Source organism: Streptomyces sp. NPDC059696, from assembly GCF_042733745.1.
Classification (GTDB): domain Bacteria; phylum Actinomycetota; class Actinomycetes; order Streptomycetales; family Streptomycetaceae; genus Streptomyces.
On record NZ_JBHWFG010000030.1, the window covers coordinates 1 to 57281 of the forward strand.

The 57281-nt window shown below is 72.0% G+C and carries 49 protein-coding genes (1 of these 49 running past the window's edge); 21 read left to right on the forward strand and 28 right to left on the reverse strand.

The annotated features are described in order from the left end of the window. Positions 1–183: hypothetical protein (locus ACFV20_RS27890; protein WP_385661123.1), on the forward strand; the 183-nt coding region annotated here is incomplete at its 5' end. A gap of 180 nt (positions 184–363) precedes the next feature. On the opposite strand, the gene ACFV20_RS27895 is transcribed toward ACFV20_RS27890, so the two are convergent. Next, complete coding sequence (locus tag ACFV20_RS27895; RefSeq protein ID WP_385661126.1) at positions 364–1371, reverse strand: stage II sporulation protein M; 1008 nt, start codon at positions 1369–1371, stop codon at positions 364–366. Positions 1372–1499: 128 nt separating this feature from the next. Between ACFV20_RS27895 and ACFV20_RS27900 the strand changes: the two genes are divergently transcribed. Next, the gene (locus ACFV20_RS27900; RefSeq protein ID WP_385661129.1) at positions 1500–2573 is read left to right on the forward strand and encodes an RDD family protein; all 1074 of its coding nucleotides are present in this window, start codon (positions 1500–1502) and stop codon (positions 2571–2573) included. 21 nt (positions 2574–2594) lie between these two features. Here ACFV20_RS27900 and ACFV20_RS27905 read toward each other — a convergent pair whose 3' ends face one another. The 8 genes from ACFV20_RS27905 to ACFV20_RS27940 all read right to left on the reverse strand — a co-directional run bounded on the left by ACFV20_RS27905 (position 2595) and on the right by ACFV20_RS27940 (position 11238). After that, positions 2595–3227 carry a hypothetical protein gene (locus ACFV20_RS27905; RefSeq protein ID WP_385661132.1) on the reverse strand — a complete coding sequence of 211 codons (633 nt, stop codon included), beginning with the start codon at positions 3225–3227 and terminating at the stop codon, positions 2595–2597. Positions 3228–3507: 280 nt separating this feature from the next. Then, entirely contained in the window at positions 3508–4965 is a 1458-nt protein-coding gene (gene ahcY / locus ACFV20_RS27910) for an adenosylhomocysteinase (protein WP_385661135.1), read from the reverse strand. Positions 4966–5339: 374 nt separating this feature from the next. Beyond that, positions 5340–6323 carry a cation diffusion facilitator family transporter gene (locus ACFV20_RS27915; protein ID WP_385661138.1) on the reverse strand — a complete coding sequence of 328 codons (984 nt, stop codon included), beginning with the start codon at positions 6321–6323 and terminating at the stop codon, positions 5340–5342. A gap of 152 nt (positions 6324–6475) precedes the next feature. Continuing rightward, on the reverse strand, positions 6476–7627 hold the full coding sequence (gene manA, locus ACFV20_RS27920; RefSeq protein WP_385661140.1) for a mannose-6-phosphate isomerase, class I: 1152 nt from the start codon (positions 7625–7627) through the stop codon (positions 6476–6478). 52 nt (positions 7628–7679) lie between these two features. Beyond that, a complete protein-coding gene (locus ACFV20_RS27925) occupies positions 7680–8807 on the reverse strand; it encodes an SIS domain-containing protein (protein ID WP_385661143.1) in 1128 nt (375 codons plus the stop codon). Positions 8808–8918: 111 nt separating this feature from the next. After that, positions 8919–9089, reverse strand: coding sequence for a Trm112 family protein (locus ACFV20_RS27930; RefSeq protein ID WP_385661146.1), 171 nt, complete (start codon positions 9087–9089; stop codon positions 8919–8921). Between the two features lie 69 nt (positions 9090–9158). After that, positions 9159–10526: a phosphomannomutase/phosphoglucomutase gene (locus tag ACFV20_RS27935; RefSeq protein WP_385661148.1), complete on the reverse strand. Its 1368-nt coding sequence runs from the start codon at positions 10524–10526 to the stop codon at positions 9159–9161. Positions 10527–10815: 289 nt separating this feature from the next. Next, entirely contained in the window at positions 10816–11238 is a 423-nt protein-coding gene (locus ACFV20_RS27940) for a DUF3499 domain-containing protein (RefSeq protein WP_161363971.1), read from the reverse strand. 295 nt (positions 11239–11533) lie between these two features. Here ACFV20_RS27940 and ACFV20_RS27945 point away from each other — a divergent pair, with 295 nt between their 5' ends. Then, a complete protein-coding gene (locus tag ACFV20_RS27945; protein ID WP_385661152.1) occupies positions 11534–11989 on the forward strand; it encodes a metallopeptidase family protein in 456 nt (151 codons plus the stop codon). A 143-nt stretch (positions 11990–12132) separates the two neighbouring features. On the opposite strand, the gene ACFV20_RS27950 is transcribed toward ACFV20_RS27945, so the two are convergent. The 3 genes from ACFV20_RS27950 to ACFV20_RS27960 form a co-directional block, all read right to left on the reverse strand. After that, a complete protein-coding gene (locus ACFV20_RS27950; RefSeq protein ID WP_385661154.1) occupies positions 12133–13698 on the reverse strand; it encodes a DUF5719 family protein in 1566 nt (521 codons plus the stop codon). Beyond that, positions 13695–17360, reverse strand: coding sequence for a glycosyltransferase (locus ACFV20_RS27955; RefSeq protein ID WP_385661157.1), 3666 nt, complete (start codon positions 17358–17360; stop codon positions 13695–13697). Before ACFV20_RS27955 ends, ACFV20_RS27950 begins: the two co-directional genes overlap by 4 nt. A 162-nt stretch (positions 17361–17522) precedes the next feature. Further along, positions 17523–17786, reverse strand: a complete 264-nt coding sequence (locus ACFV20_RS27960; protein WP_010034659.1) for a WhiB family transcriptional regulator — start codon at positions 17784–17786, stop codon at positions 17523–17525. Positions 17787–18446: 660 nt separating this feature from the next. On the opposite strand from ACFV20_RS27960, the gene ACFV20_RS27965 reads away from it, so the two are divergent. From ACFV20_RS27965 to ACFV20_RS27980, 4 genes are all read left to right on the forward strand, one after another. Continuing rightward, on the forward strand, positions 18447–18953 hold the full coding sequence (locus ACFV20_RS27965; RefSeq protein WP_385661160.1) for a cysteine dioxygenase: 507 nt from the start codon (positions 18447–18449) through the stop codon (positions 18951–18953). A gap of 89 nt (positions 18954–19042) precedes the next feature. Then, a complete protein-coding gene (cofD, locus tag ACFV20_RS27970; RefSeq protein ID WP_385661162.1) occupies positions 19043–20002 on the forward strand; it encodes a 2-phospho-L-lactate transferase in 960 nt (319 codons plus the stop codon). Beyond that, positions 19999–21330: a coenzyme F420-0:L-glutamate ligase gene (locus tag ACFV20_RS27975; protein WP_385661165.1), complete on the forward strand. Its 1332-nt coding sequence runs from the start codon at positions 19999–20001 to the stop codon at positions 21328–21330. Before cofD ends, ACFV20_RS27975 begins: the two co-directional genes overlap by 4 nt. Before the next feature lie 73 nt (positions 21331–21403). Further along, on the forward strand, positions 21404–22438 hold the full coding sequence (locus ACFV20_RS27980) for a DNA-3-methyladenine glycosylase family protein (RefSeq protein WP_385661167.1): 1035 nt from the start codon (positions 21404–21406) through the stop codon (positions 22436–22438). Between the two features lie 221 nt (positions 22439–22659). On the opposite strand, the gene ACFV20_RS27985 is transcribed toward ACFV20_RS27980, so the two are convergent. Both ACFV20_RS27985 and ACFV20_RS27990 read right to left on the reverse strand, forming a co-directional pair. Beyond that, complete coding sequence (locus ACFV20_RS27985) at positions 22660–23742, reverse strand: sugar phosphate nucleotidyltransferase (protein ID WP_385661170.1); 1083 nt, start codon at positions 23740–23742, stop codon at positions 22660–22662. A 136-nt stretch (positions 23743–23878) separates the two neighbouring features. Next, complete coding sequence (locus ACFV20_RS27990) at positions 23879–25321, reverse strand: N-acetylmuramoyl-L-alanine amidase (protein ID WP_385661173.1); 1443 nt, start codon at positions 25319–25321, stop codon at positions 23879–23881. 150 nt (positions 25322–25471) lie between these two features. Between ACFV20_RS27990 and ACFV20_RS27995 the strand changes: the two genes are divergently transcribed. The 5 genes from ACFV20_RS27995 (at position 25472) to ACFV20_RS28015 (ending at position 33885) form a co-directional block, all read left to right on the forward strand. Continuing rightward, positions 25472–26242: a TIGR03089 family protein gene (locus tag ACFV20_RS27995; protein ID WP_385661176.1), complete on the forward strand. Its 771-nt coding sequence runs from the start codon at positions 25472–25474 to the stop codon at positions 26240–26242. Positions 26243–26670: 428 nt separating this feature from the next. Next, a complete protein-coding gene (locus ACFV20_RS28000; RefSeq protein WP_385661179.1) occupies positions 26671–27897 on the forward strand; it encodes an LCP family protein in 1227 nt (408 codons plus the stop codon). Positions 27898–28138: 241 nt separating this feature from the next. Beyond that, complete coding sequence (locus ACFV20_RS28005; RefSeq protein ID WP_385661181.1) at positions 28139–29902, forward strand: LCP family protein; 1764 nt, start codon at positions 28139–28141, stop codon at positions 29900–29902. 233 nt (positions 29903–30135) lie between these two features. Further along, the gene (locus ACFV20_RS28010; RefSeq protein WP_385661184.1) at positions 30136–31968 is read left to right on the forward strand and encodes an LCP family protein; all 1833 of its coding nucleotides are present in this window, start codon (positions 30136–30138) and stop codon (positions 31966–31968) included. 225 nt (positions 31969–32193) lie between these two features. Beyond that, positions 32194–33885, forward strand: a complete 1692-nt coding sequence (locus ACFV20_RS28015) for an LCP family protein (RefSeq protein WP_385661187.1) — start codon at positions 32194–32196, stop codon at positions 33883–33885. A 165-nt stretch (positions 33886–34050) separates the two neighbouring features. Here ACFV20_RS28015 and ACFV20_RS28020 read toward each other — a convergent pair whose 3' ends face one another. After that, entirely contained in the window at positions 34051–35088 is a 1038-nt protein-coding gene (locus ACFV20_RS28020) for a glycosyltransferase family 2 protein (RefSeq protein ID WP_385661190.1), read from the reverse strand. 127 nt (positions 35089–35215) lie between these two features. Between ACFV20_RS28020 and ACFV20_RS28025 the strand changes: the two genes are divergently transcribed. Beyond that, the gene (locus ACFV20_RS28025) at positions 35216–36700 is read left to right on the forward strand and encodes an LCP family protein (RefSeq protein ID WP_385661193.1); all 1485 of its coding nucleotides are present in this window, start codon (positions 35216–35218) and stop codon (positions 36698–36700) included. Between the two features lie 222 nt (positions 36701–36922). Here the strand turns inward: ACFV20_RS28025 and ACFV20_RS28030 are convergent, their stop codons facing one another. Beyond that, positions 36923–37480 carry an acyl-CoA thioesterase gene (locus ACFV20_RS28030; RefSeq protein WP_385661196.1) on the reverse strand — a complete coding sequence of 186 codons (558 nt, stop codon included), beginning with the start codon at positions 37478–37480 and terminating at the stop codon, positions 36923–36925. A gap of 119 nt (positions 37481–37599) precedes the next feature. Between ACFV20_RS28030 and ACFV20_RS28035 the strand changes: the two genes are divergently transcribed. Beyond that, positions 37600–38883, forward strand: coding sequence for an LCP family protein (locus ACFV20_RS28035; protein ID WP_385661199.1), 1284 nt, complete (start codon positions 37600–37602; stop codon positions 38881–38883). Positions 38884–38943: 60 nt separating this feature from the next. On the opposite strand, the gene ACFV20_RS28040 is transcribed toward ACFV20_RS28035, so the two are convergent. After that, a complete protein-coding gene (locus ACFV20_RS28040; RefSeq protein ID WP_385661201.1) occupies positions 38944–39312 on the reverse strand; it encodes a four-helix bundle copper-binding protein in 369 nt (122 codons plus the stop codon). Positions 39313–39555: 243 nt separating this feature from the next. On the opposite strand from ACFV20_RS28040, the gene ACFV20_RS28045 reads away from it, so the two are divergent. Next, positions 39556–40779, forward strand: coding sequence for a phosphatidylserine/phosphatidylglycerophosphate/cardiolipin synthase family protein (locus ACFV20_RS28045; RefSeq protein ID WP_385661204.1), 1224 nt, complete (start codon positions 39556–39558; stop codon positions 40777–40779). A gap of 42 nt (positions 40780–40821) precedes the next feature. Here ACFV20_RS28045 and ACFV20_RS28050 read toward each other — a convergent pair whose 3' ends face one another. Further along, positions 40822–41979: an acyl-CoA dehydrogenase gene (locus ACFV20_RS28050; RefSeq protein ID WP_385661207.1), complete on the reverse strand. Its 1158-nt coding sequence runs from the start codon at positions 41977–41979 to the stop codon at positions 40822–40824. Positions 41980–42168: 189 nt separating this feature from the next. Here ACFV20_RS28050 and ACFV20_RS28055 point away from each other — a divergent pair, with 189 nt between their 5' ends. Beyond that, positions 42169–43512: a UDP-glucose dehydrogenase family protein gene (locus ACFV20_RS28055; RefSeq protein ID WP_385661210.1), complete on the forward strand. Its 1344-nt coding sequence runs from the start codon at positions 42169–42171 to the stop codon at positions 43510–43512. Between the two features lie 442 nt (positions 43513–43954). Here ACFV20_RS28055 and ACFV20_RS28060 read toward each other — a convergent pair whose 3' ends face one another. Then, positions 43955–44461, reverse strand: a complete 507-nt coding sequence (locus ACFV20_RS28060) for a CGNR zinc finger domain-containing protein (protein ID WP_385661213.1) — start codon at positions 44459–44461, stop codon at positions 43955–43957. Positions 44462–44577: 116 nt separating this feature from the next. On the opposite strand from ACFV20_RS28060, the gene ACFV20_RS28065 reads away from it, so the two are divergent. Continuing rightward, on the forward strand, positions 44578–44949 hold the full coding sequence (locus tag ACFV20_RS28065; protein ID WP_385661216.1) for a VOC family protein: 372 nt from the start codon (positions 44578–44580) through the stop codon (positions 44947–44949). Between the two features lie 25 nt (positions 44950–44974). Then, a complete protein-coding gene (locus ACFV20_RS28070) occupies positions 44975–45373 on the forward strand; it encodes a VOC family protein (protein ID WP_385661349.1) in 399 nt (132 codons plus the stop codon). A 27-nt stretch (positions 45374–45400) separates the two neighbouring features. Here the strand turns inward: ACFV20_RS28070 and ACFV20_RS28075 are convergent, their stop codons facing one another. Both ACFV20_RS28075 and ACFV20_RS28080 read right to left on the reverse strand, forming a co-directional pair. Further along, positions 45401–46537 (reverse strand): dipeptidase, encoded by a 1137-nt coding sequence (locus ACFV20_RS28075; RefSeq protein WP_385661218.1) that lies wholly within the window; start codon positions 46535–46537, stop codon positions 45401–45403. A 112-nt stretch (positions 46538–46649) separates the two neighbouring features. Continuing rightward, complete coding sequence (locus ACFV20_RS28080) at positions 46650–47009, reverse strand: MerR family transcriptional regulator (protein WP_385661221.1); 360 nt, start codon at positions 47007–47009, stop codon at positions 46650–46652. 54 nt (positions 47010–47063) lie between these two features. Between ACFV20_RS28080 and ACFV20_RS28085 the strand changes: the two genes are divergently transcribed. Continuing rightward, complete coding sequence (locus ACFV20_RS28085) at positions 47064–48206, forward strand: alkene reductase (RefSeq protein ID WP_385661224.1); 1143 nt, start codon at positions 47064–47066, stop codon at positions 48204–48206. Here ACFV20_RS28085 and ACFV20_RS28090 read toward each other — a convergent pair. From ACFV20_RS28090 to ACFV20_RS28100, 3 genes are read right to left on the reverse strand one after another with little or no spacing between them, the layout of a single operon-like run. Next, a complete protein-coding gene (locus ACFV20_RS28090) occupies positions 48146–49333 on the reverse strand; it encodes a dipeptidase (RefSeq protein WP_385661226.1) in 1188 nt (395 codons plus the stop codon). The two genes, ACFV20_RS28085 and ACFV20_RS28090, sit on opposite strands and share 61 nt — an antisense overlap. Before the next feature lie 5 nt (positions 49334–49338). Continuing rightward, positions 49339–49866 carry a 5-(carboxyamino)imidazole ribonucleotide mutase gene (purE, locus tag ACFV20_RS28095; protein ID WP_107092465.1) on the reverse strand — a complete coding sequence of 176 codons (528 nt, stop codon included), beginning with the start codon at positions 49864–49866 and terminating at the stop codon, positions 49339–49341. Next, positions 49863–51002 carry a 5-(carboxyamino)imidazole ribonucleotide synthase gene (locus tag ACFV20_RS28100; RefSeq protein WP_385661230.1) on the reverse strand — a complete coding sequence of 380 codons (1140 nt, stop codon included), beginning with the start codon at positions 51000–51002 and terminating at the stop codon, positions 49863–49865. Before ACFV20_RS28100 ends, purE begins: the two co-directional genes overlap by 4 nt. A 163-nt stretch (positions 51003–51165) precedes the next feature. Between ACFV20_RS28100 and ACFV20_RS28105 the strand changes: the two genes are divergently transcribed. After that, the gene (locus ACFV20_RS28105) at positions 51166–51666 is read left to right on the forward strand and encodes a GtrA family protein (protein ID WP_385661233.1); all 501 of its coding nucleotides are present in this window, start codon (positions 51166–51168) and stop codon (positions 51664–51666) included. A gap of 26 nt (positions 51667–51692) precedes the next feature. Here the strand turns inward: ACFV20_RS28105 and ACFV20_RS28110 are convergent, their stop codons facing one another. Continuing rightward, a complete protein-coding gene (locus ACFV20_RS28110; protein ID WP_385661236.1) occupies positions 51693–52967 on the reverse strand; it encodes an ATP-binding protein in 1275 nt (424 codons plus the stop codon). Between the two features lie 28 nt (positions 52968–52995). Continuing rightward, positions 52996–53673: a response regulator transcription factor gene (locus ACFV20_RS28115; protein ID WP_053675697.1), complete on the reverse strand. Its 678-nt coding sequence runs from the start codon at positions 53671–53673 to the stop codon at positions 52996–52998. 514 nt (positions 53674–54187) lie between these two features. Between ACFV20_RS28115 and ACFV20_RS28120 the strand changes: the two genes are divergently transcribed. Continuing rightward, a complete protein-coding gene (locus ACFV20_RS28120; RefSeq protein ID WP_385661240.1) occupies positions 54188–55726 on the forward strand; it encodes a peptide MFS transporter in 1539 nt (512 codons plus the stop codon). A gap of 163 nt (positions 55727–55889) precedes the next feature. On the opposite strand, the gene ACFV20_RS28125 is transcribed toward ACFV20_RS28120, so the two are convergent. Together ACFV20_RS28125 and ACFV20_RS28130 are read right to left on the reverse strand one after the other, a co-directional pair. Further along, complete coding sequence (locus tag ACFV20_RS28125) at positions 55890–56963, reverse strand: hypothetical protein (protein ID WP_385661243.1); 1074 nt, start codon at positions 56961–56963, stop codon at positions 55890–55892. A gap of 56 nt (positions 56964–57019) precedes the next feature. Next, positions 57020–57281, reverse strand: partial view of an LPXTG cell wall anchor domain-containing protein gene (locus ACFV20_RS28130; protein ID WP_385661245.1) — the 3' portion only. It continues 458 nt past the right edge of the window; only the last 262 of its 720 coding nucleotides appear in the window; its start codon lies beyond the right edge, outside the window — the gene reads right to left on this strand; the stop codon is at positions 57020–57022.

Below are 57281 nucleotides of genomic sequence, written 5' to 3' on the forward strand. Positions count from 1 at the left end.
CTCCGGGCGCTTCCCTTCGGTCTTGCGTTTCCGACTCTATCAGATCTTTCCGATCCGATTTCCTCGGTGCTTTCCAGGTTCCCGCTTTCGCGTTTTCCTTTCCGGCGGTTCCGACTTTATCAGAAGTTTCGAGCCGGACTGACCGGCCGCTCTTTTCCGATTCATCGGGAGTGGCTTCATTGAAATCAGCGTTTCAAGAAGCAGATAGATGTTCACTATGGCCTGGTCTGGGACTGGAGCCCATGTCCAGGCAACTGTTCGAATCTACCTCCCCGCACTTGCCGTGTCAACGGCTCCTGTGGGGCGAAGAGGAGACTAGCAGTTGAACGGACGTGGTCGCACATCCGCCGGTCGGCGCGACGATCAGGCGGCTGTCGGGACGGTCGCGCTGCGCTCCGCAGCCTCGACGTCACCGGTCTCTCCCCCGCGCGCGGCACGACCACCGACGACATAGACGTAGGCCAGGAAGAGCACTTCGGCGGCGATTCCGATGGTGATGCGGGCCCAGGTGGGGAGGCCGGACGGAGTGACGAAGCCTTCGATGGCGCCCGAGACGAAGAGGACAAGGGCCAGACCTATGGCCATGCCGATGGCGGCTCGGCCTTCCTCCGCGAGCGCCGTGCGCCGCGTCCGTGGTCCCGGGTCGATGAGGGTCCATCCCAGGCGCAGACCGGTGCCGGCTGCGACGAAGACGGCGGTCAGTTCCAGGAGGCCGTGCGGGAGGACCAGCCCAAGGAACGTGTCGAGGCGGCCGGCCGAGGACATCAGGCCCACGCCGATACCGAGGTTGAGCATGTTCTGGAAGAGGATCCAGAGGACCGGGAGCCCGAGGAAGACCCCGAGGATGAGGCAGAGAGCGGCGGCCCAGGCGTTGTTCGTCCACACCTGGGCGGCGAAGCTGGCGGCCGGATGGCTGGAGTAGTACGTCTCGTACTGCCCGCCGGGGCGAGTGAGCTCGCGGAGCTCGTTGGGCGCCGCGATCGAGGCCTGGACCTCGGGATGGGTGCCGATCCACCACCCCAGGAGGGCCGCGACCGCCGTGGACAGGAGCGCGGTGGGCACCCACCAGTGCCGTGCCTTGTAGACGGCGGCCGGGAAGCCGTGGGCGAGGAAGCGCGTCACGTCATGCCAGGAGGCACGCCGGGTGCCCGTCACGGCACTGCGCGCGCGCGCGACGAGTTGGCTGAGTCGACCGGTGAGCTGCGGATCCGGGGCACTGGACTGGATCAGGGACAGGTGTGTGGCGGTGCGCTGGTAGAGGGTGACGAGTTCGTCGGCCTCCGCGCCGTCGAGACGGCGCCGACGGCGGAGGAGGGCTTCGAGGCGGTCCCACTCCGCTCGGTGGGCGGAGACGAAGACGTCGAGGTCCATCGGTGTGCCTGCTCCTCGGCTGGTCGTCGGAGGCTCGTCGTGGATCAGCTTGTCGTATTACGGTGCGATGCGCCCTCAGCTTGGCAGACTGGCCCTGTCGGGGGCAGGGCAGGGGAAGGACGGCGGGCGTGAGCGAGCTGGTGACGGGCGAGGCTGTGGCGTTGGAGCTGCGGCCCGCGAGGCTGCCCAGCAGGGCGCTGGCCGTGCTGCTCGATCTGGTGGCGGCCATGGCCGTCTACATCGCGGTGACCATCGTGCTGGTCACGTCCACGGCGTCCTTGGACGAGGCGGCGCAGACGGCTCTGTCGATCGCGTCGTTCGTTCTCGTGCTGGTCGGCGGTCCGATCGCGGTGGAGACGCTCAGCCACGGGCGGTCGCTCGGGAAGATGGCGTGCGGTCTGCGGGTGGTGCGGGACGACGGGGGGCCCATCCGGTTCCGGCACGCGCTGGTGCGGGGCTTGATCGGGGTGATCGAGATCCTCATGACCTTCGGGATCGTGGCCTGTATCGCCTCGTTCGTGTCGGCGCGTGGGCGGCGGCTGGGGGACGTGTTCGCGGGGACTCTCGTCGTGCGCGAGCGGATTCCGGTCGCTCGGGCCGGTTTCGTACCGCCGCCTCCGCCCTGGCTGGCGGGGCGGTTCGCGGAGCTGGATCTGTCGGCGGTGCCTGACGGGTTGTGGCTCGCCGTCCGGCAGTACCTGACGCGCATGCGGCAGCTGGACCCGCAGGTGGGCTGGTCGATGGCGGAGCGGCTGGCGACGGATCTGGCGGAGCGTACGGGGGCTCCGGTGCCGCTGGGGGTGCCGCCGGCCGCCTATCTGGCGGCGGTCGTGCAGGAGCGGCAGGCGCGGGAGGCCCGGCGGGCGTTCGGGAGCGAGGCTGCCAGGACGGCCATGTCCGCCGCTGCTCCGGGGCCCGTCGGCCCGTCGGCCGCGGTGCCGAAGGTCGCGCCCGGGCCGTCCGGCGTGGAGCGGCCGACGGAATCACCGGAGCACCCGGTGCAGCCGGAGGGTCCTGCGGGCGAGTGGCATCCCGTGCAGCCGGAGGGTCCCGCGGGCGAGCGGCATCCCGTGCAGCCGGAGGGTCCCGCGGGCGAGCGGCATCCCGTGCAGCCGGGGGGCTCGGCCAGTGAGCGGCGACCGGTGCAGCCGGGGGCTGCGGCGGGCGAGCGGCCCGGGACCGGGTTCGTGCCGCCTGCGTAGTTGAGGGAGCCGGCCGACGTGTCAGTGGAACGTCGACGGCGGTGGGAACGTCGACGGCGGTGATTCCAGGTCTTCGAGTTCGACGCCGGGGGCCGCGAGCACGACGTCCCCGGCGATGTGCACGGTGTGCTGCTCGCCGGTGTCCAGGGCTGTGACCTGGTATTCGTCCACGGTCAGAGGGCCGTTGTCAGTGGCGTGTGCTTCGCTTCTCAGCAAGGCCCAGGACTGGTCCACGGTGCGCGGTGCGAGGACCGGGTCCGTGAAGGCGACCAGGCGTACGCGGGTGGCTGCCGTGGAGGGGGTGAGGCGCAGGAGACGGGCGGTGGCGACGAGGAACGCCGGGGACGTGCCGGTGAAGGCGTGGGCGCGCACATTGCCTTCGGTGGCCTCGGTCCCGGTGGGGTCGGTCCGGACCCAGGTGACGCCGTCGAGGGCGGCGCCGCGGACCTGCCAGGAGGCGGCGTGGAGTTCCAGGCGGAGGGGGCGGCCGAGTTCGTCCAGGGTGAGGTCGACGGAGCCGTGGTGATCGCCGGTGGGGGTGGTCAGCTGGGAGACGTAGCGCCAGCCGGAGGGGCCGGGGGCGCACTGGAAGTGCTCGTCTGCGAGGGGGGTGTGATCGTGCGGATCGTGGAGCGAATAGCGGCCGCGGGGCATGGGAGTCCTGGGTCCTGAAGGGCTGGGCCGGTCTCGGCCGGTCGAGAACGGGGCAGGCCCCCGGCACGGGGGTGCGGGGGCCTGCCTCGGAGATCCGGCCGGTGCGCATCAGCCGGTGGTGACTCGACCGGTAGCCGGCCAGGCGGCGTGAACCGGCCGGTGGCGAACCGGCCGGCACCGACCGACCGTGGCGCACCAGCCGGTGCGAACCGGCCGTTGGTGGTGCACCCGGTGGTGAGTCGACCGGCGGTGAACCGGGCGGCAGCGGTGCTGCCGGGGCTCAGTAGCGGTAGTGGTCCGGCTTGAACGGGCCCTCGACCTTCACGCCGATGTACTCGGCCTGCTCGGGGCGGAGCGTGGTCAGCTTCACGCCGAGCGCGTCGAGGTGGAGGCGGGCGACCTTCTCGTCGAGGTGCTTGGGCAGCACGTAGACACCGGTCGGGTACTCGTCGGGCTTGGTGAACAGCTCGATCTGGGCCAGGGTCTGGTCCGCGAAGGAGTTGGACATCACGAACGACGGGTGGCCGGTGGCGTTGCCCAGGTTCAGCAGGCGGCCCTCGGACAGGACGATGATCACCTTGCCGTCGGGGAAGGTCCAGGTGTGCACCTGGGGCTTGACCTCGTCCTTGACGATGCCGGGGATCTTCGCGAGGCCGGCCATGTCGATCTCGTTGTCGAAGTGGCCGATGTTGCCGACGATGGCCTGGTGCTTCATCTTGGCCATGTCCGAGGCCATGATGATGTCCTTGTTGCCGGTCGTGGTGATGAAGATGTCGGCCTTGTCGACGACCTCGTCCAGGGTCGTGACCTGGTAGCCGTCCATCGCCGCCTGCAGGGCGCAGATCGGGTCGATCTCGGTGACGATCACCCGGGCGCCCTGCCCGCGCAGGGACTCCGCGCAGCCCTTGCCGACGTCGCCGTAGCCGCAGACGACGGCGGTCTTGCCGCCGATGAGGACGTCGGTGGCACGGTTGATGCCGTCGATCAGGGAGTGGCGGCAGCCGTACTTGTTGTCGAACTTCGACTTGGTGACGGCGTCGTTGACGTTGATCGCCGGGAAGAGGAGGACTCCGTCGCGCTGCATCTCGTACAGGCGGTGGACACCGGTGGTGGTCTCCTCGGTCACGCCGCGGATCTCCGAGGACAGCTGGGTCCACTTCTGGGGGTTCTCACCCAGGGTGCGGGTGAGCAGCTCCAGGATGACGCGGTGCTCGTCGGACTCGGCCGTGTCGGGCGAGGGGACCTTGCCGTCCTTCTCGTACTCGACGCCCTTGTGGACGAGGAGGGTGGCGTCGCCGCCGTCGTCGAGGATCATGTTGGGGCCGCCGGTGGGGCTGTCCGGCCAGGTCAGGGCCTGCTCGGTGCACCACCAGTACTCCTCCAGCGTCTCGCCCTTCCAGGCGAAGACGGGGACGCCCTGCGGGTTGTCGGGCGTGCCCTCGGGGCCGACGGCGATGGCGGCGGCCGCGTGGTCCTGGGTGGAGAAGATGTTGCAGGAGGCCCAGCGGACCTGCGCGCCGAGGGCGACGAGGGTCTCGATGAGCACGGCGGTCTGCACGGTCATGTGCAGGGAGCCGGTGACACGGGCGCCGGCCAGGGGCTGCGCCTCGGCGTACTCCTTGCGGATCGCCATCAGGCCCGGCATCTCGTGCTCGGCGAGGGTGATCTCCTTGCGGCCGAACTCGGCCAGGGAGAGGTCGGCGACCTTGAAGTCCTGTCGGTTCTCGACAGTCGTCATTGCGAGCTGCTCCTCGGAGTGTGGGTCGAGGGTGGGTACGGCTGGTCTGCGCGGCGGCGGACACAGGGGTGTCCGGAAGAGGACACAGGCATGCCCGCGTACGCGCAGCGCAGTCCGTCGGAGGCCCTCTCTCCCTCGGCCGGTCCGCTGGGGGACCGCCCGACCGCCATCAGCAGCGACGTCTGGCTCCGTCCCAAGCTACACCGGGCGCGGGGCCGATCCCCAGTCCGTCGGCGAACACATCGAGCCGATCATGTGACGGACCGGGGGACGCGCCGTGGGCCGGGGGCGGAAAGCGGGACGGGGCCCGCCGAGTGGTTCGGCGGGCCCCGTGGGCCGAGGGGGAGGGTCGGTGCTCGTCGGCGAGGGGAGGGTCAGTGCTCGTCGGCGGGGTGGGGGACCGGGCCGCCCGGGGAGGCCTCGGGGTCGGGGCCCTTGGCCGCTTCCCGCTCGCTGTAGATGTCCGGTTCGAGGTAGATGACGCGGGCGATCGGGACAGCGTCGCGGATGCGGGCCTCGGCGGCGTCGATGGCGGTGGCGATCTCGGTGGCGGTGTCGTCGTGCTGCACGGCGATCTTGGCGGCGACGAGGAGTTCCTCGGGGCCGAGGTGGAGCGTGCGCATGTGGATGATGCGGGTGACGGTGTCGCCGTCGACGATCGCGGCCTCGATCTTCCGGGTCTCCTCGGCGCCGGCGGACTCGCCGAGCAGCAGCGACTTGGTCTCGGCGGCGAGGACCAGGGCGATGAGGATGAGCAGGATGCCGATGCAGAGGGTGCCGATGCCGTCCCAGACGCTCTCGCCGGTCAGGAGGGCGAGGCCGACACCGCCGAGGGCGAGGACCAGACCGACCAGGGCGCCGAAGTCCTCCAGGAGGACGACCGGAAGCTCGGGGGCCTTGGCGTGGCGGACGAAGTCCTTCCACGAGCGCTGGCCGCGCAGGGTGTTGGACTCCTTGATGGCCGTGCGGAAGGAGAAGCCCTCGGCGATGATCGCGAAGACCAGGACGCCGACGGGCCAGTACCAGTGCGTCAGCTCGTGCGGGTGCTTGATCTTCTCGTAGCCCTCGTAGAGGGCGAACATGCCACCGACCGAGAAGAGGACGATGGAGACGAGGAAGGCGTAGATGTAGCGCTCGCGGCCGTAGCCGAAGGGGTGTTCGGGGGTGGCTTCGCGCTTCGCCTTCTTGCCGCCGACCAGGAGCAGTGCCTGGTTGCCGGAGTCGGCGACGGAGTGCACGGACTCGGCGAGCATCGACGACGAGCCGCTGAAGAGGAACGCCACGAACTTCGCCACCGCGATCGCCAGGTTGGCGCCCAGTGCCGCCACGATCGCCTTGGTACCGCCTGACGCGCTCATATGTTCGCGTTGTCCCTTCGTACGCCGTTCCAGGGGCCGGGCGATCGCCTTGGTGCGCGCCCGTGGCTTTGCCCGTGCTTGACGGTGGGCCATTGTTGCAGCCCGCCGTCGGAGCGGTGAGTCAGGTCACCAGCACGGTGTCCTCGAAACGGTCAGGCGACGACGGTGGCCCGGAAAAGCGTTCCCGTACCGGACACTTCGGCCTTTTCGCCGGCCGGGACGAAGACGGACCGGCCGGGGGTCAGGTCGTGTTCGCCGGCCCGGACGGTGCCGGCCGTGCAGAGCAGGATCTGCGGGGTGGGGCGGGTCAGGTCGTGGGTGCCGCCCGCCTCGGGCAGGACGTAGCGGGAGAGGCGGAACTCGTCGATGGGGGTCTCGTAGACCTCCTCGCCGTCCGCGGAGGCCTCGGGGCGCAGGACGCCGGGGTCGCTGGGCCGGAAGCGGACGACGCGCAGGAGTTCGGGGACGTCGACGTGCTTGGGGGTCAGCCCGCAGCGCAGGACGTTGTCGGAGTTGGCCATGATCTCCACGCCGAGGCCGCTCAGGTAGGCGTGCGGGACGCCGGCGCCGAGGTAGAGGGCCTCGCCGGGCTGGAGCCTGACGTGGTTCAGCAGCATCGCGGCGAGGACGCCCGGGTCGCCCGGGTAGTGGTGGGCAATGTCGGCGTAGGGGGCGTAGGCGCCGCCGAGGCGGGTGCAGGCGGTGGCCGCCTCTGCGACGGTGCGGGACATCTCGTCGGGGTCGGCGGTGAGGATGGCGGTGAGGACCTCGCGCAGGGCGGCGTCCTCGGGGTGGGCGTGCAGCAGGTCGACGTAGGGCTTGAGGGAGTCGACTCCGAGGTCGTCGAGGAGGGCGGCGGCCTCCAGGGGGTCGCGGAAGCCGCACAGGCCGTCGAACTCGGTGAGGGCACAGACCAGTTCGGGCTTGTGGTTGGCGTCCTTGTAGTTGCGGTGCGGGGCGTCCAGAGGGATGCCGCGCCGCTCCTCGTCGGCGTAGCCCTCCTGGGCCTGTGCGAGGTCGGGGTGGACCTGGAGGGAGAGCGGGCCGCCCGCGGCGAGGATCTTGAGGAGGAAGGGCAGCCGGGGACCGAACTTGGCGACGGCGGCGGGTCCGAGTTCCTTCTCGGGGTCGGCGTCGACGATCTCGACGAGGCTGCCCCGGTCGGTGCGCGAGGGTGCGCCGGGGTGGGCGCCCATCCACATCTCCGCCTGCGGTTCGCCGGTCGGTTCGACGCCGAGCAGCTGCGGGATGGCGGTCGTGGAACCCCAGGCGTAGGGGCGGATGGTGTTGTCGAGGCGGTCCATGGGGTTCTCTCTGCGTGGTGCGGGCGGGCGCGTCAGGGTGTCCCGGGCAAGATCAGGCCCTCGAAGCGAGCGCCAGGTAAACGGCGGCGAAATCCGTGATGGCGATCAGTTCCGCGAGGGTCTCCAGTTCGCCGCCGGCCTCCGGTTCGAGCTCGCTGATGGGTGTGTCGTGGCTGAGGGCGAGGTCGCGGGCGCCGGGGGCGGCGGTGAGGCCGCCGATGGGGCGGTCGCGCAGCAGCACCACGCGCGCGTGCAGGGCGGGGGGTTCCTCGACGCGGTCGCGGAAGAAGTCGTCGGGGTCGGCGCTGGCGGCCAGCGGGCCGGCGAGCAGGGCGCTGTGGGCGGCGAGGGCCTCGGGGAGTTCGGCGACGACCGCGGGGGTGCCGGACAGCTCGGCGAGGGCGGCGGCGAAGCGGCGGCCGGCGGGGCCCGCCGAGGTGCCCTCGGTCCAGACGACCGGGAGGGCGTCGGCGAGCTCGGCGGCGAGGGTCTTGGCGGCGTTGCTGTACGTGGCGATGGCCGGGCCGCAGCGCTCGGCGACGTGGTCGAGCCGGTCGGCGACCTTGCCGAGGGCGTCCGGCGGGGCGGCGAGCACGCCGGTGCGGTCCAGGAGGGCGAGGAGCGGGGTGAGCAGGGCCCACAGCACGCCGGGGGCGGACGCGGCGAACGGCTCGTCCTGGTCATAGGGGGCGGTCGCCATGGGCACGAAGAGGCCGTGCGCCCCGGCGACGGCCTCGGCGAGCGGGGTGCGGGCGGGGGCCACGGCGACGACCGTGCAGCCGCGGCGGTAGGCCTGCTCGGCGAGCAGCGACAGACCGGGTTCGGTGCCGTCGGGTGTGGTGATCAGCAGGAGGTCCACGGAGCCGACCCAGCCGGGCAGTTCCCAGCGCAGGGCGCCGGCGGCCGGGGCGACGCCGGTGGGGGCGAGGCGGGTGACCGGGCTGCCGGCACCGGCCAGGGTGCCGATGAGGTCGGCGGCGTGGGTGGCGGCGGCACCCGGGCCGGCGATGAGGACCGCGCGGGGGCGGCCGTCCGGCTTCAGGTCGCCCACGCCCGCCTCGGCGGCATGGCGGGCGGCGGTGCGTACGCGGGCGCCTGCTTCCGCGGCGCCGCGGAGCAGCCCGCGGTGGTCGGCCTCGGCGAGGCCCTCCGGTGAGTCGAGCAGCGATTCGTCGAGCATGGGCGGCAGCTTCCCATCGCCGGGGTCCGTTGTGAGGTGTCCTGGATCGTGCCCGCTGTGCCGGGGGCTATGTGCGCCGAGGGTCGCGCCGGCGGGTGCGCCCCCTGCCGGTCACGCGGGGCGGCGGGCCTCGTCGACGAGCAGGACGGGGATGCCGTCGCGCACGGGGTAGGCCAGGCCGCAGTCGGTGCCGGTGCAGATCAGCTCGGTGTCCTGCTCCGTGAGGGCGGAGTGGCAGGCGGGGCAGGCGAGGATCTCGAGAAGGCCGGATTCGAGGGGCATGGAGGTTCCTCCGGTGTGCGGGCGCTTGGGGTCGTGCCTGGTCAGATTACCGCCGGTGGGGGTCGGGCCTCAGCCTCTGATGATCCCCAGCACCTCGTCGCGCACCCGGGCCATCGTCTCGGCGTCCCTCGCCTCCGCGTTCAGGCGCAGCAGCGGCTCCGTGTTGGACGGGCGGACGTTGAACCACCAGTCGGCGGCGGACACGGTGAGGCCGTCGAGCTCGTCGAGGGTGACGCCCTCGCGGGTGCCGTACGCGGCGCGGATGGCGGCGAGGCTGGCCTGCTGGTCGGCGACCGTGGAGTTGATCTCGCCGGAGCCGGCGTAGCGGTCGTACTGGGCGACGAGGGAGGACAGGGGGCCGTCCTGGCCGCCGAGGGCCGCGAGGACGTGCAGGGCGGCGAGCATGCCCGTGTCGGCGTTCCAGAAGTCGCGGAAGTAGTAGTGCGCGGAGTGCTCGCCGCCGAAGATCGCGCCGGTGCGGGCCATCTCGGCCTTGATGAAGGAGTGGCCCACGCGGGTGCGGACCGGGCTGCCGCCGTTCTCCGCGACGACCTCGGGTACGGACCAGGACGTGATCAGGTTGTGGATGATCGTGCCCTTGCCGCCGTGCCGGGCCAGTTCACGGGAGGCGACCAGGGCGGTGATCGCCGACGGGGAGACCGGCTCGCCGCGCTCGTCGACGACGAAGCAGCGGTCGGCGTCGCCGTCGAAGGCGAGCCCCAGGTCGGCGCCCTCCTCACGGACCCGCTTCTGCAGGTCGACGAGGTTGGCCGGGTCGAGGGGGTTGGCCTCGTGGTTGGGGAAGGTGCCGTCGAGCTCGAAGTACATCGGGACCAGGGTCAGGGGCAGGCCGGCGAAGACCTCGGGGACGGTGTGCCCGCCCATGCCGTTGCCCGCGTCGACGACGACCTTCAGGGGGCGGACGGAGGTCAGGTCGACCAGGGAGAGCAGGTGGGCCGCGTAGTCCGACAACGTGTCACGGGCGCTGATGGTGCCCGTCGTCGCGGCCGCCGCCGGGGCGCCCGACTCGCTCCAGGCCTCGACGAGTTCACGGATGTCCGCCAGGCCGGTGTCCTGGCCGACCGGGGCGGCACCGGAGCGGCACAGCTTGATGCCGTTGTACTGCGCCGGGTTGTGGGAGGCGGTGAACATGGCGCCCGGCAGGTTGAGCGCGCCCGAGGCGTAGTACAGCTGGTCCGTCGAGCAGAGGCCGATCTCCGTCACGTCGGCGCCCTGGGCCGCCGCCCCGCGCGCGAAGGCGCGCGACAGGCCCGGTGAGGAGGGCCGCATGTCGTGCCCGGTCGTGATGGCGCTCGCGCCGGTGACCCGCACGAAGGCCGCTCCGAAGAGCTCGGCCAGGGACTCGTCCCACTGGTCGGGAACGACCCCGCGTACGTCGTACGCCTTCACGACCTGCGACAGATCAGCCACGGCCAACCTTCCTGGAAAAGTACTGTCGGTCCGCACAAACTACCCCCGCCCACCGACAGCGCGCCGGGCGGATGCCGAGACGGCTCCCGGCCGTCACCGCAGGTCCTCCCGGCCATCCGGGCGAGGGTGACGGCCGGTGCGGTCATCGCGCCGACCGCCACGGGCGCGGTGGACGCCCCGTTGAGGTCATGTCCCGTCAGGCGAAAGCGATTTCTCGCGCCCTCACGTCGGAGTGGTCAGGTCCGCGGCAAGCTCGCCTCAAGGGGTACGCGCGTGAAGGGCTCGGGGGGCCGGGTCAGTTGTCGGGCGAGCGCAGGACGCGCAGGTGCCCGCGCCGTGCGACCTCTCGCGGATCGGCACCGCGGCCTCCGCCGCCGGCCTCGGCCGCGCGCTCCTGGGGGCGGGCCGCCTCACGCACGGCGTTCGCAAGCGCTTCCAGGTCGTCGCCGCTGGGGCGGGCCGGGGCCGAGCCGTCGAGGAGCCGGACGACCTCCCACCCGCGCGGGGCGGTGAGGCGCTCGGAGTGCTCGGCGCACAGGTCGTAGCAGTGGGGTTCGGCGTAGGTGGCGAGCGGGCCGAGGACCGCGGTCGAGTCGGCGTAGACGTACGTCAGCGTCGCGACGGCGGGACGGCCGCAGGCGGTGCGCGAACAGCGACGTACAGGGCTCACGATGTTGGACGGTACCGCACTCTTGAGCGGGCCGCGACGACTCTCCACCAGGTCACTCCCCCGTGTCGTGCTGTGAAACGCCGCACACACTCCTTTGAGCGTACCTTCCTGACCTGCCCGGACAGCGACGCCCGAGATGCCGGACAGCCCGGCATGCGATCAAGAGTCAACACAAAACCCACAAATACCGTGAGGTCGTCGGTCTCGGCGGGATACGGATTTGAGCCCAACCTTGGCTTGAATGGTCATGTAACAACATGCCGTGCGGGCGCGGCCGGAAGCCGTCCCTGCCGCAGTGCGGTGCCGGGCACCGGGGCCGGGCGGGGACTACCCTTCACCAGTGATGGACAAGCCCGTAACGCCTCGTGCTGCCGCCCCCGGCCCCCGCCGTCGTGATCGCCACGGACGGGGTATGCGCGGCCCGATCGCACCGCCGCAGGTGCCGCTGGCCGCGAGCCGCGCGGACGTGTTCGCCGATCTGGTGCAGGACTCCGTGGAGCGCCTGGAGCGGCGCTGGCCCCAGCTCGCCGACATCGACTTCCTGGTCCTGGAGGTGCCACGGCTCGACGGGCCGGGCCAGGCCTGGAACGACGAGGCCGTGCCGCTCGGCGGCACGATCGGCGCGCGCGAGGGCCGCCCCGCGCGCGTGGTCGTCTACCGGCGGCCGGTCGAGATCCGCACCAAGGGGCGCGACGAGCGGGCGGCGCTGGTGCACGAGGTCGTCGTCGAGCAGGTCGCCGAGATCCTCGGGCTGACACCGGAGACGGTGGACCCGAGGTACGGCGAGGAGCAGGGCTGAGGACGACCCGGGGCTCGCCGCCGCGGACGATGTGGGCGGTGTCCTGCCCGCGGACGTCGGGCCGGGGCCCGGCCGCGGGTCTACTTCTGGAGCCCGCGGGTCTACTTCTTGAGTCCGCGGGTCTACTTCTGGAGCCCGCGGGTCTACTTCTGGAGCACCGACAGGTCCTCGTCCGCCTCCGGTACCGCCACCGTCCCGCGGTCGTCGGGCAGCGTCTGGACCGTGAAGGCGGGGACACCGTCCTCGTTGGCCACGAGGGTGCGGGCGCCGTAGACCGGGCCGCCGGAGACCGGCTCGACCGTGAGCGCGTAGGTGCCCTTGAGGCCGCCGGGGACCGGGGGCTCGATGTCCTGGGTCGTGCCTGCCTTGAGGGTGTACGTCTTCGACACCGGCGTGCCGCCCTCGCTGCCGGCCGAGGCGGTGACCCTGACCGTGGCCGCGGCGGCCGGGGCCGTCAGGGACAGGGTGCTGCCCTTGCCGCTGTTGTCGGCGGACGTCGCGCGCGTGCCCACGGGGCGGGTGGCCGGGATGAACGCCGTCTCCTGCCTGTCGCCCTTGCCGCGTACGACCTTCAGGGCCGCCACGACCGGCACGGACCGGTCCGTCGGGGTCAGCACCAGGGAGCCCGCCTCGCCGCGGGTGACGTCGCCCAGGTCGACCGCGGTCGTCATGCCGCCCTTGACGTGCACCGTCTCGTGCCCGGCCGGGGTGATCGGCCCGGAGGGGGAGGCGAGGCGCACCTTCAGGTCCGCGTCGGCGTCTCCGGGGGTGAAGGCGACCAGGCGCACGGCGGTGGCGTCCTTGGGGATGCCCGGCAGCACCAGGCTGCCCGAGGGGTCCGTGGACGCGGGCAGCCAGTCGCCGCCGATCTTGTCGTCCAGGGCCTGCACGGCCGCGCCGACGCGTCCGCTGCGGACGTTGACGTGGACCGTGAGGTCGGTCTGCCGCTCGTCGGTGAGGGTGGACAGCAGGACCGGCTCGCTGGAGTGCGGCGGGACGGTGATGCCCTCCCCCACCGCGGACTTCAGGGCGCCGTCCTTGCCGTGGAGCTCGATGTCGACCACGGCGGCCGAGTCGTCGGGGTTCGTCAGGTGGACGTAGTCGGTGCGGTCGGCTTCCGTGCTCGCGCCGGGGAACCAGAAGTCGGTGTCCGGAGCCGTGCAGTTGACGCCCTGCAGGCCGCGCCCGGTGCCCGCGGCGACCTCGGTGGTCTGCTGGACGGTCCAGCCGGGGGCGAACCTGCCGTCGGCGGTCCCGACGAGAGCGGGCGCGTCACCGCCGGAGCTGTCGCCGGTGACGGGCTTGCCGGGCTCCTTGGGAGTCAGCACGGGCTTCGCGGACTTGTCCTCGCCGGACTCACCGCCGTCCTTGCCGCCGTCCTTGCCGCCGTCCTTGCCGCCTGACGTGCCGTCGCCCGTGTCCTTGCCGCCGGGCGCGGCGTCGGCCGACTCCTCGATGGCCGCGCTGAGTTCGGCCTTGCCACCGCTCCCGGTGCCCTTCGTGACGGGCGTGAAGGACGTGTAGGACGTCTCGGCGAGGTCGGACGTGCTGGGTGCCGGGCAGAGCAGGCTGGCGCGCTCCACGGGCAGTTGGGCGGCCGCCTTGGCGGTGTCCGTGCCCGGAGGGTCCGGCTGGGACAGCACGGCGAAGCCGGTGACGGCGGCGAGCGCGGTCGTGCCGGCGATGAGGGACAGGGTGGTGCGGTTCACTGCTGGCTCCCGTCGGGACGCTCACTGCCCGTGCCGTGGGGGTGGTGCTGCTGCGCCGGGTCGTACGGCGTGCCGTAGCCCTGGCCCTGGTCCTGGCCGTAGCTCTGGTCGTAGCCCTGCTGGTCGTAGGACGGGTTCTGGCCCTGGCCGCCGTAGGCGTACGGGTCGTACTGGCCGCCCTGGTACGGGTCCGCCTGGTACTGCTGTCCGTAGGCGTCGGCCGGGTACGGGGCGTTCTGGTACGGGTCGCCGTAGCCGGCGTGCGCGCCGCCCTGGTAGCCGGCGTTGTCCCACTCGCCGTAGTTCTGCTGCTGGGGCACCGGCGCCGGAGGCTGTTGGGGCTGCGGGGGCGGGAACTCCTCGGGGACGGCGGCCTCTTCCGCCTCGGCCTCCGCCTGGGCGCGCAGGCGGCGGGCCCGGCGGCCCTCGCCGGCGACGGCCTCGGCCGGGACGGCCGGCTCGTCGGGGAGGTCGTCGTCGATGTCGCGGCGCCGGCCGGGCAGGGCGAGCACCACGAGGACGACGGCGAGCAGGCCCTGGGCCCACAGCCAGGCCGTGTGACCGACCGGGTCGTCGTAGGTGACGTCCAGCGTGCCGCCGGAGGCGGGGAGCCGGAAGCCCTGGGCCCAGCCGTCGACCGTGGTGCGGGTCAGCGGCTTGCCGTCGAGGGTGGCCGTCCAGCCGTCGGCCGCGGAGTCCGCGAGGCGCAGCACGCGTCCGTCCGCGCCGGCGGGGATCGTGGTGTGGATGTCGACCGGCCCGGCGGCGACGGGCTGCGGGGCGCCGGAGGCGGGGACGATCGTGGCGCGCGCGACCTCCCGGTTGACGCGCCACAGCGCGCCGCCCGCCTGCTGGCTGAGCCGGGACAGGCCGGGCGTGGCGTCCAGGACACGGGTGACCTCGCGGGGCGCGCCCTGGTGGACCAGGACGTAGCGCACGGCGAAGCCGCCGAGCTGGTCGGCCTGGTCGGCGCCGGAGCCGGCGACCAGGTTGGCGACGACCTTGTCGAGCCGGTCGTTCTCCCCGTCGGCCCCGGCGATCTCTCCGTCGCCGAGACGGGCGCCCGAGCCGCGGACCAGCATGTAACCGACGTGGGCGCCGGATTCGCTGTCGAGGACGAGGGTGCGGGCCTGGTCGCGGGTGTTGCTTTCCTCGGCGACGAACGCGGGGACCTGTGTCGGGTCGCGTCGCTCCAGGGGGGTGTCGGCGCCGCGGATCATCCAGCCGGCGGCGATGAGCAGCGGGCCCGCGGCCGAGGCGAAGGCGATCAGTACGGCGACCGGCTGGCGCCAGCCGAAGCTCTGCTCGGCCACGCGCGCCCGTGCCCCGTCGGCGCCGAGCGCGGCGGCCGCCAGGAGGGCCATGCCGTAGACGAGGGTCGCCGGTCCGGCCCAGGTGGAGCTGTTGGCCAGGACGGCGAAGACGAAGCCGGTCAGGGCGACGGCCCATGCGGTCCAGATGCCCGCCTGGCGTTCGGAGCGGACCAGGGCGGCGAGGGCGGCCAGCACGATGCCGATGAGCATGAGGCCGCTGACGGTGCCCGGCCCGCCCGGGCTGGCACCCAGCAGGTCGAGGGCGGAGGCGGACGAGGGGTCGTACGCGAGGCCCGCTTCCTTGAGGAAGCCGAACGGCAGCAGCGTCAGCGACCAGGGCGCGAGGAGGAGCAGGGGGGTGCCGAGCTGGGCGAGGAACCGCAGCCCGTAGGCCGTGATGTCGCCGCGGCGCAGCACGAGCAGCGCGATGCCGAGGAGCAGCGCGATGGGCCACACGATCGGCGTGAAAGCGGTGGTGATGGTCAGCAGCAGCGCGTACGCCCAGGTGGCACGCCAGCTGCCGCGCGCTTGGCCGGTGCGCGTCAGGCCACCGGCGGCGACGGCGGCGCGGGCGACGAGCGGCAGCAGCGCGGCGAGGACGGCGGTGCCGATGCGGCCGCCGGCGAGGGCGCCGGTGGCGGCGGGCAGGAAGGCGTAGACGACGGCCGCCCAGGCGCGCAGCAGCCGGGACTCGACGAGCGGGCGGGAGGCGAAGTAGGCGGCGACACCGGCCAGCGGCACCGAGCCGACGAGCAGGACGGTGACGGCGAGGCCCGTCGAGCCGAACAGCAGGGACGCCAGCATCGCCACGAGCGCGACGTACGGCGGCGCGGACGAGGTGCCGCCGGCGCCGACCGGGTGCCAGGCGTCGAGGTAGCGCGACCACAGCTCGCCGGAGTCGGGCGGGGCGGGCAGCAGGGCGCCGCCCGCGAGCGCGCCGCCGCCGAGGAGCTGGCGGCAGGCGACCAGGGAGACGAGGAGCAGGACGAGGAAGAGCACCGGGCCGGGCTTGCGCGCGATGCGCTTGAGCCGGGCGAACTGCTCGATCTCCAGGAAGTCGGCGTCGTCGCCGCCTGGGCCCGATTCCACGGCGCTGCCGTGCCGTCCGGCGCCGGCGGCGGCTTCCGGGTCGGAGCGGCCGACGAGGCTGCCCGCGACCTGCTCGACGGTGACGCGGACGGTCGCGCCGGGCGGTGGGAACAGCGCCCGCAGCTCGCCCTTGTCGATCCGGGGCGCGCCTCTGCGGCGGCGCCCGGCGAGGATCCGCTCCGGCCGGAGCAGGGTGCCCATCAGGCCGCGGATCTCGTCGACGGCCTGTCCGGGGACCTTGCCGACGAGGTAGGCCACGGTGCGCAGCAGGGTGCCGAGCACGATCCGCAGGATCACCCAGGGGAGCACGGCGGTACGTGCGTTGACGAGCAGGGTGTAGACGGCGCCGGCCTTGTCGACCTTGTGCGGGGAGGCCGCCGTGCGGCCCACGCAGTCGACCGTGCGGCGCTCGCGGCTGGACGCCTCGGCGTGCCGGACGACCGCCTCGGGGGCGACCAGGACGCGGTAACCGGCCGCGTGCGCCCGCCAGCACAGGTCGACGTCGTCGCGCATGAGGGGCAGGTGGCGGTCGAAGCCGCCGAGCTGCTCGAAGACGTCGCGGCGCACGAGCATGCCGGCGGTGGACACCGACAGCACGGGCCGGACGTGGTCGTGCTGTCCCTGGTCCTGTTCGCGGCGGTCCAGGCCGGTCCAGCGGCGGCCGGAGTTGGCGATGGAGACACCGACCTCCAGCAGCTGCCGCCGGTCGTACCAGCCGCGGAGTTTGGGGCCCACGACGGCCACGTCCTCGCGGCCCAGCTCGTACTCGGTGTCGACGACCCGCAGCAGCTGGGCCAGGGCGTCCGGGTCGGGGGCGCAGTCGTCGTGCAGCAGCCACAGCCACTGCACCGGTTCACCGTGCGGCAGCTCGGGCAGGTCGTAGGCGTCGTCGCGCCACGAGCGCGTGACCGGGTCCCAGCCGCTGGGGCGCTTCAGGTACGGCAGCTCGTCCGGGGTGAGGACCGGGGCGGTGCGGTCGCACTCCTCGACGGCCTGGCCGAAGCCGGTGCGGCGGGCGAGGTGCAGCACCCGGTCGGCGCCGAGGGCATCGGTGACCAGCTGCGCGGAGGCGTCCGAGCTGCCGGTGTCGGCTCCCATCGCGTACTGGACGGGACGCTCCTGGCCGAGCAGTCCGGCGAGCGCGTCGGGCAGCCAGCGGGCGCCGTCGTGGGAGACGAGGACCGCGGTCACCACATGACGCGGGAACTCAGGTGCGGCAGCGGTGTCGTGATGGGCTGCCGGGTGGCTGTGCACGGACATCGAGGTACGGGCCCCGGTTCGGTGGACTGCGGTGGACGCCTGCGCCCGGTGGGGGCGGCGGGGCGTCTCGGACGAGCGACCACACTATCGGCTGCACAGCAGACGGCCCGCCGCCTGTGGATAACCCACGGGCGGCGGGCCGTTCGCGAAGAGGGGCGGGGGTCAGACGGCGGCCTTCTTCAGCCGGCGGCGCTCCCGCTCGGACAGGCCGCCCCAGATGCCGAACCGCTCGTCGTTGGCGAGGGCGTACTCGAGGCACTCGGAGCGGACCTCACAGGCGAGGCAGACCTTCTTGGCCTCCCTGGTCGAGCCGCCCTTCTCGGGGAAGAAGGACTCGGGGTCGGTCTGGGCGCACAGCGCGCGCTCCTGCCAGCCGAGTTCCTCGTCCGCGTCGTCGACCAGCAGTTGCTGCACCGTCTCGGTCATGTGCGCCCCTCGTCTGTCTTTCGCGTCCCCGTGATCTAGCCGTTACCGATTCCGGCTGAACGACACGAGTGAAATTACAAGTGTGCTGCTCCGGGCGAGTCAAGCCGAGATCTGCTATTGAGCCCCTTATTCACTCTGCGGAACCAAGCCCATGCGGAAAGTGTTCAAATCACCATAAAACCTGACACACAGACGGAGCCCGTGAGGGCTCACGCCTTCCGCCGGACCCCATACAGAGCTGTACGAACAAGGACGCCCAGAGGTTCGGTCTCGTTCCGACACGCACGTCGAAGCGAAACGGATCACAGTCGGATCACGAGTACGCAACGGGGTTCGTGCGCCCGGTTGGACGCCATGTGTCCCGGGCGGGGCATGCACAAACCTTTCATCTGAGCGATCGACCGGATGAGGTGAAACACGTCCCACGGACCGGGTGTCGGGTTGACAGTGAAGGTGTGAACCGGTGTCCTTGTGGGCATGCTCGCGAACTTGGCATTCACCTCGACCCGCACCGCCGGGTCCCACGGTGCTGCCCGCGCTCGCTGTAGCTGTCGCTGTTCCAGCTGTTGAGCCCCACCTGCTCCGGCTGAAGGCCGAGACCCACCCGTCTCTCGGCTCCCGTTCCCTCTGACCTTCTTTCACTGAGGAACCACGCACCCCATGAACAGCGACAGCGACCTCCAGATCGCCGGCGACATCCTCGAAGTCACCCACCTCCTCCAGACCCCGCGCGAGCACCCGGCCACCGTCGCCGAGTTCGTCGGACTGGCCCGCTCCCTCGCCGAGGACCGCTCCCAGTGGGAGCACCTCGTCCGCTACGACGCCACCAGCCGCTGGTACCACCGGCTGCGCACCGGACCGGGCTACGAGGTGTGGCTGCTGTCCTGGGTGCCCGGGCAGGGCAGCGGGCTGCACGACCACGGCCGCTCCTCCGGAGTGCTGACCGTCCTCGACGGCACGCTGACCGAGCGCACGGAGCGGGGCACACGCGCCCTGCGGGCGGGCGCGCAGCGCGTGTTCGCGCCGGGGTACGTACACGAAGTCGTCAACGACGCGCTGGAGCCGGCGGTGAGCCTGCACGTGTACTACCCGGGCCTCACCGAGATGCCCATGCACACCGCCCAGCACTGCACGGCCCGGGACGTACCGGGTGTGGTGACTGCCTGACCGGTTGTCGCGGGCCTGCGAGACCGTCCCACCCGTCGCCCGACCACCACTCCTCAACGAGTCAGCCTGACGGCTGACACACTGTGCCCATGCGCATTGTGGTTCTGGCAGGAGGCATCGGCGGTGCCCGGTTCCTGCGTGGTCTGAAGCGGGCCGTCCCGGACGCGGACATCACCGTCATCGGCAACACCGGGGACGACATCCACCTCTTCGGGCTGAAGGTCTGCCCGGACCTCGACACGGTGATGTACACGCTCGGCGGCGGCATCAACGAGGAGCAGGGCTGGGGGCGCGCCGACGAGACCTTCCACCTCAAGGAGGAGCTCGCGGCGTACGGCGTCGGGCCCGAGTGGTTCGGCCTGGGCGACCGGGACTTCGCCACGCACATCGTGCGGACGCAGATGATCGGCGCCGGATACCCGCTGAGCGCGGTGACGGAGGCGCTCTGCGACCGCTGGAAGCCGGGCGTGCGGCTCATCCCCATGTCCGACGACCGCGTCGAGACCCATGTGGCCGTCGAGACGGACGGCGAGACGAAGGCGATCCACTTCCAGGAGTACTGGGTGCGGCTGCGCGCCTCGGTGCCCGCCCGGGCCGTCGTGCCGGTGGGCGCCGACCAGGCGAAGCCCGCCCCCGGTGTCCTGGAGGCCATCGCCGAGGCGGACGTGATCCTCTTCCCACCGTCCAACCCGGTCGTCTCGATCGGCACGATCCTCGCCGTGCCCGGCATCCGGGAGGCGATCGCGGACGCCGGGGTGCCGGTGATCGGCCTCTCCCCCATCGTCGGAGACGCGCCCGTGCGGGGCATGGCCGACAAGGTGCTCGCCGCCGTGGGCGTCGAGTCGACCGCCGCGGCGGTGGCCGAGCACTACGGCTCGGGCCTGCTGGACGGCTGGCTCGTCGACACGGTCGACGCGGGCGCGGTGGAGCAGGTCGAGGCGGCCGGGATCCGCTGCCGGGCCGTGCCGCTGATGATGAGCGACGCCGACGCGACCGCGCGGATGGCCCAGGAGGCGCTGGCGCTGGCCGAGGAGGTGCGGGGCGCGTGAGCGGCGAGGTCGCCGGTGCGCAGCCGGGTGCCGCCGGGTACCGGGTGTGGGCCGTGGAGGGACTGCCCGAGATCGCCGCCGGGGACGACCTGGCGAAGCTGATCGCGGCCGCCGAACCCGGCCTGGCCGACGGGGACGTCCTGCTCGTCACCTCGAAGATCGTGTCCAAGGCGGAGGGCCGGGTCGTCCGGGCCGCCGACCGGGAGGCGGCGATCGACGCGGAGACCGTCCGGGTGGTGGCCCGGCGCGGCACCCTGCGGATCGTGGAGAACCGGCAGGGTCTGGTCATGGCCGCGGCCGGGGTCGACGCGTCCAACACCCCGTCCGGGACGGTCCTGTTGCTGCCCGAGGACCCGGACGCCTCCGCCCGCGCCGTCCGGGACGGGCTGCGCGAGGCCCTCGGCGTCGAGGTCGGGGTCGTGGTCACCGACACGTTCGGCCGGCCCTGGCGCTCCGGGCTCACGGACGTCGCGATCGGCGCCGCCGGCGTACGCGTGCTCGACGATCTGCGCGGCGGCACGGACGCGTACGGCAATCCGCTCAGCGCCACCGTCGTCGCCACCGCCGACGAACTCGCCGCGGCGGGCGACCTGGTCAAGGGCAAGGCCGCGGGGCTGCCGGTCGCGGTGGTGCGGGGGCTCGGGCACCTGGTCGCGCCGGACGCCGACGGCGACGGGGCGCGGGCCATGGTCCGCGGCGCACGCGACGACATGTTCCGCCTCGGCGCCTCGGAGGCGGTCCGGCAGGCCGTGACCCAGCGGCGCACGGTCCGGTCCTTCACGGACGAGCCCGTCGACGCCGGTGCCGTACGGCGGGCCGTGGCCGCGGCCGTGACCGCCCCGGCGCCGCACCACACGACGCCGTGGCGGTTCGTGCTGCTGGAGTCGCGGGAGTCGCGGACGCGGCTGCTCGACGCGATGCGGGACGCGTGGATCGCCGACCTGCGGCGCGACGGCAAGAGCGAGGAGTCCATCGCCCGGCGGATCCGGCGCGGTGATGTGCTGCGCAACGCGCCGTATCTGGTCGTCCCCTGCCTGGTCATGGACGGTTCGCACACGTACGGCGACCCGCGCAGGGACGCCGCCGAGCGGGAGATGTTCGTGGTCGCCACGGGCGCCGGTGTGCAGAACTTCCTGGTCGCGCTGGCCGGGGAGCGGCTGGGCTCGGCCTGGGTGTCGTCGACGATGTTCTGCCGGGACGTGGTGCGCGAGGTGCTGGACCTGCCGGCGGACTGGGACCCCATGGGCGCGGTGGCGGTCGGCCACGCGGCCGGGGAACCCCGGCCGCGGCCCGAGCGGGACGCGGGCGCGTTCATCGAGGTGCGGTGACGGGTGCGGTGACAGGTGCCGGGCGGCGCCTACGCTCGTAGGGCCACTCCTCACGGATCCCAGGGACTCATTCATGGCAGGACGGTTCGCTCAGCGGCCCACGCTCCCCCACAGCCCGAAAGGCGTGGGAGCCACCCCCACGACAGTGCGGGGTGGGCATGTCGCCGTGCCCCCGGGTGTGCCGCGGCAGGCGACGGGGCCGGGCCGGGTGCGGGAGTGGGTGCCGGACGGGCCGCTGGACCTCGGCCTGGTGCTCGGGCCGCTGCGGCGCGGGCCCGGCGACCCGACGTTCCGGGCGACCCCCGACGGGTCCGTGTGGCGCACCAGTCTCACCCCGGCCGGACCCGGCACCCTGCGGGTGTGCGCGTACGGCGGCGGGGTGCGCGGCGAGGCCTGGGGGCCCGGGGCGGACTGGCTGCTGGAGGGGTTGCCGGAGTTGCTCGGGGCGGCGGACGATCCGTCGGCGTTCGTGCCGCGGCACCGGCTGCTGGCGGCGGCGCGGCACCGGCGGCCGGGGCTGCGGCTGAGCCGGAGCGGGCTCGTGCTGGAGTCGCTGATCCCGTCGATCCTGGAGCAGAAGGTCACCACCGATGAGGCGTACCGGGCGTGGCGGCTGCTGGTGCGGAAGTTCGGGGAGCCGGCGCCGGGGCCCGCGCCCGCGCGGATGTACGTGATGCCGGACCCGCGGACGTGGGCGCTGATCCCGTCGTGGGAGTGGCACCGGGCCGGGGTCGACAACAAGCGGGCGTCGACGATCCTGCGTGCGGTGCGGGTCGCCGCGCGGCTGGAGCAGGCCGTGGGGATGGAGCCCGGGGCGGCGCGGGCCCGGCTGGAGCTGGTGCCGGGGATCGGGCCGTGGACGTCGGCGGAGACGGTGCAGCGCAGTCATGGGGCGGCGGACGAGGTGACGGTGGGGGATGTGCATCTGCCCGGGATCGTGGGGTGGGCGCTGGCCGGGGACCGGGACGCGGATGACGCGGCGATGCTGGAGCTGCTGGAGCCGTACGCGGGGCAGCGGCATCGGGCGGCTCGGTTGATTCTGCTGAGCGGGAGGGTGCCGGCTCGGCGGGCGCCGAAGATGCCTCGGTGGGATATCGGGCAGTTGTGAGGGGGCGGTTTGTGAGCCGTGACTTGCCCGTGCTCGGCGTGGGTGCCGGGGGCGGGGGGTTTCGCAGCCCGGCGTAGCGGGCTGCCTCCCCCGAGCTCTCGGCTTCGCTCGATCAGGGGGACTCCCACGCCCACCCGTGCGGCCTACCGGTCCGAGGAGGACGTGCGGCCTACCGGTCCGAGAAGAACCGGCGGCCTACCGGTCCGAGGAGGACGTGCGGCCTACTGGTCCGAGGAGAAGCGGACTGCTCCTGCTGGGATGCGGGCGTCGCACCAGATGCGGGCGCCCTCCAGGAGTTCGTTGTCGGGGCCGATGACCGCGCCGTCGCCTATGACCGTGCCCGTCAGGACCGAGCGTTGGCCGACGCGGGCGCGGGAGCCGATCAGGGAGTCGGTGATGACCGCGCCGGGTTCGATGACCGCGCCGGGCAGGATCGTGCTGCCGAAGATCCGCGCGCCCTCGGCGACGAAGGCGCCCTCGCCCACCACCGTGCCGCCCGCCAGCTTCGCGTCGGACGCGACCCGGGCCGTGGGCAGGACCAGGCGGTCGCCGCAGCGGCCGGGGACGGCGGGAGAGGGGGCGCGGCCCAGCACCAGGTCCGCCGAGCCGCGCACGAAGGCCGCCGGCGTGCCCAGGTCCAGCCAGTACGTGGAGTCGACCATGCCCTGGAGGTGCGCGCCCGCCGCGAGCAGGCCGGGGAAGGTCTCCCGTTCCACCGACACCGGCCTGCCCAGCGGGATCGAGTCGATGACCGAACGGCGGAAGACGTACGCCCCCGCGTTGATCTGGTCGGTGACGATCTCCTCGGGGGTCTGCGGCTTCTCCAGGAACGCCAGGACCCTGCCCGTGTCGTCCGTGGGGACCAGGCCGTAGGCCCGCGGGTCCGTGACCTTGGTGAGGTGCAGGGAGACGTCCGCGCCGGTCGTCTCGTGGGTGTCGACCAGGGCCCGGATGTCCAGGCCCGTCAGGATGTCGCCGTTGAAGATCAGGACCGGGTCGTCGGGGCCGGAGTGCAGCCGGGAGGCCACATTGCGGATGGCACCGCCCGTGCCGAGCGGCTCCTCCTCCGTGACGTACTCGAGGTGGAGTCCCAGCGCGGAGCCGTCACCGAAGTACGGCTCGAAGACCTCGGCCAGATAGGAGGTGGCCAGGACGATGTGCTCGACACCGGCCGCTCTCGCTCTCGCCAGCTGGTGCGTGAGGAAGGGCACCCCGGCCGCCGGGACCATGGGCTTGGGCGTGTGCACCGTGAGCGGGCGCAGCCGGGTGCCCTTGCCGCCGACCAGGAGGATCGCTTCTGTCACGTGTCGTCTCTGCTTCCTGCCGGGACCGGCCGAACTGTCTTTCGGCCGGTCAGTGTATGCAGACCGTTCCGTGGCGCCTTCGCTGGCCGTGCGGCGTTCCGCCCCCGCCGCCCCCCCGACGGCGGTGAACGTGGAGTCAGCGGCCCTGGTACTGGGCCGCCTTGGAGCGGGCCGAGCCGAGCTTCGCGTAGAGCTTCCCGCCGGGGCACTCCGTCTTGAAGCCGTCCCGGTGCCCCGAGATCACGTTCAGTCGTACTTTCTTGCCTTTGCTGTAGAGGTTGCTGCCGGCCGACTTCAGCGTGGTCTTCTTCTTCGGGTTCATCCCGTGCAGCCCCAGCTTCCAGGCACTGAGCCGGGCGATGGCCTTGACCGCGGCCTTCGACGGCTTCTTCGCGCCGTACGACCCGAGGACGGCGATCCCCATGCTGTTGCTGTTGAAACCCAGGGTGTGCGCGCCGAGCACCGGTCTCGCCACGCCCCCGGCGCGGCCCTCGTAGATCTTTCCGCACTTGTCGATGAGGAAGTTGTAGCCGATGTCCCGCCAGCCCATGCTCTTGACGTGGTAGCGGTAGATACTGCGGATGAGTGAGGGGACCTGCGAGCAGCTGTAGTTGTTGCCGCTGGCGGTGTGGTGCACGAAGGCCGCCTTGACCTTCTTCGTGTACCGGAAGCCGCTCTCCCGCAGCCCCTCGTCCGCCCCCCAGCCGCGCCGCGTGACGATACCCGGGCGCGGGCCGATGTACGGCTTGGCCTGCCGCTGCTGCTCCGTCAGCCCCTCGGAGTGGAGAGCGAGGTACTCCTCCTCGGTCTCGGCGCGGCTCAGTTCCGCGATCTCGGTAGCGCCGAACGGGGCGAGACCGGCGTTGGCCGCGGAGGCCTCGGCGAGCGCGGACGACTCGGCGTTCACGGCGTCGACGGCGCGGGGTTCCTCCTCGGTCCCGGACCGGGTGTCGTCCTCGCCGGGGTCGACGAGTTCGAGGCGGAGACCGGAGGGCAGCGGGGGCGCGGCGGGCAGCTCGCGGGCGCCGGCCTCCGCACCGTCGGACGCGGAGCTGACGCGGAGTTCCACGCCGTCGGAGTCGCCCACCCACAGCGGTGCGGTGGCGCCGCGGACACGGTCCGAGGCCCGCTCGGCGGCGTCCCGGTCGGCGGCGTGTTCGGCGTTGTGGGTCTCCACGTCCTGCCAGTCCGACCAGGCGCCGGTGCCTGCGGCGCGGGTGCGGACCTGGACGCGGCCGTGCAGTTCGGCGTCGGGGTCGTCCCAGACGACTCCGACGAGGGAGAAGTGGCGTACGGCTCGGCGGGGCAGGCCCTGCTCGGTGGCGGGGCCGGAGGGGGTGGCGCGGGTGAGGGGCTGGAGGGGCAGGGACTGGGTGCTGCCGGCCGCGTTCGGTTCGGCCGCGCGACGGGCGCTCGGGGCGGTGACCCGGGTCCCCGCGTGAAGTGCGGGTCTCGCCGTGGTCGCGGCGTCCGTGGCCGGCACCGGTCTCGCCGTCGCCGCGACGGCGGGAGGGGTGAGGGGGAGGGCCAGAGCGGCCGCACAGGTGACACCGATCGAGGAAGCAAGGAATCCACGCATGCCCCTGATCTTGGACATAGTCGTATAAGTCTGTCCATTTGGGATTTGACGGACCGTCGGCCGGGACTCCGCCGAACCGGTGGCGCATTCGGGGTGCGGCGGTGGGCGGGCCGTTGGGCGGGGACCCGCGCGCCGCGTACGCTTGCGCCGATGAACGCCACCGATCGCACCCCCGCCGACCTGCTGGGTTCCGCGCTCGCCGCGGATCCGGGACGTCCCCTGGTGACCTTCTACGACGACGCCACGGGCGAACGCGTCGAACTGTCCGTCGCCACCTTCGCCAATTGGGTGGCCAAGACCGCGAACCTCCTCCAGGACGAACTGTCCGTCGAGCCCGGGGACCGGGTGGCGCTGCTGCTGCCCGCGCACTGGCAGACGGCGGTGTGGCTGCTGGCGTGCGCGTCGGTGGGCGTCGTCGCGGACGTGTCGGGGGACGCCCGGGCCGCCGATGTCGTGGTGAGCGGGCCGGACCGGCTGGAGGAGGCACGGGCCTGCTCCGGGGCGCGGATCGCGATGGCGCTGCGGCCGCTCGGCGGGCGGTTCCCGCAGGTACCCGAGGGGTTCGTCGACTACGCGGTGGAGGTGCCGGGCCAGGGCGACCGGTTCGTGCCGTACGCGCCCGTGGATCCGGAGGGGCCCTCGCTGGTCGTGGCCGGGCGGGAGTTCAGCGGAGCCGAGGTGGTCCAGCGGGCCCGGGCCGAGGCGACCGCGCTGGGCCTGATCGGGCCCGGGTCGCGGATCCTGTCGGGGCTGCCGTACGACACGTGGGACGGCTTGAACGCCGGGCTGTTCGGACCCCTGGCCACCGGCGGTTCCGTGGTGCTGTGCCGGCACCTGGAGCAGGCAGGGGACGGGGTCCTGGACAAACGCGTGGAGAGCGAACGCGTCACGGCGATCGCCCGGGGCACGGCGGGCCACTGACACTCGGCGCGACGCGACAGAGCCACAACGGCCGTCGCCCGGGGCACGGCCAGCCACTGACACCGGACGGGACCCGACAAGCGCCGCGACAGCCACCGCCCGGGGCGCGAGCCAAGGCCACTCGGCGCGACGCGACAGGCGCCACGACGGCCGGCGCCCAGGGCCCGCCCGGCCACTGACACCCGACGCCACACGGCACCTGGCACACGGCACCTGGCACCTGGCACCTGGCACGCCGTACGCAGCACACGGCACGCCGTACGCGGCACGCAGCACGCCGCACGCGCCGCGGTGGGCGGCGTCCGTGGGTGGTCGCGGTACCCGGGCCCCCTCCCCCCCCGTTCGGCCCATCCCCATCCGCCCCCGGACCTCGCTCCAGGTCATGGTCGTAGGAGCAGTGCGCTCGGGGCGTTCCTACGTCAGGAGGGATGGGTGCTGCCGTGGGCTACAGGGTCGGTCCGGGCGCGGGGGCGTCCGCCAGTGGGCGGGGGCTGGTGCGGCGGCGCCGACGGCGGTGGGTGCGCATCACGGCCTTCGGGGTCACGGGTCTGCTCGTGGCGGCCGGCGGGATCGGCTGGGCCCTCTACGCGAAGCTCAGCGGGAACATCACCCCCGACGAGGCGGCCGCGGCCGAGCTCGCGCGCTACGACAAGGAGCGGCCCACCTCCCTGGTCAAGGACGCCCGGAACATCCTGCTGATCGGGTCGGACTCGCGGGAGGGGCGTGACAACGCCCGCTACGGGCGGGACTCCGGGACCGAGCGGTCCGACACCACGATCCTGCTGCACCTGTCGGCGGGCCGGGGCAGCGCGACCGCCGTCTCCCTCCCCCGGGACCTCATGGTGAACCTGCCGGGCTGCCGGCGCCCGGACGGATCCCGCAGCGCGCCCCGGTTCGCGATGTTCAACCAGGCCTTCCAGATCGGCGGTTCGGCCTGCACCATCCGGACGGTGGAAAAACTGACCGACATCCGCGTCGACCACCACGTCGTCGTCGACTTCCACGGCTTCAAGGAGATGGTCGACGCGGTCGACGGCGTCAAGGTGTGCCTGCGGGAGCCGATCGACGACCGCGCCGCCAAGCTGCGGCTGCCCGCCGGGCGCGTGACGCTGAACGGCGAGCAGGCCCTCGGCTACGTCCGCGCCCGCAAGTCCCTCGGTGACGGCAGCGACACCGAGCGGATGGAACGGCAGCAGCGATTTCTCGGGGCACTCGTCAACAAGGTGCGCAGCAATGACGTCCTGCTGAATCCGGCGAAGCTGTATCCCGTGCTGGACGCCGCCACGTCGTCGCTCACCACCGACCCGGAACTGGCCAGCTTGCGTGGTTTGTACGAACTCGTGCGCGGCCTGCGCGACATCCCCATGGAACAAGTGCAATTCCTGACCGTCCCCCGGGAGTCGTATGCGTACGACGCCAATCGCGACCAACTGGTGGAGCCCGCGGCGGAGCGGTTGTTCGAGCGGCTGCGCACGGACTCCCCGCTGGTCGTGGCGGGGAACGGCCCGCTGAATCCGGCTCCGAGCGGGCTCACCGGCGCGCAGGGCGGGTCGTACGGGGATGCCTATCCGGGCCTTTACCGCGCGCCCGCCGTCACCGTTTCTCCTCCACCGACGTTTCAGGGGAACACGGCAGCCGAGGACACCTGCGAGTAAAGCGGACACCAAGGCGGCTCCAAGGCAATGACTCCTCACCAGGGAAATGGGCGAATTGCCCAGGTGTAGGGACGTGGAATGGGTCACCGTCGTCGCCGGTCGGCGAAAGGGGCGGTTAGTGTGAGCGATCCGGTGCGCCCGGCTCTGAGGGACGGTCCTGAGGTCGCGCACTGTGTGACCGAGACCCGGGCGCCTTGGAGGGGGAAGGCGCCGCGTCCCCCGACGGAGGAATCAGGCAACCGTGGACGCGCAAGGCCGTGGGCGGGCGGACGACGTCGATCCCGCAGACCAGTGGGTGCTCAACCCGAGCACCGGCGAATACGAACTGCGACTGGGTCCTTCCGCACCGCAGTCGGGTGTCCCCTCCCCACGCAGGCCACGGTCCTCCGAGGCGGCCCCGGCGCGCAGCCGCACGCAGGCGTCCGGCCGGTCGCGGACCGAGGCGCCGGGCCGGCCGCGCCCCGAGACACCCGGCCGTGCGGTGCCGCCGCCGCGCCGGCGCCGCGGGGCACCGGAGGAGCCGCTGCCGGGGCGGCGCGGACGGCGTCCGGCGAAGAAGGCCTCGAAGGGCAAGAAGGTCCTGCTGTGGACCGGCGGCACGATGGCGTTCGTGCTGGTCGCGGGTGCGGGCGCCGCGTACTTCTACATCGAGCACCTGAACGACAACATCGCGTCCGTCTCCGACGACGGTGCGAGCACCGGTGGCTTCAGCAAGGACAAGGCCATCAACATCCTGCTGATCGGCACCGACAAGCGCACCGGCAAGGGCAACGGCAGCTACGGGGACGCCGGCAGTGTCGGGCACGCCGACACCACGATCCTGCTGCACGTCTCCAAGGACCGGTCGAACGCGACCGCGTTGAGCATCCCGCGTGATCTGATCACCGACATCCCGGACTGCCCGACGACGCAGGAGGACGGCACGCAGAAGGTCATCCCCGGCACGCGGCAGGCCCGTTTCAACACGAGCCTCGGCCAGGACGGCCGCACGCCCAGCTGCACGATGCGGACCGTGACCGAGCTGACCGGGGTCAAGCCCGACAACTTCATGGTCGCCGACTTCAACGCGGTCAAGACGCTGACCAGCGCGGTGGGCGGGGTCGAGGTCTGTGTGGGCAAGGACCTCGACGACCCCGACTCGCACCTGAAGCTGTCCAAGGGCATGCACACCATCGAGGGCGAGCAGGCGCTGGCGTTCGTGCGCACCCGGCACGCCGTCGGTTTCGGCGGTGACCTGAGCCGGATCGGGCTGCAGCAGCAGTTCCTGAGCGCGCTGATGCGCAAGCTGAAGTCCAACGACACCCTCACCAGCCCGTCGAAGATGCTGGACCTGGCCGAGGCGGGCACGAAGGCGCTGACCGTCGACTCGCAGCTGGACAGCATCGGCAAGCTGAAGGACCTGGGGCTGGAGCTGGGCAAGCTCGACACCAAGAACCTGACGTTCACCACCACCCCGGTGATCGACAATCCGACGGAGAAGGTCAAGGCCACCGTCGTGCTGAACGAGTCGTCGGCCCCGCAGGTCTTCGACATGATCAGGAACGACGTCTCCTTCACCGCCGTGAAAGAGAAGAAGAAAAAGGAGGCCGCCGCGGTCGCCGCCCGGCTGAAGGGCGCCAAGGCCCCGGCCTCCGAGGTGCGGGTGCGCATCCTCAACGGCGGCGCCGTCGCCGGCAGCGCCCAGGAGACCCTCAGCTGGCTGCAGAACGAGGAGGGCGTGACCAAGTCGGAGAACGCGGGCAACGCGCCCGCCTCCCTGGCGAAGACCACCCTCGAGTACGCCCCCGACCAGGCCGACCAGGCACGCCGGCTCGCCGACATCATGGGCCTGTCCGGTGCCGCGCTGAAGCCGGGCGAGAGCGTGACCAACTCCCAGGGGGTGCCCGCGATGACACTGACCCTCGGCAAGGACTTCGAAGGGGCCGGGGTCTCCCTCACCACACCCACCAAGGCACCGGAGGGGGTGCAGAAGTCCACCGCCGACAAGGTGGAGTGCGCCAAGTGAGGCGACGATCCCTCGCGTTCACCCAACTTCCTCCAAACAAATGGGCGGGATTGCCCAGTTGTGGGAACGTGCATTTTCTCACCCACGTCGCTTGACGCCGAAGTGTGCGGATAGTGTGTGCGATCCAGTGCTCTCACCCCATGAGGTCCGTCCTGGGGACGTGCACTGCTTGACCAGCACCGTGCGCCTTCCGGGGGAGGGCGCCGCGTGGCCATACGGAGGAACAGGCAACCGTGGACGCGCAAGGCCGTGGGCGGGCGGACGACGTCGATCCCGCAGACCAGTGGGTGCTCAACCCGAACACCGGCGAATACGAACTGCGACTGGCTCCTTCCGCAGCGCAGCCGTCCGTTCCCGGTCCCCGTGGGTCCGGTCCCCGTGGGTCCGGACCCCGTGGAGCCGGTGGCCGTGTCCCCGGTGGGCGTGGCGCCGGTGGCCGTGGCCCGGGCGGAACGGGCGGAACGGGCGGAACGGGCGGTGCGGCCCGTGCCCGCCGTCCCGAACCGGCCCGGAGCCCCGGCGCCGCCGCCCCCGACGGTGAGACCCCCTCCCCCCGCAAGCGCACCGGCGCCCCGGCCGAGCCGGCCGCCGGGCGGCGCGGACGCCGTCCGGCGCAGAAGAAGGGGAAGGGCAGGAAGGTCCTGATGTGGACCGGCGGGTCGCTGGCCTTCGTGCTGGTCGGGACGAGCGCGGCCGCGTACCTCTACTACGAGCACCTCAACGACAACATCACGTCCGTCTCCGACGACGGCGCCGGCACCGGCGGGTTCAGCAAGGACCGCGCGATCAACATCCTGGTGATCGGCACCGACAAGCGCACCGGAGCAGGCAACGAGGGCTACGGCGACAAGGAAAGCGCCGGGCACGCGGACACCACACTGGTGCTGCACGTCTCCAAGGACCGCACGAACGCGACGGTGCTGAGCATCCCGCGTGACCTGATCACCGACATCCCGGACTGCCCGACGACCCAGGAGGACGGCACCGAGAAGGTCATCCCGGGCCGGCAGCGCACCCGCTTCAACAACAGCCTCGGGCAGGAGGAGCGGACACCGAGCTGCACCATGCGCACGATCACCGAACTCACCGGGCTGAAGATGGACCACTTCATGGTGGCCGACTTCAACGCGGTCAAGACGCTGACCAGCGCGGTCGGCGGCGTCGACGTGTGCCTGGCCAAGGACATCAAGGACAAGGACTCCAAGCTCGACCTGCCCAGGGGCGAGCACACCATCGAGGGCGAGCAGGCCCTGGCCTTCGTCCGCACGCGGCACTCCGTGGGCTTCGGCGGCGACTTGAGCCGGATCGAGCTGCAACAGCAGTTCCTGGGCTCGCTGATGCGCAAGCTGAAGTCCAACGACACCCTGACCAGCCCCACGAAGATGATCAAACTGGCGGAGGCGGGCACCAAGGCACTGACCGTCGACTCCCAGATCAGCACGATCAAGAAGCTGGCCGATCTCGGGGCGGAGCTGGGCAAGTTCGACACGAAGAACCTCACGTTCGCGACCGTGCCCGTGGTCGACAACCCCGAGGAGACGGTCAAGGCCACGGTGGTCCTGAAGCAGCCGCAGGCCCAGCAGCTCTTCGCGATGGTCCGGGACGACGTGTCGCTGACCGCCGTGAAGCAGGAGAAGAAGAAGGAGAAGGCCGCCGAGGCCGCCCGGCTGAAGGGCAGCAAGGCCCCGGCCTCCGAGGTGCGGGTGCGCATCCTCAACGGCGGTGCCGTCGCCGGCAGCGCCCAGGAGACCCTCAGCTGGCTGCAGGTCCAGGAGGGCGTGACCAGGTCCGAGAACGCGGGCAACGCCGAACAGCCGCTGGACAGAACCACGTTGGAGTACGCCCCCGACCAGGCCGACCAGGCACGCCGGCTCGCCGACATCATGGGCCTGTCCGGTGCCGCGCTGAAGCCGGGCAAGAGCGTGACCAACTCCCAGGGGGTGCCCGCGATGACGCTGACCCTGGGCAAGGACTTCAAGGGGGCGGGCGTGCCCCTCACCACTCCGGCGAAGGTCCCGGACGATGTCCAGAAGGCCACGGCCGACAAGGTCGAGTGCGCGAAGTGACCTGACCGTCCCTTCCTGCGTCTCACAGGTGGACGGAGCAAGCCCGGACGAATCGGCCGGGTGTACATCCGACCGGGCATGTCAGAGGTCCAACCAGAAGCGGGGACGACGTGCTCCGGCGGAGCAGCGGGGAAACCCGTGGTCCGGACGGACACGGGTCACCCGTGATCCGAACACGACGCGGGGCGCGCCCCGGGGTCGGCCAGTGGGTGGGGAGGCAGGGGTATGGCGCAGAGTGACGTGCGCGAAAGCGGCACACGGCACGATTCGGGCGGCCTGGCCCAGGACGAGCGTCCGGGGACGGCGGCGCCCGCCACGGACGGGGGCGAGGGGGGCGAAGGCGGCCACGGCCGTCGGCGCGGCCGGCGTCGCGGCGGCGGCCGCCGGATATTGCGCTGGTCCGCGCTCGTGCTGTCGGTGCTGATACTCGGGACGGCCGGCGCCGGATACCTCTACTACCGCCACCTCAACGGCAACCTCGACAAGGGCAAGCGCAACAGCGGCGAGTCCGACGTCGAGAAGACCGGACCCAACGCGGCGGGCCAGACCCCGCTCAACATCCTGCTGATCGGTTCCGACAGCCGGAACTCCGCGGAGAACGTCAAGCTCGGCGGCGGCCGGGACAACATCGGCAGCAAGCCCCTGGCGGACGTGCAGATGCTCCTGCACGTCTCGGCGGACCGCGAGAGCGCGTCCGTGGTGAGCATCCCGCGGGACACCCGGGTGGACATCCCGAAGTGCGTCGACCCCGACACCGGGGAGGAGTACCCGGCGAAGAACACCATCATCAACGAGTCGCTCCAGCGCGGCGGCCCGGGCTGCACCCTCGCCACCTGGCAGAACCTGACCGGTGTGTACATCGACCACTGGATGATGGTCGACTTCGCCGGGGTGGTGGACATGGCGGACGCCATCGGCGGCGTCCCGGTCTGCGTCAACCAGAACGTGTGGGACCGGCCGTTGGCCGGTGAGCGCGGCGGCTCCGGACTGAAGCTGAAGTCCGGCACGCACAAGGTGGAGGGCAAGCAGGCGCTGCAGTGGCTGCGCACCCGCCACGCCTGGGGCAGTGACCCGCTGCGCGCCAAGGCACAGCACATGTACATGAACTCGATGATCCGGACGCTCAAGGAACAGAACGTCTTCACCGACAGCGGCCGCCTGATGGGCCTGGCCGAGGCGGGCACGAAGGCGCTGACGGTGTCCGAGGAGATCGGCACGGTCAAGGAGCTGTACGACGTCGGCATGCAGCTGAAGTCGGTCCCGACCGAACGCATCACGATGACGACGATGCCGTGGATCGAGGACCCCCTGAACCGCAACCACCTGGTGCCCAAGCCGGAGGACGCCGACCGGATGTGGGCGATGCTCCGCGACGACGTCTCCTTCGACCAAAAGGGCAAGGGCAACGGCAACGGGGCGGGCAAGGGCGGCAAGGCGAGTGCGGCATCGGCCTCGGAGCCGTCCCCGGCGCCGGCGAAGGCGACCGGGCCCGCCGCCGCTCCGGCCGCGGGGCTGTCGGTCACCGTCGTCAACGGCACGGCCGGTGACGAGCAGGCCGCCGTTCCCCAGCGGGCCGCCGCGATCGTGGCCGCGCTGCAGCGGGAGGGCTTCACCCGGGCCGTCGCCTCCGGACAGCAGGACCCGCACGCCCGGACCCAGGTGACGTACCCGAAGAGCACCGGGGAGCAGGGGCGGGCCAACGCGCTGTCGGTGGCGAAGGCGGTCGGCGTTCCCAGCAGCCAGGTGCGGGCCACGGACGACGTGACCACCACGCTGATCATCGGCAGCGACTGGCGGGAGGGCACGACCTACCCCGAGCAGAAGGCTCCCGAGGCGGGCGACCTGCCCGAGACCGCGGACGCGCTGAGCGCCGACAAGACCGAGTGCATGGACGTGTACAAGCCCTACCAGTGGTGAGCAGGGCGGCCGGGGCGTCGGACCGGACCCGCTGACCCCGGACCCGCTGACCCCGGATTCGCTGACCCCGGACCCGCTGACCGGCGGGCCCGGCCACCGCGCCGCGGCGTGCGCACACGCCAGGGGCCCCTCCCCGTCCGGGAAGGGGCCCCTGGCCGCGTCGGGTCAGCTCGCGGTGGCGTCCGCGCGTACCGCGGGGCGCCGGGAGGCGATGACCTTCCTCGCCAGCGCCCGAGGACTGGTCAGGAAGCCCCAGCCCCACGACATGTGCATCGTGGCCAGCGCCACGGGGATCTGCAGCCGCGCCTTCAGCGGCAGGCCCTTGCCCGCCGGCAGCGAGCCGAGCAGGATCGCCGCGAGGTAACCGCCGGGCACCACGAAGCCCCACGGCGTCAACAGCGCGCCCACCAGGACGCCGGCGCCGATCGCGCAGACGGCGGCCGGCGGGGCGAGGTAGCGCAGGTTGATCGAGCCCTCGTGGAAACGGGCGACCACGTGCCGCCAGCGGCCGTAGTCCTTGTACTGCTTGGCCAGCGCCTTCACACTCGGCCGCGGCCGGTACGACACCTTCAGCTCGGGCGAGAACCAGATGAGGCCGCCCGCCTCACGGATGCGGAAGTTCAGCTCCCAGTCCTGGGCGCGGATGAACTCCACGTTGTAGCCGCCCTGCTGCTCCAGCGCCTCACGACGGAACACCCCGAGGTAGACGGTCTCGGCCGGCCCGGCCTGGCCGCCGGTGTGGAAGGCGGCGTTGCCGACCCCGATCTTCGAGGTCATCGCGGCGGCGACCGCGTGCTCCCAGTCGTTCTCGCCCTCGGCGTGCATGATGCCGCCGACGTTCTGCGCGCCGGTCTCCTCCAGGAGCCGTACCGCGGTCGCGATGTAGTTCGGCGAGAGCATGCCGTGCCCGTCGACACGGACGACGATCGGGTGCCGCGAGGCGTTGATCGCCGCGTTCAGCGCCGCGGGCGTACGGCCGGTGGGGTTGGGGACGGTGTGGATGCGCGCGTCTTCTGCCACGAGCTCGGCGGCGATCTCGTCCGTGCGGTCCGTGGACGGACCGAGGGCGATCACGACCTCCATCTCGCCGGCGTACTCCTGCGCGAGGATCGCTTGGACTGCTCCCCGCAGATGCCGCTCCTCGTTGAGGACGGGCATGATCACGGAAACGGCGGGGTGCCGCACGTCGGGATTGGCGTTCATAGGGGGCTCACGTTACCGCGAACGGGGGACACCGGTGCGCGCCGCCGGGGCGGTGGCGCAGGTCGCAGATCGTATCGGCCTACGGTTTCACGGATCCCACGTACGGCCGTCGTCCGGAGGTGTCCCCATGCCCACGCCGCCGCGGTCCCCCCGGTCCACCGCCGGTCCCCAGCGCCGCCCGCAGCCCCCCGCCCCCCGCCGCGCCCCGCGCAGGCCCGTGCGGCCCGCGCGCAGGCCGCGCTGGGCGATGCGGGCGGTGACCACGCTGTCCGTGGTGGTCCTCGCCTCCGCGGGCATCGGGCACGCGGTGATGACCAGCCTGGACGCGGACATCGCCCGGGTCGACCCCTTCAAGGACATGAAGAACCGTCCGCGGGCGGGCCACGGCATGAACGTCCTGCTCGTCGGCACCGACGGCCGGGAGAAGATCAGCGCGGAGGACCGCCGCACGTACCGGCTGGGCGGCGCGCCCTGCCACTGCACCGACACGATGATGATCGTGCACATCTCCGCGGACCGGGAGCGGGCCAGTGTGGTGAGCCTGCCGCGCGACTCGTACGCGGTGACGCCCGAGCACGTCGACCGCACGTCGGGCAAGCGGCACCACGGACACCCCCTCAAGCTGAACGCCGCGTACGCCGAGGGCGGGCCGCAGCTGACCGTGCGCACCGTCGAGAACATGACGAAGGTGAAGATCGACCACTATCTGGAGGTCGACTTCACCAGCTTCATGAAGACGGTGGACGTGGTCGGGGGCGTGCAGATCTGCACGGCGGATCCCCTGAAGGACAGTTACACCGGACTGAACCTCCCGGCCGGCCGGCACACGCTGGCGGGCGGGCAGGCGCTGCAGTACGTGCGCGCCCGCCATGTCGACGGCGCCTCCGACCTGAGCCGCATGAAGCGGCAGCAGCGCTTCCTGGCGGCGCTGGTGGAGCGGCTCACCTCCTCCGGGATCCTGCTCAACCCCATGAAGTTCCGGGACGTGACCCGGGCCGTGCTGGGCTCGGTGCGGGCCGACGAGGGGTTCGGCACCGACGAGATGCTGGACCTGGGCCGCGCCATGCGGAACTTCTCCCCCTCCTCCTCCGAGTTCACGACCGTCCCCATCGGGCGGATGGGGTACGCCGTGAAGGGCGTCGGCTCCACGCTGAAGTGGGACCCCGTGAAGGCGGAGCGCCTCTTCCACGCCCTGCGCAAGGACCAGCCGCTGTCCGTGCACCGGTCGCGCGGCGCCGCCCGGATCGTCTCGGTCGCCCCGCAGCAGATCCGTGTCCAGGTGGAGAACGGCACCCGCACGCCCGGCCTCGGCCGCAGAATGGACGCGGCCCTCGCGTCGACGGGCTTCCGCACGACGCACACGCCCGTGAACTCCGCCACCCGTGACGTGAAGCGCACGGTCGTCGCCTACGACCCCCGCTGGGACCGCTCGGCCAAGTCCCTGGCGACGGCCCTGCCGGGCAGCGAACTGCGCGCGGTCAAGGGCCTGGGCGCGACCCTGAAGGTGATCGCGGGCCCGGACTTCGAACGCGTCCACAAGGTACGGGCCGAGGACCCGGGCCAGGGCGAGTTCGGCGTGGTCCGCGGCGACGAGGTCTCCTGCGGCAGCTGACAGTCCGGACGCGGCCGCGGGCCGGTTCGAGGGGCCACATGCCGCACGGCTGGAAGCCCACAGCGGCGTGCGGCGACCTGTGCCGTGCGGCCGGCTGCGTCGCAGCGACCTGTGCCACACGACCGGCAGCCCCGACGGCGCGCAGCGACCTGTGCCGTGCGGCCGGCAGCCCGGGCCGTCCAGGTCGGGCCGATGAGGCGTGCGGTCTGCTGAATGGGCCGGTCAGTCCTCGATGCCCTCCGCCGCTCGCTTCTCGCGCAGGTCCATGATCGCGCGGCGGCGGGCCAGGCGGTGGGTGCGGCGGATCTGGGCCTCCTGGTAGCGGCGCTTGTCACGCTCCGTCTCCGGCAGGACCGGCGGGACCCGGCGGGGCTTGCCGTCGGCGTCGACCGCGGCGAAGACGAGGTAGGCGGAGCCGACCTGGGTGGGCGGGGCGGACTCGTTCCAGCGCTCGGCCAGCACCCGGACACCGACCTCCATGGACGTCCGGCCGGTCCAGTTGACCTGTGCCTTCACATGCACCAGGTCACCGACGCGCACCGGCTCCAGGAACGCCATCTCGTCCATGGACGCGGTGACCGCCGGCCCGCCGGAATGCCGCCCGGCCACGGCCCCCGCCGCGTCGTCGACCAGCTTCATGATCACCCCACCGTGCACGGTCCCCAGAAGGTTCGTGTCGTTGTGGGTCATGATGTGGCTGAGGGTGGTGCGGGACGCCGAAGTCGGCTTGCCCGGGATATCCGGACTGCCGGAATCCGCAGCTGGGGCCTGGTCTGTCATGGCCTCTACCTTAAGCGGAGGCCGCGCGTGGGGGTTTTGTGTCAGCTTCGCCACAGCAGTGCTCTGATTTTCCGACGACTCTTGTATGGCGCACTACGGGGACCTGCACACTGGGGCGCATGAATGACTGGCCCGAGGGATTCTCCGCCGACAACCGCGGCAACCGCTACGGACGCGGCAGCTCGAGCGCTCAGCCCGAGAGCGCCCGCGTCATGCGGCAGGTCCGCCGCGGCCCGGCGGCATCGCCCGGGCAGGCGCCGTACGGCGGCGGGGTGCCGCCGCAGCCGTCGTACGTCGACGGCGGCGGCTACGGCCCCGGCGACGGATACGACAGCGGCTACACCACCGGCCAGGTCTACGGCTCCCCCGGCGGCCGGGGCCCCGGCGGTCCGGGCGACGGCATGTACGAGCCGCGTCCCGCGCCGGACTGGCGCCGCCGTATCAAGGTGACGGCCATCACGCTGGTGACGCTGCTGGTCGTGACGAGCGTCGGCACCTACTTCTGGGCCGACTCCAAGCTCAACCGCGAGGTCGACCTGTCGAAGGTCATCGACCGGCCGGAGGCGGGCGAGGGCACCAACTACCTGATCGTCGGTTCCGACAGCCGCAAGGGCATGTCGGCCGAGGAGAAGAAGAAGCTGCACACCGGGTCCGCCGAGGGCAAGCGCACGGACTCGATGATGATCCTGCACACCGGTGACGGCGCCCCGACGCTGGTGTCGCTGCCGCGCGACTCCAACGTCACCATCCCGTCGTTCAAGGGCTCGGACTCCGGCAAGCTCTACCCGGCCACCGGCCGCCAGACGAAGCTGAACGCGGCCTACGCCGAGGACGGCCCGGAGCTGCTGGTCCGCACCGTGGAGGCCAACACCGGCCTGCACATCGACCACTACGTGGAGATCGGCTTCGCCGGCTTCGCGAACATCGTGGACGCGGTCGGCGGCGTCGAGATGGACATCCCGCAGGACATCAAGGACACCAAGTCGGGCGCGGACTTCAAGAAGGGCACGCAGACGCTCAACGGCGAGCAGGCCCTCGCCTTCGTCCGCACCCGCTACGCGCTCGCCGGCTCCGACCTGGACCGTACGAAGAACCAGCAGAAGTTCCTGTCGGCCCTGGCCAACCAGGTCGCCACCCCGGGCACCGTCCTGAACCCCTTCAAGCTGTACCCGACCATGAGCGCCGGCCTCGACACCCTCGTGGTCGACGAGGACATGAGCCTGTTCGACCTGGCGTCCATGTTCTGGGCGATGAAGGGCGTCAGCGGCGGCGAGGGCAAGTCGATGAACATGCCGATCGCGGGCAACAGCGCCAACGGCAACCTCCAGTGGGACACCGCGAAGGTGAAGACGCTGGTGAGCCAGCTGAAGAACGACGAGAAGGTCACCGTCTCCGGCAACTGAGCGGGCAGGCGAGGCGAAGGGGGCACCCGGGCGGGTGCCCCCTTCGCCGTGAGACGGCTCTCACATCGAGGCGCCCGACATCGAGCGGCAGGACTCGGCGCAGCGGCGACAGGCCTCGGCGCAGCGCATCATCTGCGCGTCCTCCGGCATGGACATACACGCCTCGGCGCACAGGTCACAGGCTCGGGCGCACATCGCGCACATCTCGGCCATCAGGGGCGAACGACGCATCATCATGTCGGCGCACATGCGCGTCATCTCGGCACAGTCGATGACCGCGCGCATGATCTGCATCTGGGCCGGGCCGCCCATCTGCAGGCAGGAGCTCATGGTCTCCTCGCACACGCTGTGGCAGGTCATGCAGGTCTGGACGCAGTCCTGCATCTCCTTGCTGAGCGGGGTGGTGGTGGCGGGCTGCTGCTGGGTCATGACGTCCTCCCAGGGGGTGGCGGGAGCCGCGGATCGACGCCCGCTCCTCTCGTCCTACGCCTCCGGCCCCATGAGCACCACAGGGCGGAGCCTCCCCGGTATGACCGGTTCCGTCTGTGAGGCACGACTCAGCGGGCTCTGCGTGAAAGTCCCGGCAGCGGAAAAAAGGGTTTCCAGGCGTGCCGGGGTCCGGCACGGCGAGGGCGGGGCGGGCGAGCAAGCGTGCAGGGGGGAGACCCACACATGACACAGCAGACGTACGACGAGCGGCGGGCGCGGGAACCGGAGCGCGAGGCGGAGGCGAGAGGGCCGGAGGAACAGAAGCTGCGGCTGCGCAGACGGCTGGAGCGGCTGATCGGCATCGCCGCGACCGAGGGCAACGAGCTGGTGCCGCTGCGCAACGGCGACGAGATCTTCCCCGCGATGCTGGCCGCCATCCGGGCCGCCGAGCACACCGTCGACATGATGACGTTCGTGTACTGGCGCGGTGACGTCGCCCACGAGTTCGCCGCCGCCCTGGCGGAGCGGGCCCGCGCGGGTGTCCGGGTGCGGCTGCTGCTGGACGGGTTCGGCGCCAAGGAGATAGAGCAGGACCTGCTGGACGCCATGGACGAGGCAGGTGTCCAGGTGGCCTGGTTCCGCAGGCCCCTGCGCCTGTCGCCGATGCGGCAGAACCACCGCTGCCACCGCAAGGTGCTGGTCACCGACGAGCACACCGCGTTCACGGGCGGCGTGGGCATCGCGGAGGAGTGGTGCGGCGACGCCCGGAACCCGGGCGAGTGGCGCGACACCCACGTCCAGGTCCGCGGGCCCGCCGTGGACGGCATCGCCGCGGCGTTCGCCCAGAACTGGGCCGAGTGTCACGACGACCTCTACGACGAGCACGACCGCTTCACCGCCCAGGAGCAGCCGGGACAGGCCACGGTCCAGGTCGTGCGGGGCTCGGCCTCGTTCGGCTGGCAGGACATGCAGACGGTCCTGCGGGTCCTGATCACCTCGGCGCAGGAGCGCCTGCGGCTGGCCACGGCCTACTTCGCCCCGGACGCCTACTTCGTCGACCTGCTGGCGGCGGCGGCCCGGCGCGGGGTCGCGGTCGAGATCCTGCTGCCGGGCCCGCACACCGACCAGCGGGCGTGCCTGCTGGCCGGGCGGCAGCACTACCAGACCCTCGTCGACGCGGGGGTGGAGGTGCGGGAGTACCAGCCGACGATGCTCCACACCAAGATCATGACGGTGGACGGGGTCTGTTCCCTCATCGGCTCCACGAACTTCAACCGCCGCTCCATGGAGCACGACGAGGAGGTCGTCCTGGCGGTTCTCGACGAGGACTTCACGGCCCGGCTCGACGCCGACTTCGAGGCCGACACGAAGCACAGCGAGCCGATCGACCCCGCCCGCTGGAAGCGCCGCCCCGTCACCGCACGCCTCGCCGAGGCGGCGGTCACCCCGATCCGGCGGTTCCTGTGAGCACACCCGGGGGCCGGTGAGGCCCGGCCCCCGGGAGACGGATCACGGCAGGTTGCGCGCCATGACGATGCGCTGCACCTGGTTCGTGCCTTCGTAGATCTGGGTGATCTTGGCGTCGCGCATCATGCGCTCCACCGGGTAGTCGCGCGTGTAGCCGTAGCCGCCGAGGAGCTGGACGGCGTCCGTGGTGACCTCCATCGCCACGTCCGAGGCGAAGCACTTGGCGGCGGCGCCCAGGTAGGTGAGGTCGGCGTCGACGCGCTGGGAGGCGGCGGCGGCCTGGTAGGTCAGGGCGCGGGCGGCCGAGATCTTCATGGACATGTCGGCGAGCATGAACTGGATGCCCTGGAAGTCGGCGATCGGCTTGCCGAACTGCTTGCGCTCCTGGACGTAGCCCTTGGCGTAGTCGAGGGCGCCCTGGGCGATGCCGAGCGCCTGCGCGGCGATGGTGATGCGGGTGTGGTCGAGGGTCTTCATCGCCGTGGCGAAGCCGGTGCCCTCCTCGCCGATCATGCGGTCGGCGGGGATGCGGACGTTGTCGAGGTAGACCTCGCGGGTCGGGGAGCCCTTGATGCCGAGCTTCTTCTCGGGGGCGCCGAAGGAGACGCCCTCGTCGGACTTCTCGACGACGAAGGCGGAGATGCCCTTGGAGCGCTTGGCGGGGTCGGTGACGGCCATCACCGTGTAGTACTCGGACTCGCCGGCGTTGGTGATCCAGCGCTTCACGCCGTTGAGGACCCAGTGGTCGCCGTCGCGGACGGCCTTGGTCTTCATGCCGGCGGCGTCGGAGCCCGCGTCCGGCTCGGACAGGCAGTAGGAGAACATGCCCTCACCCTTGGCGAGCGGGGTCATGTACTTCTTCTTCAGGTCCTCGGAGCCGGAGAGGATCACCGGGAGCGAGCCCAGCTTGTTCACCGCGGGGATCAGGGAGGAGGAGGCGCACACGCGGGCGACCTCCTCGATCACTATGACGGTGGCGAGCGCGTCCGCGCCGGAGCCGCCGTACTCCTCGGGTACGTGGACGGCGTGCAGGTCGTTCGCGACGAGTGCCTGGAGGGCCTCGCGGGGGAAGCGGGCCTCCTCGTCCACCGCGGCGGCGTGCGGCGCGATCTTCGCCTCGGCCAGTGAGCGGACGGCGTCACGGAGCATGTCGTGCTCCTCGGACGGGCGGTACAGGTCGAAGTCAGCCGATCCGGCCAAGGTCTCTCACGCTCCAAAACGCTGCGATGCTGACGCTAACTACCGTTAAGTAATCAAAAGTTTATGGGGTCGCCCACGCGAGTGATACGTGAGCTAGGCGACAGCGGAGAAGTTGCCCGTGAAGGCGCGCCGTCATGCCCCGGCTATGCTCGGGCGCGCACCGCTTGCCGTAGACCCCTGGAGCACCCCATGGCCCTGAAGATCACCGTGATCGGCACCGGTTATCTCGGCGCGACACACGCGGCGGCCATGGCCGAGCTGGGCTTCGAGGTGCTCGCGCTCGACGTCGTGCGCGAGAAGATCGAGAAGCTGGAGCGCGCCGAGGCCCCGATGTACGAGCCGGGTCTCGAGGAGTTGCTGCGCAAGCACGTCGCCGGCATCGAGGGCTCCAGCGGCAGGCTGCGCTTCACCCAGGACTGGGCCGAGGTCGGCGCGTTCGGCGATGTGCACTTCGTCTGTGTGAACACCCCGCAGCGGCACGGCGAGTACGCCTGCGACATGAGCTACGTCGACTCCGCGATCGCCTCGCTCGCCCCGCATCTGCACGGCCCCGCGCTGGTCGTCGGCAAGTCGACCGTGCCGGTCGGCTCCGCGGACCGTCTCGCCGCCTACCTGGCCGCGCACGCGCCCGCCGGTCAGGACGCGGAGCTGGCGTGGAACCCGGAGTTCCTGCGGGAGGGCTTCGCCGTCGACGACACGCTGCATCCCGACCGTCTCGTGGTGGGTGTGCGCAGCGAGCGGGCGGAGAAGCTGTTGCGGGAGGTGTACGCGACGCCGATCGCCGAGGGGTCGCCGTTCGTGGTGACGGACTTCCCGACGGCGGAGCTGGTGAAGACCTCCGCGAACTCCTTCCTCGCCACGAAGATCTCGTTCATCAACGCGATGGCGGAGGTGTGCGAGGCCGCGGGCGGGGACGTCGCCAAGCTGGCGGAGGCCATCGGCTACGACGACCGGATCGGACGGAAGTTCCTGCGGGCCGGGATCGGCTTCGGCGGCGGGTGCCTGCCGAAGGACATCCGGGCGTTCATGGCGCGCGCCGGTGAGCTGGGCGCCGACCAGGCGCTGACGTTCCTGCGGGAGATCGACTCGATCAACATGCGCCAGCGCGGGCAGATGGTGGAGCTGACCCGGCAGGCGCTGGGCGGCGGGCCGTTCCTGGGCAAGCGGGTGGCGGTGCTGGGCGCGACGTTCAAGCCCGACTCGGACGACGTCCGGGACTCCCCCGCGCTGAACGTGGCCGGGCAGATCCACCTTCAGGGCGGCCAGGTGACGGTCTACGACCCGAAGGGCATGGACAACGCCCGCGGGGTGTTCCCGACGCTCGGCTACGCCGACTCGGCGCTGGACGCCGTGCGCGGGGCCGACATCGTGCTGCATCTGACGGAGTGGCGGGAGTTCCGCGAGCTGGACGCGGAGGCGCTCGGCGAGGTCGCCGCGGCCCGGGTCATCCTGGACGGCCGCAACGCCCTGGACCCGGAGCTGTGGCGCAAGGCCGGCTGGACGTACCGGGCGATGGGGCGTCCGAAGGCCTGAGCGCGAGGCCCGTGGGACGGGCGACGCCGGTTCGGCCGAGGCTCAGTCGGCCGAACCGGCGTCTTCGTGCATTCTGCCCCACCCGGGCGGGCGGCGGGGCGGCTGGTCGGCTTCTGCGCGGACCGTCCCGGGCGTCGCGCCGCCACGAAGAGCGGCCGGAGACCCGCTACGCCTCTTCGCCACCTCGGCCGAGCAACGCATCTCCGCGCGGGCGCCGCAGACCCGCTACGCCGTCCTGGCCCGGTCGCGAGGTGTCGTCACGCTGAACCCGTAGACCCGCTACGCCTCCTGAGCCCGGCAGCGGCGCATCCCCGCGCGGGCGCCGCAGACCCGCTACGCCGTCCTGGCCCGGTCGCGACGTGTCGTCACGCTGAACCCGTAGACCCGCTACGCCTCCTGAGCCCGGCAGCGGCGCATCCCCGCTCGGACCCCCGCAGACCCGCTACGCCCCCTTGGCCCGGTAGCGGCGCATCTTCGCGCGGGCGCCGCAGACCTGCATGGAGCACCAGCGGCCGCGGCCGGCCGGGCTGCGGTCGTAGTAGGCCCAGTGGCAGTCGGCGGCCTCGCAGGCCTTGAGGCGGGTCCAGGTGCCCGCGACCAGGGACTCGGCGACGGCGGCGGCGACGCGCGCGTGCAGGGAGTCGTCGTGGGCGGGGGCGAGGGCGGCCGAGCCGTCCGCCGTGTCGACGGTGACGAGGAGCGGGGCCCCGGCCAGGAGTTCGCCGAGCGGGGTGACCGCGCGGTGCGGTGGGTGCCCGGCATGGGCCAGGAGGGTCGCGCGCAGCGACTCGCGCAGCGTGCGGGCCGGGTCGATGTCGTCCGCGGTGATGCCGAGGCGCTCGCGGACCTCGGGCCTGTCCAGCGCGTCGGCGCCGGACTCGATGTCCAGCGTGTTCACCAGGGCCTCGACCAGGGCCAGGTCGCCGGGCGCGGGCGATCTCTCCGTCATGGCTGGACCGTACCTCTCGTCAATCCCCTTGCGAGGTTACCGCCCATGGGGGAGCATGCAGTAACAGTTACTGGTTACCCCACTCTGTGGGTAACGCCGACTTCGAGGAGGAAGTCATGGCCCTCGCCAAGCTGGGTGTCGTCGTCCTGGACTGTCCCGACCCGCGCGCACTGGCCGGTTTCTACGCCGAGGTGCTCGGGGGCACGCCGACGGTGGAGACCGACGGGGAGGACGAGTGGGTCGACCTGAAGGTGCCGGGCGGCACACCGCTGGCCTTCCAGGCCTCGCCCGGGTACGTGGCGCCGCGGTGGCCGTCCGCCGACGGCTCGCAGCAGTTCCACCTCGACCTGGTGGTGGACGACCTGGACACGGCGGAGAAGGGCGTGCTGGCGCTCGGTGCGAAGCCGTTGGACGCCGACGACCGGGAGCGCACATTCCGGGTTTACGCCGATCCGGCCGGGCACCCGTTCTGCCTCTGTGCCTGCTGATCTCCTGCTGATCTCCGGAGGCTCCATGTCCGCCGTGGCCCGTTTCCGTTCCGTCGTCGTCGACTGCCCCGACCCGCACGCCCTGGCCCGCTTCTACGCGCAGGTCGTCGGTGGTACGCCGGAGCGGGAGGACGACGATCCCGACTGGGTGGTGCTGCGCGTCCCGGGCGGGCCCCGGCTCGCCTTCCAGCGCTCCCCCGGCCACACCCCGCCGGAGTGGCCGCGGGCCGACCGCAACGCCCAGCAGTTCCACCTGGACTTCGACGCCGGCTCGACGTGGGACGAGATCGACGCGGCCGAGGAGCGGGTGCTGGCGCTGGGCGCGCGGGTGCTGGACAAGGAGGACTACGAGAAGAAGGACTTCCGCGTCTACGCCGACCCGGCGGGGCACCCGTTCTGCCTGTGCCGGATCGAGCACGGCTGAGCCCGGAAACCCCGCGAAGCGCCCCGGCTACCCGTCCAGCTCCGAGATCGTCGCCGTCGACGGCTCCCGGCGCTGCCGGGCGGCGCGGGCCGTGAAGTCGGCGCCGCGCAGGACGCGCTGGACGTTGCCCCAGGTCAGCAAGGCCACGTCCGGCTCGTCCCAGCCGCGCCGCAGCAGCTCGGCCACGAGCCGTGGATAGCAGGAGGTGTCGCCGAGCTCCTGCGGGTGGGCGGCCCCGGAGTCGTACGTGCCGGACAGGCCGACGCAGTGGGGTCCGGCCACGGCGCGGATGTGGTCGAGGTGGTCGGCGACGTCGCGGACGGTCGGGCCGGTCTGCTCGGCCGTCAGCGGCACCAGGCACAGCCCCTTGGCCGCGCCCAGCTCCGCCAGCAGCTCGTCGGGAAGGTTGGCCGGGTGGGGGCGCAGGCTCCGGGCCGCGGAGCGGCTGCACAGCACGGGCGCCCGGGACAGGCTCAGGACCCGCCGCAGGGTCTGCGGGGAGGCGCCCGAGAGGTCCGCGATGACGCCGAGACGGTTCATCTCGCGCACGACCTCCTCGCCGAACCGGGTCAGCCCCTCCTCACTCGCCCAGGACACGCCGGTCAGCGTGAGGACGCGCAGGCCGAGCACGTGCAGCTGGCGGAGGATGCCGATCGAGTCGCCCAGGGCCGGGGCTCCGGCGGGACCGAGGAGCACGGCGACGCGGCCGCAGTTGCGGGCGTCCGCGACCTGCCCGGCCGTGACGGCGGGCCGCAGGCCCTCCTCGCAGGTCCGGGCCACCGTCTTCGCCAGGTCCAGCTGCTCCAGGGTGGCGCCGACGGCCCGGTCGCCGTCCAGGCCCTCGGGCAGGTGCAACGACCAGAAGAGCGCGCCCACATGGCCGCTGCGCAGCCGGGGCACGTCCGTGTCGACGGTGCTCTCGCCGTCCTCCAGGTCGTACCAGGACAGGCGCTTGAGCGCCCGGGGCAGCGCGTTGTACCCGTCGGCGACGGGGTGCGCGGCGAGGATGGCGTGGGCCCGGGTCATGGGCGCGTCGTCCGGGTCGGAGACGGGCTCGTAGGACTCCGCCGTGACGACGCCCTCGTCGGGGTACGGCTCGGCCAGCTCGTCGAACTCGCCGGCGGCCGCGGCGGTGGTGCGCAGGTCGTCCTGGAGGTCTGCCATGGCGGCTCCGTACGGTCGTTCGTGAGGTACGGCCACCGTCCCACGGCGCGGGACGTGGTTCCTGGTGGGCGGGGCGTTCGGAGTACGCCCCGGGTCTGGCGCGCGGCTGCCCTCAGGACAGTTGGGCCGCGTCGATCACCTCGTCCAGGGTGTCCCGGGAGCGGACCAGGTCGGCGATCATCCGGTCGATGCGGGCGCGCTCGGCGGTGAGGTCGGCGACCAACTTCGGCGTGGCGACGACGGAGGGGCCGCCGTCGGTGTCCCGCATGCAGGGCAGCAACTGGACGATCTTCTCGCTGCACAGTCCGGCCGCGAACAGCTCCTGGATCCGGACGACCCGGTCCACGGCCGCCTCCGCGTACTCCCGGTGCCCGCCGGGAGTCCGCTCGGCGGAGAGCATGCCCTGCTTCTCGTAGTAGCGCAGCGACCGCTCGCTGACGCCCGTACGCCGGGCCAGTTCACCGATCCGCACGGGCCACCTCCAGAGCTTGATTCTGACATTGGTGTCAGATTCTAGCGTACGGGCATGACGCAGCACACGACAGCTCTCTTCGAACCGGCTCGTCTCCCCGGGCTGGACCTGCCCAGCCGTCTGGTGATGGCCCCGCTGACCCGCAATCGCGCCGAGGCGGACGGCACCCCGACCCCGCTCATGGCCGAGTACTACGCCCAGCGCGCCTCGGCCGGGCTGATCATCGCCGAGGCCTCGACACCGAACGCGGTCGGGCAGACGTACCCCGACATCGCCGCCATCCACAGCCCGGACCACGTGACCGGCTGGCGGCGGGTCACGGACACCGTACGGGACGCGGGCGGGCGGATGTTCCTGCAGCTCCAGCACGGCGGCCGGGTCGGCCACCCCGCGACCAGCGGGCTCACGCCGCTGGCGCCCTCGCCCGTCCCGCTGCCCGAGACGATCCACACGCCCGAGGGGCGTCTGCCGTCCGTCGTTCCCCGGGAGATGACCGGCGAGGACATCCGCACCACCGTCGCCGACTTCGCCCAGGCTGCCCGCAACGCGATCGACGCCGGCTTCGAGGGCGTGGAGGTGCACTCCGCCAACGGCCATCTGCTGCACCAGTTCCTCGCCCGCAACACCAACCTCCGCACCGACGGCTACGGCGGTCCCGTCGCCGCCCGGATCAGGTTCACGGCCGAGGTGACCGAGGCCGTGGCCGCCGAGATCGGGGCCGGGCGGACGGGGCTGCGGGTCTCCCCCGGCGCCACCGTCAACGGCATCGCGGAGGGTGAGACGGAGGAGCTCTACCCGGCGCTCGCCGAGCGGCTGGGCGGGCTGGGGCTCGCGTATCTGCACCTGGTGCGCTCCGACCCGGACACCGAGGTGTTCCGTTCGGTGCGCGCCGCCTGGCCGGGCGTGCTCATCGGCAACCCGGTGCTGAGCGAGTTCACCACGCACGAGGTGCACCGGGCGTCCGGCGCGCTGCTGGCCGCCGGGGCCGATCTGATCGCGCTCGGCCGGCCCTTCCTCGCCAACCCCGACCTGGTGGCGCGGCTGCGGCTCGGGGCACCGCTGAACGCGATGCGCGACCGGTACTTCATGTACGTGGGCGGGGCGACCGGCTACACCGACTACCCCACCCTCGATGATCAGCCGGCGGGCGCGTCCAGCGACTCGATCGTGGCGTTGGACGGCGGCCGCGTCGCCTGAAGACCCCGGGCGACGTCCTCCGCCGCGTCCAGCACCCGGACCGCGTTCTTCCAGGTCAGCTTGGCCAGGTCGGCCTTGGACCAGCCGCGGTCGAGCAGTTCCGCGAGGAGGTTCGGGTAGCCGGAGACGTCGGCGAGGCCGTCGGGGGTGAAGGCCGTGCCGTCGTAGTCGCCGCCGATGCCGAGGTGGTCGATGCCGGCCGCCTCGCGCATGTGGTCCAGGTGGTCGGCGACCGTCGCCACCGTGGCGACCGGGCGCGGGTGCCGCTCCTCGAAGGCGCGGTGGACCTTCATGGCCTCCGCGGTGGTGTCGAGGTGGTGGAAGCCGTGGGCGCGCATGTTCTCGTCGGCCGCGGCCGTCCAGTCCACGGCCGCCTGGAGCACGAACTTCGGCACGAACGTGACCATGGCCATGCCGCCGTTGGCGGGCAGCCGCTCCAGGACGTCGTCCGGGACGTTGCGCGGGTGGTCACACACCGCCCGCGAGGACGAGTGGGAGAAGATCACCGGGGCCGAGCTCGTGTCGAGCGCGTCCCGCATGGTCGTCGCCGCCACGTGCGAGAGGTCGACGAGCATACCGAGCCGGTTCATCTCCCGGACGACCTCGCGCCCGAACGCGGTCAGACCGCCGGCCCTCGGCTCGTCGGTCGCGGAGTCCGCCCAGTCGACGTTGTCGTTGTGGGTGAGGGTCAGGTACCGCACGCCGAGGCCGTACAGGCCGCGCAGGGTGCCCAGGGAGTTGGCGATGGAGTGGCCGCCCTCCGCCCCCATGAGGGAGGCGATGCGGCCCTCCCCGCGCGCGGCCTCCATGTCGGCGGCGCTGAGCGCGGGACGCAGGTCCTCGGGGTGGCGGGTCAGCAACTGCCGTACGCAGTCGATCTGTTCGAGCGTGGCGGCGACCGGGTCGGGCGCGTCCGTGCGGACGTACACCGACCAGTACTGGGCGCCGACCCCGCCCGCGCGCAGCCGGGGGATGTCGGTGTGCAGATGGGCACTCTGGTCGGCGGCGATGTCGCGGGCGTCGAGGTCGTAGCGGACCTGTTCGCGCAGCGCCCACGGCAGGTCGTTGTGGCCGTCGACGACCGGGAACTCGCGCAGGAGTTCCCGGGCCGCCTCCTGGGAGGTCACCGCCGTCACTTCCCCGCGCCGAAGCCGAAGCCGCCCGCGCCCTCGACCTTGGAGCGCAGCCGCTTGCCCTTCTCGGTGGCCTGGTCGTTCAGCTCCTGCTGGAAGTCACGCATCCGGCCGCGCAGTTCCTCGTCGTGCGCGGCGAGGATGCGGGCCGCGAGCAGCCCGGCGTTGCGGGCACCGGCGACGGAGACCGTCGCGACCGGGACACCGGCCGGCATCTGCACGATCGACAGGAGACTGTCCATGCCGTCGAGGTACTTCAGCGGCACCGGCACGCCGATGACCGGCAGCGGGGTGACGGAGGCGAGCATGCCGGGCAGGTGGGCGGCTCCGCCCGCCCCGGCGATGATCACCTTGAGCCCGCGGGCGTCGGCCTGCTCGCCGTAGGCGACCATCTCGCGCGGCATGCGGTGCGCGGAGACGACGTCGACCTCGTAGGCGATCTCGAACTCGTCGAGGGCCTTGGCGGCGGCCTCCATGACGGGCCAGTCGGAGTCCGACCCCATGACGATGCCAACAACAGGGCTCATTCGGTGATGGTGCCTCTCAGGTAGCCGGCTGCGTGACGGGCGCGCTCCAGCACGTCGTCCAGGTCGTCGCCGTAGGTGTTGACGTGTCCGACCTTGCGGCCGGGCTTCACGTCCTTGCCGTACATGTGGATCTTGAGCTGGGGGTCGCGGGCCATGCAGTGCAGGTACGCGGAGTACATGTCCGGGAAGTCCCCGCCGAGGACGTTGACCATGACCGTCCACGGGGCGCGGGGGCGCGGGTCGCCGAGCGGCAGGTCCAGCACGGCCCGTACGTGGTTGGCGAACTGGCTGGTGACGGCACCGTCCATGGACCAGTGGCCGGAGTTGTGCGGGCGCATCGCGAGCTCGTTGACGAGGATCCGCCCGTCGCGGGTCTGGAACAGCTCGACCGCGAGGTGCCCGACGACGCCGAGCTCCTTGGCGATGTTCAGCGCCATCTCGGAGGCCTCCAGGGCGAGGGCCTCGTCGAGGTCGGGCGCCGGGGCGATGACCGTGTCGCAGACCCCGCCCACCTGGCGGGACTCCACGACCGGGTAGGCGACGGCCTGGCCGTGCGGGGAGCGGACCACGTTGGCGGCGAGCTCGCGCAGGAAGTCGACCTTCTCCTCGGCGAGCACGGGGACACCCGCCTTGAACGGGTCGGCGGCCTCCTCGACGGAGTCGACGACCCACACGCCCTTGCCGTCGTAGCCGCCGCGGACGGTCTTGAGGACGACGGGGAATCCGTCGCCCTCCGCCGCGAAGGCGGCCACGTCCTGCGGGTCGCTCACGAGGCGGTGCCGGGGGCAGGGCACGCCGATCGCGTCGAGCTTCGCGCGCATCACCCCCTTGTCCTGGGCGTGCACGAGCGCGTCGGGGCCGGGGCGGACGGGGATGCCGTCCGCTTCGAGGGCCCGGAGGTGCTCGGTGGGTACGTGTTCGTGATCGAAGGTGATCACATCGCACCCCCGGGCGAACTCGCGCAGCGTGTCGAGATCGCGATAGTCGCCGATGACGACGTCACTCACGACCTGCGCAGCGGAGTCCTGCGGGGTGTCACTGAGGAGCTTGAACCTGATGCCCAGCGGGATGCCCGCCTCGTGTGTCATACGAGCGAGCTGGCCACCGCCGACCATGCCGACTACCGGGAATGTCACGCCCCCAGGGTATCGGCCGCGCCAGGGTGGCCGGTTTCCCGTCCCCCACCGGCCCCGCCCGGACCATCTCCGGCGGCCGGCCGGTATCCGCAGGAAGATCACGCGCGAGGGTGGTTAGCATGGCTGGATCGACGCCGACGAACGGACGGGGGCCTGCACGACCATGGGACATGGTGCCTCCCGGCTCCGACGAGTCGTCCGTGAAGTCGCCAAGTTCGGCGCGGTGGGCGGTGCCGGGGTGCTGGTCAACCTCGCCGTCTTCAACCTCGTGCGGCACACCACCGACCTCCAGGTGGTCCGCGCGAGCGTCATCGCGACCGTCGTCGCGATCGTCTTCAACTACATCGGCTTCCGCTACTTCACGTACCGCGACCGCGACAAGACCCGCCGCACGCGTGAGATGACTCTCTTCCTGCTGTTCAGCGCGATCGGCCTGGTCATCGAGAACGGCGTGCTGTACGCGGCCACGTACGGCTTCGGCTGGAACACCCCACTCCAGAACAACGTCTTCAAGTTCCTGGGCATCGGCGTCGCGACCCTGTTCCGCTTCTGGTCCTACCGCTCCTGGGTCTTCCGCGCGCTGCCCGCCCACGAGCCCGCGCCGGACCCGCTCCCGCACGCCGAGCCCGCCGGCCTGCCGAAGACCAGGCAGCAGGTGCCGTAGCCGCACGCGGCGCGGACACCCCCCGCCTAGCGGACCGTCGGCTCCTCGTCCTCCGCGGGCTTCTGCAGCGGCGTGCGGGACAGGAAGAGGCCGAAGACCGGGGGCTTGGTCTGGAGCATCTCCAGACGGCCGCCGTCGGCCTCCGCGAGATCGCGGGCGACCGCCAGGCCGATGCCCGTGGAGTTGCGGCCGCTGATCGCGCGCTCGAAGATGCGGGCGCCCAGGTCGGCGGGGATGCCGGGCCCCTCGTCCGTGACCTCGATGACCGCCTGGTTGCCGGTGACACGGGTGCGCAGGGCGACCGTGCCGCCGCCGTGCATCAGGGAGTTCTCGATCAGGGCGGCCAGGACCTGGGCGACCGCGCCGGGTGTGCCCACCGCGCGCAGATGCCGCTTGCCGGAGCTGACGATCGCCCGGCCCGCGCTGCGGTACGCCGGCCGCCACTCGGCGAGCTGCTGCTGGATGACCTCGTCGAGGTCGAAGGAGACGGCGGAGCCGGTGCGCGGATCGCGGGAGTTCGTCAGCAGCCGTTCCACGACGTCCGTGAGCCGCTCGACCTGCGTCAGCGCGATCGTCGCCTCCTCCTTCACCGTGTCCGGGTCGTCGGTGAGGGTGATCTCCTCCAGCCGCATCGACAGCGCCGTGAGCGGTGTGCGCAGCTGGTGGGAGGCGTCCGCGGCCAGTCGGCGTTCGGCGGTCAGCATGCGGGCGATGCGCTCGGCGGAGCCGTCCAGCACGTCCGCCACCCGGTCCAGCTCGGGCACCCCGTACCGCTTGTGCCGGGGGCGCGGATCGCCCGAGCCGAGCCGCTCGGCCGTCTCCGCGAGGTCGGTCAGCGGCGACGCCAGCCGGTTCGCCTGGCGGACGGCCAGCAGCACCGCGGCCACCACCGCCAGCAGCGCCACCAGCGCGATGATCAGCAGGGTGCGGCCGACCTCACGGGTGACCGAGGAGCGCGGTTCCTGGACGGTGACCGTCTCGCCCTCCTCACCGGGCGCGGTCGCGCTGATGACGTCACCGTCCGGCCGGTCGCCGACCTCGATGGGCGCCTCGCCGGGGATGCGGATCACCGCGTAGTAGCGGTCCTGTGTGACCTGCTCGCGCAGCACCTCCGCGTCGACCTGCTGGGACCCGAAGAGCCGGCTGTCGACGATGCTGGCCAGCCGGACCGCCTCGGACTCCACCCGCTCCTGGGCGCTGTTGCTGATCGTCCGGGTCTCGACGATGACGAGGGAGACGCCGAAGACGGCGATCACGACGAGCACCACGGCGAGCGTGGACTGGATCAGTCGGCGACGCATGTCCTGTTACCCGAGCCCGCCTCGCGGCTCAGCTCTTCTCGAAACGGAAACCCACACCGCGCACGGTGGCGATGTAGCGGGGGTTGGCCGCGTCGTCGCCGAGCTTCTTGCGCAGCCAGGAGATGTGCATGTCGAGGGTCTTGGTCGAGGACCACCACGTGGTGTCCCAGACCTCGCGCATCAGCTGGTCGCGGGTGACGACCCGGCCCGCGTCGCGCACCAGCACCCGCAGCAGGTCGAACTCCTTGGCGGTGAGCTGGAGCTCCTCCTCGCCCATCCAGGCGCGGTGCGACTCGACGTCGATGCGCACGCCGTGCGTGGCGGGCGGCTGCTGCGGCTCCGAGACACCGCGCCGCAGCAGCGCCCGCACCCGGGCGAGCAGCTCGGCGAGCCGGAACGGCTTGGTGACGTAGTCGTCGGCGCCCGCGTCGAGCCCGACGACGGTGTCCACCTCGTCGGCGCGCGCGGTCAGGATGAGGATGGGGATGGCGTGGCCTTCGCCCCGCAGACGGCGGGCCACCTCCAGACCGTCCATGCCGGGCAGCCCGAGGTCGAGCACGACCAGGTCGACACCACCCTGCAGTCCGGCGTCGAGAGCGGTGGGCCCGTCCTCACGGACCTCGACCTCGTAGCCCTCCCGGCGCAGAGCACGGGCCAGCGGCTCCGAGATGGACGCATCGTCCTCGGCGAGCAGTACACGGGTCATGAGGTGATGGTAGACCTGCGGCGCCCTGAGCTGGGGTGTGACCGGATCCTTGATTCTTACCGTCGGCACACGCGGCTCTTACGTGCCGGAGGTATAGGTACAGACCTCTGCCTGCGAGGTGGGATCCTGGTAAGGACCTTGGAAACGGGTGTGCGGTTCCGTCGAAACCTGTGATCCGTGTCTCAAGTCCTTCCATATGGGGCGGTGTCCTGCCGTATGGTGAATCAACGCCTGTAGCACCACGGCGACCTTCGGAGGCTGTTTGCCCTGGAGGTCTCTTTTGTGTGCGGGCCGGTTCCCGCCGGCCCCGATGTGTAACGACCTGTGGCCGGGCCTCGTACGTGCGGCGACGCGCGTAGAGGCGTGGATCCCGGTGGCGACCGCCCATCGCTCCGTGACCCGGAGCGAACCCCCGAAGGCGTCGGGCGGACGGCCGTACCCGCCGGTGCCGGCAACCCCCACCGGGCGCACCACCGCTGCATGCGGGGCGCGTCCCGAGCAGCAAGGAACGACCATGGCGTCCAGCCTGACGAAGGACTCGGCCCGACCGGGCACCCCCGGTGCCGAGAAGACCTTCTTCGGCCACCCCCGCGGACTGGCCACTCTGTTCATGACCGAGATGTGGGAGCGATTCAGCTTCTACGGCATGCGGGCCCTGCTCGTCGTGTACCTGCTCTCCGGCGGTCCGGACGCCAAGAAGGGCAGCATGGGCGGCGGTCTGGGCATGGACCTCGCCACGACCACGGCGATCTACTCGGTGTACCTGTCGATGGTGTACCTGCTCGCCATGCCCGGCGGCTGGCTCGGTGACCGCGTCTGGGGTCCGCGCAAGACGGTGGCGATCGCGGCCGTCACGATCATGGCGGGCCACCTGGTGCTGGCCCTGCCCGGCGGCCAGGCCCCCTTCTTCGCCGGTCTGGCGCTGGTGGCCCTGGGCTCGGGCCTGCTGAAGGCCAACATCTCCACGATGGTCGGCCACCTCTACGACGGTCCGGACGACCCGCGCCGTGACGGCGGCTTCACGATCTTCTACATGGGCATCAACATGGGTGCCTTCTTCGCGCCGCTGATCATCGGCACCGTCGGCCAGCAGGTGAGCTGGCACCTCGGCTTCGGCCTGGCCGCGGTCGGCATGGGCATCGGTCTCGCCGCGTTCCTCATCGGCACCCGGAACCTCAGCCCGCAGAGCAACGTCGTCCCCAAGCCGCTGGCGGCCGAGGAGCGCGCGTCCTGGCTCCGCAAGGGCCTGCTGTGGCTGATCGTCGCGACCGTCTTCTACGGCGTCGTCGTGTTCACCGGCCACTTCACCCTGAACTGGGCCATGATCCCGCTGACGGTCATCGGCCTGGTCATCCCGGCCGGCGTGCTCGTCCGCATCAAGCGGGACAAGGAGCTCAGCACGGTCGAGCAGTCGAAGATGACCGGCTACATCTGGTTCTTCGTCGCGGCCGCCGCGTTCTGGATGATCTACGACCAGGGCGGCTCCACGGTCCAGGCGTTCGGTGAGACGAAGGCCTCCGGCTCGCTGCTCGGCTTCGACTTCCCGTCCTCCTGGTACCAGTCGCTGAACCCGGTGTTCATCATGGCGCTGGCCCCGGTCTTCGCCTGGGTCTGGCTGTGGCTGAACCGCAAGGGCAAGGAGCCGAGCACCGTCGCCAAGTTCGCCGCGGCGCTGTTCTTCATCGGTGTCTCGTTCTTCTTCTTCCTGCTGCCGCTGGGCATGGCCGGCGGGGACACCCTGGTCAGCCCGATGTGGCTGGTGGGCATCTACCTGATCCAGACCGTCGGCGAGCTGTGCCTCTCCCCGGTCGGCCTGTCCGTGACGACGAAGATGGCCCCGGCCAAGTACGCCAGCCAGATGATGGGTGTCTGGTTCCTCGCGGTCACGGCGGGCGACTCGGTGACGGGTCTGCTCTCCAACCCGGCCGTCGGCGGCGTGGACCTGAGCGGCACCGGTGCGGTCGCCGTGGAGGCGGTGCTGGCCGTGCTCGCCGGTCTCGCGGTGTACATGTACCGCAGGAAGGTCAAGTCGCTGATGGGCGACGTCCACTGATCGCGTCCGCCTGACGCCCGACGCCTCACGCCCGACGCCTGAGGTCTGACGCCTGAGGCCGCCTGGAGGACGCTTCCTCCGGGGCGAGGCCTCCTGCGGACAAGGGCCGCCACACCTCCGGGTGCGGCGGCCCTTTCTCATGGACCGGGCTCACGGGCCGCGCTCATGGACCGCTGGATCTCGGGGGATCGCCGTCCGGGGCGAACCAGGGGGTGGCGGAGGCCCGGCGGGGAGCGCGCAGCGGCAGGCGCCGGGCCGGGCGGGCCGCGTGGCCGGGGCGGCGGGGCCGTACGTGGTCGATCACGGCCAGCCCCGCGCGCACCAGCGCCGCCGGTACGACCAGCAGGACCAGGCCCCAGAACAGGGTCACGCCCCAGGGGCGGCCCACGCCCCAGGGGTGCTCGGCAAGCACCTTGCCGCCGTACTTCAGCGACACCGTGTAGTCGCCGTGCGCCCCGGCCCCGAGTTCCACGGGCAGCTCGATGCGCGCCTTGCCGCCGGGCCGGATCGTGCCGCGCCAGCGCTGGTCCTGCCATGCGGGGGCGTAGACGCCGTGTGCGGTGCCGATCTGGAAGACCGGGTTCTTCACCGGGGACGTTCCGACGTTGCCGACGGTGACCACGAGAGTCCGGGCGGGCGGTGAGCCGAACCAGGTGAGCAGGCCGCCGGAGCCGCGCAACCGGGGGTCGGCGAGCAGGGACAGCCGTCCGCCGACCGCTTCCGCGGGGAGCGGCTCGACCGCGTGCCCGGCGACCTGGAGGACCGCGTCGGCCTCGGCCTCGGCTCCCGTCACGGTCGCCACGTGCACCACGCAGGGGCACGGCACGGGTGGCTCCACGACGGGCAGTCGGCGGTGGAAACGTCCGTCGGCGCCGGTGGTGACGGCCCGGCCGTCGGCGTTGGCGCAGGTGCTGGTGCCGCCGCTCACCCCCCGCTTCGGCTCGGCCTGCCCGCACACGAGCAGCGTCAGCAGGGCCCGGGGCCGCCAGCCGCTGCCGCGCACGGTGACCGAACCGCCGGTTCCAGCCTGGGACTTGGACAGCTCCACAACGGGCCGATCCACGGCCCCGGCGGACCCGGAACCAGCGAGGACCAGCAGCAGCGCCAGCAGAACCGGCAGTGCGAGAGGGCGAGAGGGTTGGTGGTGAGGGCGGCGGTGAGGCCGGGGGTGGGGGCGAGGGTGAGGGCGAGGGTGGGGGTGAGGATCGGGACAGGGAACACGGGCGGCGAGCGGCATGGGCGGCTCCAGCGGTCGTGCGCTCGGCGGTGCGCCCGCCAGGAGGCGCGATGCTGTCAATGGCCTGCCCGAGTCGCCCGGTGACGCCGGGTCAGCCACAGGGTGCCCGCCGCGCCGGCGAGCAGGACCGTACCGCCGAGGGTGCCGAGGGCGAGGGCCGAGTCCTCGGGGCCGGTCCGCGGAAGGCCGCCGCCGGTGTCCGCACCGGAGCCGTCGTTGCCGCCGCTGCCGCCGCCCTGGGCCGATCCCGAGGTGCCGCCGCCGCTCGTGGCCGTGACGTCGAGGGTGAGGGACGGGGCCGGATCGTTCGTCGGGGTG

Coding starts and splice junctions, on each gene's coding strand:
- ACFV20_RS28115 (WP_053675697.1), bottom strand. CDS start 53,673: ATGACCCGTGTACTGCTCGCCGAGGACGATGCGTCCATCTCGGAGCCG.
- ACFV20_RS28040 (WP_385661201.1), bottom strand. CDS start 39,312: ATGACCCAGCAGCAGCCCGCCACCACCACCCCGCTCAGCAAGGAGATG.
- ACFV20_RS28075 (WP_385661218.1), bottom strand. CDS start 46,537: ATGGCAGACCTCCAGGACGACCTGCGCACCACCGCCGCGGCCGCCGGC.
- purE (WP_107092465.1), bottom strand. CDS start 49,866: ATGAGCCCTGTTGTTGGCATCGTCATGGGGTCGGACTCCGACTGGCCC.
- cofD (WP_385661162.1), top strand. CDS start 19,043: ATGCGCATTGTGGTTCTGGCAGGAGGCATCGGCGGTGCCCGGTTCCTG.
- ACFV20_RS27960 (WP_010034659.1), bottom strand. CDS start 17,786: ATGACCGAGACGGTGCAGCAACTGCTGGTCGACGACGCGGACGAGGAA.
- ACFV20_RS28060 (WP_385661213.1), bottom strand. CDS start 44,461: ATGACGGAGAGATCGCCCGCGCCCGGCGACCTGGCCCTGGTCGAGGCC.
- ACFV20_RS27945 (WP_385661152.1), top strand. CDS start 11,534: ATGGACAAGCCCGTAACGCCTCGTGCTGCCGCCCCCGGCCCCCGCCGT.
- ACFV20_RS28015 (WP_385661187.1), top strand. CDS start 32,194: ATGGCGCAGAGTGACGTGCGCGAAAGCGGCACACGGCACGATTCGGGC.
- ACFV20_RS28035 (WP_385661199.1), top strand. CDS start 37,600: ATGAATGACTGGCCCGAGGGATTCTCCGCCGACAACCGCGGCAACCGC.
- ACFV20_RS28020 (WP_385661190.1), bottom strand. CDS start 35,088: ATGAACGCCAATCCCGACGTGCGGCACCCCGCCGTTTCCGTGATCATG.
- ACFV20_RS27955 (WP_385661157.1), bottom strand. CDS start 17,360: ATGTCCGTGCACAGCCACCCGGCAGCCCATCACGACACCGCTGCCGCA.
- ACFV20_RS27965 (WP_385661160.1), top strand. CDS start 18,447: ATGAACAGCGACAGCGACCTCCAGATCGCCGGCGACATCCTCGAAGTC.
- ACFV20_RS28000 (WP_385661179.1), top strand. CDS start 26,671: ATGGGTGCTGCCGTGGGCTACAGGGTCGGTCCGGGCGCGGGGGCGTCC.
- ACFV20_RS27895 (WP_385661126.1), bottom strand. CDS start 1,371: ATGGACCTCGACGTCTTCGTCTCCGCCCACCGAGCGGAGTGGGACCGC.
- ACFV20_RS27990 (WP_385661173.1), bottom strand. CDS start 25,321: ATGCGTGGATTCCTTGCTTCCTCGATCGGTGTCACCTGTGCGGCCGCT.
- ACFV20_RS28065 (WP_385661216.1), top strand. CDS start 44,578: ATGGCCCTCGCCAAGCTGGGTGTCGTCGTCCTGGACTGTCCCGACCCG.
- ACFV20_RS28070 (WP_385661349.1), top strand. CDS start 44,975: ATGTCCGCCGTGGCCCGTTTCCGTTCCGTCGTCGTCGACTGCCCCGAC.
- ACFV20_RS27980 (WP_385661167.1), top strand. CDS start 21,404: ATGGCAGGACGGTTCGCTCAGCGGCCCACGCTCCCCCACAGCCCGAAA.
- ACFV20_RS28025 (WP_385661193.1), top strand. CDS start 35,216: ATGCCCACGCCGCCGCGGTCCCCCCGGTCCACCGCCGGTCCCCAGCGC.
- ACFV20_RS27905 (WP_385661132.1), bottom strand. CDS start 3,227: ATGCCCCGCGGCCGCTATTCGCTCCACGATCCGCACGATCACACCCCC.
- ACFV20_RS28085 (WP_385661224.1), top strand. CDS start 47,064: ATGACGCAGCACACGACAGCTCTCTTCGAACCGGCTCGTCTCCCCGGG.
- ahcY (WP_385661135.1), bottom strand. CDS start 4,965: ATGACGACTGTCGAGAACCGACAGGACTTCAAGGTCGCCGACCTCTCC.
- ACFV20_RS27915 (WP_385661138.1), bottom strand. CDS start 6,323: ATGAGCGCGTCAGGCGGTACCAAGGCGATCGTGGCGGCACTGGGCGCC.
- ACFV20_RS28055 (WP_385661210.1), top strand. CDS start 42,169: ATGGCCCTGAAGATCACCGTGATCGGCACCGGTTATCTCGGCGCGACA.
- ACFV20_RS28120 (WP_385661240.1), top strand. CDS start 54,188: ATGGCGTCCAGCCTGACGAAGGACTCGGCCCGACCGGGCACCCCCGGT.
- ACFV20_RS28045 (WP_385661204.1), top strand. CDS start 39,556: ATGACACAGCAGACGTACGACGAGCGGCGGGCGCGGGAACCGGAGCGC.
- ACFV20_RS27930 (WP_385661146.1), bottom strand. CDS start 9,089: ATGCCCCTCGAATCCGGCCTTCTCGAGATCCTCGCCTGCCCCGCCTGC.
- manA (WP_385661140.1), bottom strand. CDS start 7,627: ATGGACCGCCTCGACAACACCATCCGCCCCTACGCCTGGGGTTCCACG.
- ACFV20_RS28030 (WP_385661196.1), bottom strand. CDS start 37,480: ATGACAGACCAGGCCCCAGCTGCGGATTCCGGCAGTCCGGATATCCCG.
- ACFV20_RS27995 (WP_385661176.1), top strand. CDS start 25,472: ATGAACGCCACCGATCGCACCCCCGCCGACCTGCTGGGTTCCGCGCTC.
- ACFV20_RS28110 (WP_385661236.1), bottom strand. CDS start 52,967: ATGCGTCGCCGACTGATCCAGTCCACGCTCGCCGTGGTGCTCGTCGTG.
- ACFV20_RS28105 (WP_385661233.1), top strand. CDS start 51,166: ATGGGACATGGTGCCTCCCGGCTCCGACGAGTCGTCCGTGAAGTCGCC.
- ACFV20_RS28125 (WP_385661243.1), bottom strand. CDS start 56,963: ATGCCGCTCGCCGCCCGTGTTCCCTGTCCCGATCCTCACCCCCACCCT.
- ACFV20_RS27925 (WP_385661143.1), bottom strand. CDS start 8,807: ATGCTCGACGAATCGCTGCTCGACTCACCGGAGGGCCTCGCCGAGGCC.